The sequence below is a fragment of the Pseudomonas sp. GW823-FHT02C05 genome (assembly GCF_058797595.1).
The window spans coordinates 1-49371 of record NZ_JBXAJU010000001.1; the positions used below are offsets into that span (position 1 = coordinate 1).

Genomic DNA, 49371 nt, shown 5'->3' on the forward strand with positions numbered 1-49371 from the left:
GCGGTAGTTCAGTCGGTTAGAATACCGGCCTGTCACGCCGGGGGTCGCGGGTTCGAGTCCCGTCCGCTGCGCCATATCAGCCTCAAGGAACACTGAACGCCTTGGAGCAACGAAACAAGCCAACAGCTTGCTTCGCATCGATAGCAAAGACCCTGGTCGCAAGACCGGGGTTTTTTGTTTTCGGGATTCGTTCTTTGGCAGCGTCTTTTACTTGCTGCTGAGCGAACACAAAAAAACCGCCTTCTCGGCGGTTTTTTTGTGCTTGTAAGGAGGTCCGGCTTTCAGAAACCGAGCTTGTCCCGAAGGCTGTAGTACCAAGCGCCCAGGGCGGTGAATGGCGTGCGCAGCAACTGGCCGCCGGGGAAGGGGTAGTGAGGCAGGTCGGCAAAGGCGTCAAAGCGCTCAGCCTGGCCGCGCAGGGCCTCCGCCAGGACTTTCCCGGCCAGGTGGGTGTAGGTCACGCCGTGGCCGCTGCAGCCCTGGGAGTAGTAGATATTGTCCCCCAGGCGCCCAACCTGGGGCAGACGCGACAGCGTCAGCAGGAAGTTGCCGGTCCAGGCGTAATCGATCTTCACGTTCTGCAGTTGCGGGAAGGCCTTGAGCATTTTCGGTCGGATGATGGCCTCGATGTTCGCCGGGTCGCGGGCGCCATACACCACGCCGCCACCGAAAATCAGGCGCTTGTCGCCGGAGAGGCGGTAGTAGTCCAGCAGGTAGTTGCAGTCTTCGACGCAGTAATCCTGGGGCAACAGTCTGGCTGCCAGCTCATCGCTCAGGGGCTCGGTGGTGATGACCTGGGTTCCGCAAGGCATGGACTTGGCTGCCAGCTCCGGAACCAGATTGCCCAGGTAGGCATTGCCGGCAACGATGATGAATTTGGCGCGGACCTTTCCTTGGGGCGTGTGGACCACCGGATTGGCGCCGCGCTCGATGCGGATTGCCGGGGACTGCTCATAGAGGGTGCCGCCCAGCGACTCCACGGCAGCCGCTTCACCCAGTGCCAGGTTCAGTGGATGGATGTGGCCGCCGCTCATGTCGAGCATGCCGCCCTTGTATTGATCGCAGGCCACGATTTCGCGGATACGCCGCTCATCCAGCAATTCCAGCTGGGTGTGGCCGTAGCGCTCCCACAGGCGCTTCTGCGACTCCAGATGACCCATCTGCTTGCTGGTCAGCGCTGCGAATACACCGCCGTCCTTCAGATCGCACTGGATCTGGTATTTGGCCACCCGTTCACGAATGATCCGGCCGCCCTCAAAGGCCATCTGCCCCAGCAGTTGTGCCTGCTTGGGGCCGACGCTGCGTTCGATCACGTCGATATCGCGGCTGTAGCTGTTGACGATCTGCCCGCCATTGCGCCCTGAAGCGCCAAAGCCGACCTTGGCGGCCTCCAGTACGGTCACACGAAAGCCGTTTTCCAGGAGGAACAGGGCGCTGGACAGGCCGGTATAACCCGCACCGATCACGCAGACATCGGTTTCAATCTCGCCTTGGAGCATCGGACGTTCCGGAGCCGCATTGGCCGATGCCGCGTAATAGGACTGTGGGTAGGGAATGTTCGCCATCCTGCGACCTCATGTGTTTAATATATTTTACGAGTGCGCCGATGCTACCTGAGTTGCAAATGAGCTGCCAGACAGAAGAAAAAACTTCTTCATCCCGCGAAAATTAAAAAATTCGCATATTCATAGGCTTAGCTGCAAAAAAGGTGTTGACACCCCTTTGGAATTCCGTAGAATGCCGCCTCACAGCAGGCACGTAGCTCAGTTGGTTAGAGCACCACCTTGACATGGTGGGGGTCGTTGGTTCGAGTCCAATCGCGCCTACCAAACAAAATCCGCTCTGCTGGGCGGTCTAGAAGGGGTTCACCGAAAGGTGAGTCCCTTTTTTGTTTCTGGCCATTTTGATGGCTTTGCACGATCCGCCAAGAAGCCCACTGGCATTGCAGCGCTCGCTGCGATCTTGGCCAGTGATCAGTCGGGGCGGATGTGCTCCTGCCAATGTTCAAACAGCGCCTCGACATTGGCACTGGTCATCAGTGGCATCACTGCTTTCAACTGCTCGCTGCTCCAGTTCCACCACTGCATTTCCACAAGCATCTCGATACGCCGATCATCGAAGCGCTTGCGAATCGTCTTGGCGGGGTTACCGCCGATGATTGCGTAGGGTTCCACGTCCCGTGTCACCAGGGCTCGAGTGCCTATCACGGCGCCATCGCCGATCCTGATGCCCGGCATGACAATGGCTTCGGAACCGATCCAGACGTCATTGCCTATCACCGTGTCGCCTGCGGCTTGATATCCATTCTGCGCGCCCGCGAAGGCCGGTTCCTCGGGCATCCAGTAGAGCGGAAAGGTGCTGATCCACTCGCTTCTATGCCCCTGGTTGCCGGCCATGATGAATGCGGCTCCCGAGCCGATTGAGCAGAAAGAGCCGATTATCAGCTTGTCCGCACCTTCCTCGTGGGGCAGGTAGCGCGCGCACTCATCGAAACTATGGCCGTGGTAGTAGCCTGAGTAGTAGCTGAAACGACCTACTCGAATATTCGGGTGGGTGACTTGCCGATCAAGCGTGATGCCCTTGAAGGGGCTATCGAAGTAGTTGTTCATCGGGACTCTGCTCCATGTCTTCAGCGTCCTCTGCATTTGCCGCATCGGTCACCGGTTCAAGATCTTTTACGTATTGCCCTCTGTAGCCACCAACCTGGTTCGGGGAGCCGTCGTGACGATCGGCTTCCCGAACCAGGGCGGGTCAGTCCAGAGGGGTGAAGGCGCTACCACTGAAGGTACGCACGGCATTGCCCCGTTCAACCCGGTGATGGGCGTCACGACGCTGCAAGCGCAGTTCCTGTACGGATTGCTCTTGCCGATCGGCAAGCCGTTGCTGGATCAGTAGACGAGCCAGGCGCTTGTTATCGTGCTGGCTGCGTTCGGACTGCACCTTGACGCTGATGCCGGTCGCTACATGGGTGGCGCGTACCGCGGAGTCGGTCTTGTTCACGTGCTGCCCGCCGGGGCCGGAAGCGCGCATGGCCTCGAAGCGGATCTCGCCGCCCTCGGCTTCTTCCAGGGCGCAGAATGGCTGGCCGGCGAAATACCAGTTCTTGCGTCGATGTGCGGGCCGCAGAGGGCTTTTGCAGATCCACAGCAGGGTGCCTGTCCAGCGTCGAGCCAGGTTTGCGGCGTGCTCGCCATCCAGGCTGACCAGCACCGAGCGATGGGCGTCGCGAGCCTGGCTGGCAACCTGCTCGATGATGCCGAGGCGCACGTTCTGCGCTTCGGCTTCGTGATGCAGGCGGCGTAATGCGTGGGTTACTGCCAATTCGCATTCGGCAGGCCCTTGGGCGGAGGACAGCTGTAGCAACATCATCATCAGCAGCACCCCCGGCGTTTGTAGGTCAGTACCGGTTTGAGTCGGGCGATGATCTTCACCAGGCCGGCGTCGCGCAGGCTGCCCACCACGCTGTCGATGCTCTTGTAGGCTTCGGGAGCCTCTTCGTACATCAGGCCGCGGTCCTCGCAGATCACTCGGCTGCCCAGCTGGGTGCGCTTGAGTTGATCGAAGCTGAAGCGCGTTGCCAGCCGGCCCTTGCAGTCGCTGCGCAGCCACTTGCGCCCGGCGCCGTGCGCCAGGGAGTAGAGGCTGAACGATTGGGGGAGCGGTTGCACCAGGTAGCTGTAGTCGCCACGAGAGCCGGGAATCACCACCGGACCCTGGTCCGATGGCGTGGCGCCCTTGCGATGCAGCCAGCCCGATACGCCGTCGACCTGCGCCGCAGACACCAGGTTGTGATTGATATCCAGCAGCGGCTGGCCCTTGGCCCGCAGATTGTGCAGCAGGCGCTCGGCGATCAGCCGTCGATTGGCCTCGGCAAAGCGCAAGGCCTGGTCGTGCTGCTCCAGGTACTGGGCGCCGGCGGTGCTGGTCATCAACAGGCCGTTGTGGCCGTGTTGGTCGACGTGGCTGCGCAAAATGGCCTCTCCCAGCCCTCGGGAGCCGCTGTGCACCAGCAGCAGCAAGGCTTTCGGGTCCAGTGCCAGTGCTTGCAGGGTGTCGGCGTCATGGACCTGATCGAGTTGTTGCAGTTCGGCGAAGTGGTTGCCGCCGCCGATGGTACCCAGGGAGTGCTCATGACCGCTGACGGGCAATGCCAGTTGCGCGCGTTGTTCATCCCACTGCTCATCCAGGGGCAGGTCGATATTGCCGATTTTCTTTTCCAGCTTGTCGAGGTTGAGGCGAGTGCTGGAGAGGTCGGTTTGCCACAGCGCCATGCCGCAGCCGATGTCGTTGCCCACCAGCGCCGGGTAGGCCACTTCGGTGGAAAAAAATGCCGCGCCCACCGGATAGCCCCGGCCTGGATGCAGGTCGGGCATGCCGACGACCTGGCGCATGCCGGGCAGTTGTGCGGTGGTGTGCAGTTGCTGGAGCGCTTTGTCTTCGATCCAGGTGGTGTCGGAGGCGATCAGAGAGACGCCGTTCGACAAATGACGGATGCAAGTGTCCATGTCCAATTCCTGATTGGAAAAAAATATTCAGGTAGTGGCAGGACGAAGCGGGGGTTAAGCGAAGGCGCTAGCGGGTAGCGGTTGCAGCGTTTAAACCAGGCACGTCCTGCAAGGGGTGATCAGCTGTTGCATGGTGGATCTCCTTGGCAAAAGTGTGGAAAGGGCGCGCAGGTTAATCTTTTGCCCGGGGGCTGGCAATGGTGTGGGCAAACAAAGTGCACCTTCTGCGGCCGCTACGGTCGTAAAACCATCACCTTGTTGAATGAGGATGGTTATGCAGACCTTTGGTGAGCGCTTGAAAGAACAGCGCAAGGCGTTGGGGCTCTCCCAGCAGGAATTCGGTGCCATTGGCGGTGTTGAAGCCAACGCCCAGGGCCGTTACGAGAGCGGTGAGCGGGTGCCCAAATCGGATTACCTGATGGCCATCGGGCGCCACGGCGTTGACCTGCTTTATGTGTTGACCGGCGAGCGCTCGCGCTTGTCCGAGGGCAGCCTGAGCCTGGATGAAAGCACCATTATTCAGAACTACCGCCACCTCGGAGATGAGGATCAGGAGGCGATCGCCCAGCTGGCGTCCTCCCTGGCGGAGTGCTGAGTGGGCGCGGGGGAGTTTTTCTGCTGTTCGCGCGCCTTTTTAACGCGGCCTGAGCGATACTCTCGCGTTTTCAGGACGAGGAGGCAGCATGCGGGTTTTGATGGCGGTAATGGTGGCGGCGCTATTGGCTGGCTGTGCGAGCTCTACCATGGATGAGGCTCGGGCCCGAACGCCCAACAAAACCCTGGCCTCGGCCAAGGCTGATCAACTGGTAGCGCAATGTGTGCAGTTCGCCTGGCAGGACGAGTCGGTCTTTGGTGTCGATGCCGCTGCCTATCTGCAACCGGGCAAGGCTGGGGGGTACACCGTGTATACCCGTTCCGCCGAGACTTTTGTCGATATCAAGGCCGAGGCAGCGACGACCACCGTCCACTTTTATGCGGTTGCAGACAGCTATGTCTCGAAGCGTCGCCTGGCGGCGCTAGCGACCTGTCTGTAACGCAGAGGATAGTCACTGGCGTTGGTATTTGACGCTATCAGGTACAAACCCGGCATCGGCCGGGTTTTGTCATTTCTGGGGAAGGGTTTCCAGCTGGTCAGGCCAGCTGTTATTGGCGATCTGTGGAAACACCCAATAAGCCTGTAGCAAAGCGTGTAATACATTGCCTCTTCAAACTGTCAGTTGAAATAAGGAAGTCCAGGGATTAAGGGGGCTGGGGCGGACTTTTGTAAATTGTCCTGAATGGTTAGTTTTTGTGGTGATGAAAAAAGCAGGGAAAAGTGCGCTAAGTTGAGGGTGCTCAATAAGGAGCAGTAGTTAATTAATCAATGGAGTGAAAGATATGAATAAGCCACAGGCTCAACTAAAACATGGTCGCGTTGTTTCTCCGTCCAGCCGCGGTGCGGTAGCGGTAGAACTGGGGCTGCTGGGAACCTGGCAGGTCAACGAGATGGAAGGCGGGAAAAACTTTCCGGCCCTCGCCGCCGGTCCTTTCCCAAAGCCTTACGACAGCGATGTGGCCAGTGTCGCGCCACCCGCCGACGGTCATATTCTCAGTGGCGGCAAGGTTGATGATCGCGATTGCATCAACTTCACCAACGAGGAAATGTCGAAAAAGATCAACCGGCCCTTCACTTGGCCGCTGGTGAACGTGAACCCGGGCCAGGTGTTCCAGGTGCAGTGGGAATACACCGCACCTCACGTTACCCGGGGCTATAACTGGTTCATCACCAAGGACGGCTGGGACCCGAAACAGCGCATCAGTCGCGCCCAGCTGGAACCCCAGGCTTTTTATCAGGACTTCTACACCGAAGTGCCATTCGACAAGTTCGGTTCGGTATTGAAAGCCAAGACTCATCATGAAGTTGTGCTGCCCAAAAATAAAAAGGGCCACCATGTTGTAGTACTGGTGTGGATTGTTGCCAATACCGGCAATGGCTTTTATCAGGCTTTCGATCTGGACTTTAAATAAGTTTCAGGTAGTTAACATTTTCTGACAGTTCTGAAGGATTAGAACGTGGATAAGATCGATTTTGCATTAATCAAGAGTCAGGCCGCAGATGCTGCTTCCCTGATGCCGAGCATTGCCGGCAAGAAGGTGCTCATGGGCTTCTGGCACAACTGGGCCGCCGGTCACAGCGACGGCTACCAGCAGGGGCAATTCGCCAACCTGGATCTGGTGGACGTGCCCAAGGAATACAACGTGGTTGCAGTGGCCTTCATGAAGGGCAACGGTATTCCCACCTTCAAGCCCTACAACCTTTCGGACGCCGAGTTCCGGCGCCAGGTGGGCGTGCTCAACAGCCAGGGCCGGGCGGTATTGATCTCCCTGGGCGGCGCCGATGCCCATATCGAATTGCACAAGGGCAACGAACAGCCCCTGGCCAACGAAATCATCCGTCTGGTGGAAACCTACGGCTTCGATGGCCTGGATATCGACCTGGAGCAGAGCGCCATCGACTTTGCCGACAACAAGAGTGTGCTGCCAGCCGCCTTGAAGCTGGTGAAGGATCATTACGCCGGCCAGGGCAAGCACTTCATCATCAGCATGGCGCCTGAGTTTCCATACCTGACCAGCAATGGCAAGTACGTGGCCTACCTGCAGGCCCTGGAAGGCTATTACGACTTTGTCGCGCCGCAGTTCTATAACCAGGGAGGCGACGGGCTCTGGGTGCAGGAGGCCAATGGCGGGCAGGGCGCCTGGATCGCCCAGAACAATGACGCGATGAAAGAGGATTTCCTCTACTACCTGAGCGAAAGCCTGGCCTCCGGTACCCGTGGTTTCACTCGCATTGCCGCGGACAAGCTGGTGATAGGCCTGCCAAGCAACGTCGATGCCGCGGCCACTGGCTATGTGATCGACCCGTCGGCGGTGAGCAATGCGTTCAAGCGCTTGCAGGGCGCCGGTCACGCCATCAAGGGGTTGATGACCTGGTCGGTGAACTGGGATGCCGGCGTCAGTCGGCAGGGCGTGCCCTACAACTGGGAGTTTCGTCATCGCTATGCGCCGCTGATCCATGGCGATGGCGGTGAGCCGGAGCGCCCAGGTGCTCCTGGAAACCTGATGGTACTGGGCACCAGTCGCAGCAGCGTCAACCTGAGCTGGGGCGTTTCCGGTAGTGTGCGGCCGGTGGAGTTCTACACCTTGTACCGCGACGGCAATGCGGTCGCTCGCACCCCCTCTCCGGGCTTCGAGGATCAGGGGCTGAGTGCGGACACCCAATACAGCTATTTTGTGACCGCTACCGACACTCAGGGCCAGGAGTCGCTCCCCAGCCGCAGTGTGAGTGCCAGGACCGCAGGCGGTGCGGTCGATCCGAGCTTTCCCGAGTGGCGCACCAGCCAGCACTACCTCAGGGAGGATGGAGTGACTTACGAAGGCAATCGTTACCTGTGCCTTCAGGAGCACACCTCCAACCCGGGCTGGACGCCATCCGTAGCGTTCACCCTGTGGAGCAAGGTGCTGCAGGAGCGTCATGGCTGAGTTGTGACGGCCATTGATGAAGTTGAGTGGCCAGGCGGTTCTTGCGGAAGTTGTCGATCCGTGCGAGCCGCTTTTTTCGTTTCCGCTGGCCGGCAACAGCCCGGGTTATGAGCTATTACTGAGCTGCCCGGATGTGTCGATCAATCAAGCGGAGATGAGCTCGATGTTGCAGCAATGGTTGCTGGCGGCTGTGCATTTGCTGGCGTTTGCCAGTGCCTTTGCCGGGGTACTGGCGCGTGCTTCGGCATTGCGTCGCCTGGGCGGCGGCGCTGCGGCGCCCGGGCAGGTGTTGCGGGCCGACAATGTCTGGGGGCTGATGGCCGCGGTGTTGTTGATCACCGGGTTGTTGCGGGCTTTTGGCGGTTATGGCAAGGGTACGGAGTATTACCTGCACCAGCCGCTGTTCCATCTGAAGATGACGCTGTTCGTGATCATCCTGTTGCTGGAGGTCCTGCCGATGCTGACCTTGATCCGCTGGCGCATGGCCCTGGGGCGAGGGGTGGCGCCACAGATCGGGCGGGCGCTGCTGTTCGCCCGTATCAGCGATGTGCAGGCCCTGCTCATGGTGTTGATGGTCATCGCCGCCAGCGGCATGGCGCGTGGGGTGACCTGGGCTCAGTTGTAATCATTGGTAAGCGGGGCTGCACTGCGTGGCTGCTTGAGAGTAGGCTCGCGGCTCTATCAATGAGCAATGGAAGCCTTCGATGTTTCAAATGAATGACCTGGTGCCGGAGATGCTGGTCACCGACCTGCAGCGCAGTCTGGCCTTCTACTGCGATCTTCTGGGCTTCAAGGTGGAGTATCAGCGGCCGGAACACTTCTTTGCCTTCCTCTCCCTCAATGGTGCCCAACTGATGCTGGAGCAGGATGACCAGCAGGAATCGGAGTGGCGCGTGGGGCCCTTGCAGGCTCCATTTGGCCGCGGCATGAACCTGTCCATCGAGTGCCCGGATATTCGCCAGTTGGCAGCCGCCCTGGCTCGGGCGGGCATTGCCTTGCGTCGAGAGATTCAGGAGTGCTGGTACCGTCACGACGAATTGCTGCACGGCGAGTTGAACCTGCTGGTACTCGACCCGGATGGTTACCTGCTGCGCTTTACCCAGGACCTGGGCTTCAAGCCTGTGGAGCCTGCAGCGGACGCCTGACCGCCGCACCGGTGCGCCGCCTGCAATGCAGCGGCGGCGTGTGTCGGGAATCAACGGTCGGGCTCGCTATCGCGAAAGGGCGATAATCAGTGGTTGACGACAGTCTGATGGGCGGGAATCTGCTGTGGCTGCAACCGGGCGAGGGTGTGCGGGCCGTCTGCGGGGAAAAGCTCAAGGCAAACAAGACAGGCGCTGCGCCAGCCGTTGTGCGCGGGCAAAAGGCTGGTGCTCATGCTGTTCAGGGGGTTTCGCGTTTGTCCGGAGCGGTCAGGCCTGCCTGAATGCGTTGATAGATTTCTTCACGGTGTACCGCGACGTCTTTTGGCGCGTTGATACCAATGCGCACTTGCTGGCCGCTGACGCCGAGAATGGTGATCGTAATGTCGTCACCGATGTTTATGCTTTCACCGACTTTGCGGGTGAGTATCAGCATGATCTTCTCCTTGATAGCTTTGTAGGGCACCAGATTCAAACAGTGCAGAGGTCGGTCTTAGGTATAGATTAGTGCGAAGTTCCACTGAGTGGGTGCCTCTTTCTGACGCGCAGAAGATCTATTAATTCCCAAGGCGCAACTATACATAGGCAATAAATATCATTCTTCCTGTTTCGGTCCGATTTTGTGACGAGGTCTCTCGGGTCATGAGTGCTAAAATCGCCACCTCAGACTTTCTAGGGGTTAGGTTGTGCGCACAGTAGCGATGATGATGGCGGTATTGGCGTTGGCCGGTTGTGGGGAAGGCAAGCGGGTCGAAGCGAACAAGAGCACGGCGGTGGCAGTACAGACCCAGCCGGCCTCGACCGAGCCGCAATGGGATGTGCTGGTGGGCAGCCCGCTCCCCCTGGCGGTGAGTGACCTGACCGGCTGGCTGATCGAGCACGGGGTAATTTCCAATGTGGTGACCGTGGACGGCAAGCGTCTGGTCGTGGTCGGTCCGTTTGCTTCCCAGGCCGAGGCCGAGGCGAAGAAGAATGAAGTGACCGAAAAGCTGGTCAAGGCCAAGAAGCGTGACATCGAAGTCACGGTCATCGAGCATCAAGCCGCGCAGTAAGCCCGTTTCCATAGGCTCAATGATCGCCCGCCACCCGCGGGCGATCTGCGTTCAGCCACAAGCCTTGAGGTTGACTGCGCCGACGAATTCATTGCCGCGCCCCATCACGCAAGCCACGCTCTGATTGCGCTGGCGCTCCCAGGCCTGTACTGGATAGGTCTTGTTCCAGGCTTCGAAGAGCTGCCGATCCTGTTTGGAAAGGCGCAGGCCGTACTGCTTGCTCATGTAGAAGTAGGTGCGGGCAATCATCCCGCGAATCGAAGGGCGAGGCATGACCTTCTTGGCCTTGAAGTCGACCTGGGTCAGGCACGAACCGTACTGGCCCGATTGTTCCGGCAGCCAGCCGAAGCTGAAATTGCTGCGATCACCATTCACTTCGCCAATGCTCGGTACCAGATTGTGCAGGTCGGCCTCGGCGCGCTGATAGACCGAATCGGTGCGTGTGCAGTTCTTGCGACCGCCTTGTTGCCAGCACTGGCGCTGATGGCCGATCTGCCAGGCCGGCACTATATGCTCCCATTCAATGCGTTCGGCGCGTTTGGCGTTCTTGCGCGGAACATAGCCGCAGGCCGCCAGGTTCACCCGGTTGCCGTTGTATTTGCAGCCGCAATAGAACTCGGTGGATTGGGGGGCGTAGAGCTTCCAGGCGACTTTCTTGGCTTCGCTGAAGGTGCGGGGTGCATCGGCTTGGGCGGAACAGGCGAGAAACAGCAACAGCAGGGCAAAACAACGGACACTCATCGACTCAATCTTCCTTCGGCACGACCCAGAAAATCTGCACACCGCCATCGTCGCGGTAGGCGAGGGTGACGTTGTCGTTTTCGGCGATCTCCTCCAGCAGGCGTTCCCACTCATCCTGTGGCTCATCGGCGAGGCGGAAGATCAGCGCTGCCTTGGCCTTTTGTGCGGTGGGAGAGTTGATGATTTTCTGGATGCGCACACCCAGGCGTTCGTAGGAGCTGAGGGGCGTTTGGGTCGTGGCCACGGAACATTCCTTATTAAGCTGTACGTGCATACAGTATTTAACTGTAGGGCATTTCGCAACTGCTTAAAATTCAAGAAGTTCCTCTGACAACGCTTTATGCATTTGTCTCACGAGGAGAGCAGATTTTTTTGCATGGGGGAAAGAGGGGGGAACCACCCGCCCGGGCGGGCGAGTGGTTGCAAGCATGCTCGACCGGGGCCGGTCGAGCAGAGGGGCTGTCAGTATTCCCAGAACATGCGTTGCAGTTCCTTGCTGTCCTGGGTCTTGGTCAGGGCGACCATGGCCAGGATGCGGGCTTTCTGCGGGTTCAGGTCATGAGCCACGACCCAGTCGTACTTGTCGTCAGGCTGTTCGGCGTTGCGCAGTACGAAACCGCCGGCATTGACGTGGGAAGAACGAATGATCTGTACGCCATTCTTGCGCAGTTCCTGCAGGGCTGGGACCACACGGGAAGACACCGAGCCATTGCCGGTACCGGCGTGGATGATGGCTTTGGCGCCACCTTGGGCCAGGGCCTTGTAGGCGGTGTCGCTGACGTTGCCGTAGCCGTAGGCGATTTCTACGTCAGGCAGGCTCTTGATGTTCTTGATGTCGAATTCCGAATCCATGGTGTGGCGCTTGGCTGGCAGGCGGAACCAGTAGGATTTGCCTTCCACCACCATGCCCAGCGGGCCCCATGGGCTCTTGAAGGCTTCGGTCTTGATGTTGATCATCTTGCTGACATCGCGGCCGGACTGGATTTCATCGTTCATGGTCACCAGTACGCCTTTGCCGCGGGCGTTCTTGCTGCCGGCCACAGCCACAGCGTTGTACAGGTTGAGCATGCCGTCAGCCGACATTGCGGTACCCGGGCGCATGGAGCCGACTACAACGATTGGCTTGTCGGTCTTTTCCACCAGGTTGAGGAAGTAGGCGGTTTCTTCCAGGGTATCGGTACCGTGGGTGATGACGATGCCATCGACGTCCTTGCTGTCGGCCAGTTCGGCAACGCGGCGGCCCAGTTGCAGCAGGTTTTCGTTGGTGATGCTTTCCGAGGCGATTTGCATGACTTGCTCGCCACGCACGTTGGCCAGTTGGCTCAACTCGGGAATGCCGGCGATCAGTTGTTCGATGCCGACCTTGGCCGCCTGGTAGGTGGCGCTGTTGGCCGCGCTGGCGCCGGCGCCGGCGATGGTGCCGCCGGTGGCGAGAACCACGACGTTGGACAGTTTCTGTTGGGTTTCAGCTTCTTTGGCTTGCAGGGCTGCAGGTAGAAGCAGGAGGAGGGCCAAAGCGCCCGGGGCGAAGGATTTGAAGGCAGATTTCATTATTTTCTCTCTAGTAGTGAGACGGTGCTGATGCAGGTTCATCTAGAAACACCCCGGCGGCAGATCTGTATGCGCCGGGGCAGCGAGGGTGGAGCAGGATCTGTACCAGCGCTACCTTGGCTGGATGACTATTTTAAGTTACTGATTTATATCAATTTTATTTCTGTTTTTATGCGTAAGAAGTCATGTGGCGTCCGGGTTTCCGAACGTTTTCAAGGTGGCGCGTTCGGCAATCCGAAAATGCTCGTCACAAGTCCCGGGATGACTTCTCGCTCATCCATTAAAGATTGTTCTGCAGCGGTCGATGATCCTTCTAGGATTTTTCACCAGGAGTTCCCATGTCACTGTCAGTAGGATTTCCAGGGGCAGGAGCCATTCTGATCAATGGCAAGTCGCCCGCGACCATCGATGCGTTGAGTAATGCCGCCGCCGAACAGGCGTCTACGGCGTTGGGTACCGACGAGTCGGGCACTTTGCGGGTCGGCTCCAGCAAGCAGGCCGAACAGTCTGAAAGCGAAAGCCCAAGCGAAGACAAGCACGGCATCGTGGTAAAGATGCTGCTCAAGCGCATGCAGGAGCTGCAGCAGCAACTTCGCGAGCTGCAACAGCAACTGGCTGCCGCCCAGGCCGCCAACTACCCAACCCCTGAGGCCAAGCAGACGGCAGTGATGGCCATTCAAGGGCAAGTCGCCGATACCAACGGCGCGCTGGCGGAAGTCTCTGGCAACCTGGTCCGGGAGTTGGCCAAGGAGTCGTCTTCCGGTGGCCTGGTGAACACCACTGCCTGAATCATCAGCCTGTCCGGGAGCATTTTTCGGGCAGGTTTTTCTCCTCGTGGCCGGCTGCGGATGGCTACCCACTCTCTCTGATCGCACTTTGAACAGCGTTGACAAACGCTGGCGAGGTTCGCATAGTTCGTTTTACGCAAACGTTTGCGCGGCCTTCGGACAAGGATAATCGTCTATCTTTGCAAGGTTCGCCGTCGGCCAGTGGGGCTGCCTACCTGGCGGTTCCGTTTGACGAACGTTGCTCACAATAATCATAAGATCGGAGTGAACCCATGAAGCTGCCCTTTGCTGGACGTCTCCTCGCTGTCGCCGTTCTCGCCGCTGCATCCGCGGCCCTTCCTTTCTCCTCGGCTCAAGCCGATACCCCGCAGAAACCCAAGGTCGCCCTGGTCATGAAATCCTTGGCCAACGAGTTCTTCCTGACGATGGAAGATGGTGCCAAGGCCTATCAGAAAGAGCATTCCGCCGATTTCGACCTGGTGTCCAACGGCATCAAGGATGAAACCGATACCGCCAACCAGATCCGCATCGTCGAGCAGATGATCGTCTCCAAGGTCAACGCCCTGGTGATTGCCCCGGCTGACTCCAAGGCCATGGTTCCGGTGATCAAGAAGGCCGTGGACGCCGGGATCACGGTGATCAACATCGACAACCAGCTCGACCCCGGCGTGCTGAAGAGCAAGAACATCAGCGTGCCTTTCGTTGGCCCGGACAACCGCAAGGGCGCGCGTCTGGTGGGTGAGTACCTGGCCAAGCAACTCAAGGCCGGTGACGAAGTGGGAATCATCGAAGGGGTTTCCACCACCACCAACGCACAGCAGCGCACCGCCGGCTTCAAGGATGCAATGGAAGCCGCGCAGATCAAGGTGGTGTCGCTGCAGTCGGGCGACTGGGAAATCGACGCCGGCAATCGTGTGGCCTCGGCCATGCTCAGCGAATACCCGAACCTCAAGGCATTGCTGGCCGGTAACGACAGCATGGCGGTAGGCGCGGTTTCGGCAGTCCGGGCTGCCGGCAAGGCAGGCAAGGTGCAGGTCGTGGGCTACGACAACATCAACGCCATCAAGCCGATGCTCAAGGATGGCCGGGTCCTGGCCACTGCCGATCAGTTCGCTGCCAAGCAGGCGGTGTTCGGTATCGAGACCGCGCTGAAGATCCTCAAGGGCGAGAAAGTCGACAGCGGCACCAATGGCGTGATCGAAACTCCGGTTGAACTGGTCACTCAGTAGTCATTGCGGCGGTACAACGGCGCTCGCCCGGTTGGGCGGGCGCATGGAGAGTTTCCTATGTCAGTTTCTGCTGCCAACGCTGTCCTATCGGTCAGCGGTATCGGCAAGACTTATGCGCAACCGGTGTTGACCGGCATCGACCTGACGCTGTTGCGCGGTGAAGTGCTGGCGCTCACCGGCGAGAACGGTGCCGGCAAGAGCACCCTGTCGAAGATCATCGGTGGCCTGGTCAGCCCCACCACAGGGCACATGCAGTTCAATGGCCAGGATTATCGTCCGGGCAGTCGCGCCCAGGCCGAGGATCTGGGCATTCGCATGGTGATGCAGGAGCTCAACCTGCTGCCGACCCTGTCGGTGGCCGAGAACCTGTTCCTCGACAACCTGCCCAGCAGTGGTGGCTGGATCAGCCGCCGGCAATTGCGCAAGGCGGCGATCGAGGCCATGGCCCAGGTCGGTCTGGATGCCATCGACCCCGACACCCTGGTGGGCGAGCTGGGCATCGGCCACCAGCAGATGGTGGAGATCGCCCGTAACCTGATCGGCGACTGCCATGTGCTGATTCTCGATGAGCCCACCGCCATGCTCACGTCCCGCGAGGTAGAAATGCTCTTCGAGCAGATCACCCGCCTGCAGGCCCGCGGCGTGTCGATCATCTATATCTCCCATCGCCTGGAAGAGCTGGCCCGGGTTGCCCAGCGCATCGCGGTATTGCGTGACGGCTGCCTGGTCTGTGTCGAGCCGATGGCCAACTACAACAGCGAGCAACTGGTGAACCTGATGGTGGGCCGCGAGCTGGGCGAGCACATCGACCTGGGCGAGCGCCGGATCGGCGCGCCGGCCTTGACGGTGAGCAACCTCAGCCGCTCGGACAAAGTCCGCGATGTGTCCTTCGAGGTCCGCAGTGGCGAGATCTTCGGAATTTCCGGGTTGATCGGGGCAGGGCGCACCGAGCTGCTGCGCCTGATCTTCGGTGCCGATGTCGCCGACAGCGGCACCATCGCCCTGGGCACCCCGGCGCGCCCGGTGAGCATCCGCTCGCCAGTGGATGCGGTGGCCAACGGCATCGCCCTGATTACCGAGGACCGCAAGGGTGAGGGGCTGCTGTTGACCCAGTCCATCAGCGCCAATATCGCCCTGGGCAACATGCCGGCGATTTCCAGCAGCGGCCTGGTCAATGGCCAGGACGAGGAGCATCTGGCGCAGCGCCAGATCGACGCCATGCGTATCCGCAGCTCCAGCCCGGCGCAACTGGTCAGCGAGCTGTCCGGTGGCAACCAGCAGAAGGTGGTGATCGGCCGCTGGCTGGAGCGCGACTGTTCGGTGCTGCTGTTCGATGAGCCGACCCGTGGCATCGATGTCGGTGCCAAGTTCGATATCTACGGCCTGTTGGGGGAGTTGACCCGGCAGGGCAAGGCCCTTGTGGTGGTGTCCAGCGACCTGCGCGAGCTGATGCTGATCTGCGATCGCATCGGCGTGCTCTCGGCCGGGCGGCTGATCGATACCTTCGAGCGCGACAGCTGGACCCAGGACGAACTGCTTGCCGCGGCATTTGCCGGCTATCAAAAACGAGATGCGCTGATCGATGAAGCGGCGCCTAGGAATGCATCATGAAAACTGCAGCAAGCGGCAAGCGAGGCGGCCACTACTACGGCCTCGGCACTTACCTGGGGTTGGCGGGGGCGCTGCTGGGGATGATCGTGCTGTTCTCCCTACTCAGCAGTCATTTTCTGTCCTATGACACCTTCAGTACCCTGGCCAACCAGATTCCCGACCTGATGGTGCTGGCGGTGGGCATGACCTTCGTCCTGATCATCGGTGGCATCGACCTGTCCGTGGGCTCGGTGCTGGCCCTGGCGGCGTCGACCGTCAGCGTGGCGATTCTCGGCTGGGGCTGGAGCGTGGTGCCCGCGGCGTTGCTGGGCATGGCTTGCGCGGCGCTGGCGGGAACGGTGACCGGTTCGATCACCGTGGCCTGGCGCATTCCTTCGTTCATCGTGTCTCTGGGTGTACTGGAAATGGCCCGCGGCGTGGCCTACCAGATGACGGGCTCACGCACCGCCTACATCGGTGACGCCTTCGCCTGGTTGTCGAATCCGATTGCCTTCGGCATTTCGCCGTCGTTTATCATTGCCCTGCTGATTATTTTCCTGGCCCAGGCGGTGCTGACTCGCACCGTGTTCGGTCGCTACCTGATCGGCATCGGTACCAACGAAGAGGCAGTGCGTCTGGCGGGGATCAACCCCAAACCCTACAAGATCCTGGTCTTCAGCCTGATGGGGTTGCTGGCAGGTATCGCTGCACTGTTTCAGATTTCTCGCCTGGAAGCGGCAGACCCGAACGCGGGCTCCGGTCTGGAGTTGCAAGTCATCGCTGCGGTGGTGATCGGCGGCACCAGCCTGATGGGCGGGCGCGGTTCGGTGATCAGTACCTTCTTTGGCGTCTTGATTATTTCCGTGCTGGCTGCGGGCCTGGCGCAAATCGGCGCATCCGAACCGACCAAGCGCATCATCACTGGTGCGGTCATCGTGATTGCCGTGGTGCTGGACACTTATCGCAGCCAGCGCGCCAATCGGCGGGTTTGATTCATGGCAACAATCAAGGATGTGGCGGCGCTGGCGGGGATTTCCTACACCACGGTGTCCCATGTGCTGAACAAGACGCGGCCAGTCAGTGAGGAAGTTCGGGTCAAGGTCGAGGCCGCTATCGCGCGCCTGGACTATGTGCCCAGCGCGGTGGCGCGTTCGCTGAAGGCCAAGACCACGGCGACCATCGGCTTGCTGGTACCCAACAGCCTCAACCCGTACTTCGCCGAGTTGGCTCGGGGGATCGAGGATTATTGCGAACGCAACGGCTACTGCGTGATCCTCTGCAACTCCGACGACAACCCGCAGAAGCAGCGCAACTACCTGCGGGTATTACTGGAAAAACGTATCGACGGGTTGATTGTCACCTCGGCCGGTGGCGACAGCGGCCTGGCCCAGGGGCTGGCCGGCGTGCGCACGCCGATGGTGATTGTCGACCGTGGGCTGGAAGGGGTGAACGCCGACCTGGTGCGTATCGACCACCAGCACGGTGCCTACCTGGCCACCCGACACCTGCTGGAGCTGGGGCATCGGGACATTGCCTGCATCGGCGGCCCGGGCAATACCAGTGTGGCGCAGATGCGCCTGGCGGGATTCCAGCAGGCGCTGCGTGAGGCCGGTGTCGAGGCGCCTGCCGAGCGCATCCTGGAAAGTGATTTCAGTAGCACTGGTGGTTATCGCGCAGCCGCGCAGTTGCTCGATGGCGGACAGCCGCCGAGCGCGATTTTCGCTGGCAACGACATGATGGGCATCGGGGTGCTGCGCGCGGCAGCGGAGCGCAATATCCGCGTGCCCAGCGAGCTTTCGGTGATCGGCTTCGACGACATCCTCATGAGCCGCTACGTCTACCCGGCGCTGACCACGGTCGGCCAGTCGATCCTGCAACTGGGGGAAACCGCGGCAGAGTTGCTGCTGCGGCGGATCGCCTGCCGGGAGCTGCCGGTCGACCAGCGCATCGTTACGCCGAATATCGTCTTGCGGGAGTCGACGGCGCCGCTCGGTGGCGCTTTCGCCGAATACCGCTGAACCCAACTGATTGAGTACCGATGTATGTCAGCAAAAGTAGTGGTAGTGGGTAGCCTCAACATGGACCTGGTGACTCGGGCCGAGCGCCTGCCCCGAGGGGGCGAGACGCTGATTGGCAAATCCTTCGCCACGGTATCCGGTGGCAAGGGCGCCAATCAGGCGGTGGCTGCGGCCAGGCTGGGAGCGCAGGTGTCGATGGTCGGCTGTGTCGGCGACGATGCCTATGGCGAGCAACTGCGAGGTGCCTTGCTGGCCGAGCAGATCGATTGCCAGGCGGTGAGTGTGGTCGAAGGCTCCAGTGGGGTGGCGCTGATCGTGGTGGATGACAGTAGCCAGAATGCGATTGTCATAGTCGCCGGCGGCAATGGCCAGCTCACTCCCGAGAAGGTCGCCGGGTTCGATGGGGTGCTGCAGGATGGGCAAGTCATCATCTGCCAGCTTGAAGTGCCGCTGGCGACTGTGGGCTACACCCTCAAGCGCGGGCGCGAACTGGGCAAGACGGTGATCCTCAATCCGGCGCCGGCCAGTGGCCCGCTGCCGGCGCAGTGGTATGGCGCGATCGACTACCTGATTCCCAACGAGAGCGAGGCTTCGGCCTTGAGCGGGGTAGCGGTGGACTCCCTGGAGAGCGCTGAAGTGGCTGCCGGTCGCTTGATCGCTGCGGGTGCTGGCAAGGTGATCATCACCCTCGGTGCACAAGGCTCGCTGTTTGCCGATGGCCAGCGTTTCGAGCACTTCCCGGCGCCCAGGGTCAAGGCAATCGATACCACGGCGGCCGGGGACACCTTTGTCGGCGGATTTGCCGCGGCCCTGGCTGCCGGCAAGAGCGAAGCCGAGGCCATCCGCTTTGGCCAGGTGGCTGCGGCGCTGTCGGTGACGCGCGCCGGTGCGCAACCTTCCATTCCCACGCTGTCCGACGTTCAGGCGTTTATCCCTTCATGAAAAAGACCCCTTTGCTCAACATTGCCCTGTCACGCTTGATCGCGTCCCTGGGCCACGGCGATATCGTGGTGATCGGCGATGCCGGCCTGCCGGTGCCCCCGGGCGTGGAGTTGATCGACCTGGCGCTGACCCACGGCGTTCCCGACTTTCTCACTACCTTGAAGGTGTTGCTCAGCGAGATGCAGGTGGAGCGTCATGTGCTGGCCGAAGAAATTCTGCTCAAGCAGCCCCCGCCGCTGGCGGCGCTTGAAGGCATGACCGCCGGTGGTGAGCTGGGGCAGCGGCAGCTCATGAACCACGAGGATTTCAAGGTGCTCAGCCGCCAGGCCCGTGCGGTGATCCGCACCGGGGAGTGCCAGCCGTATTGCAATATCGCCCTGATTGCCGGGGTGACCTTCTAGGCCGCTGTCGGGCCTTTTCCATCTTGCACAAGGAGTGCGCCATGCGCCGCTATGCTCAGTTGTTTCACCACTGGTTCCGGAGTCTGCTGCTTTTGTCTCTGCTCACTGCTACCGGCGCTCAGGCGGCGGAAAAAATCGATCTGATCATCGACACCGATCCGGGGGCCGACGATGTGGTAGCCCTGCTGTTCGCCCTGGCTTCCCCCGAGGAGCTGCAGATCCGCGCCCTGACCACGGTGGCGGGCAACGTGCGGTTGGACAAGACCTCGCGCAATGCGCGTCTGGCCCGTGAGTGGGCGGGGCGCGAGGAGGTGCCGGTATACGCCGGAGCGCCCAAGCCGCTGCTGCGTACCCCCATCTATGCCGAGAATATCCATGGCAAGGAAGGCATTTCCGGGGTGACGGTGCACGAGCCCAAGGCGCCTCTGGCCAAGGGCAATGCGATCAACTACCTGATCGATACGCTGCGGGCGGCCAAGCCCCACAGCATCACCATCGCCATGCTCGGCCCGCAGACCAACCTGGCGCTGGCGCTGATCCAGGCACCGGACATCACCCAGGGCATCAAGGAAGTGGTGGTCATGGGCGGTGCGCACTTCAACGGTGGCAACATCACGCCGGTGGCCGAGTTCAACCTGTTCGCCGACCCCCAGGCGGCCGAAGTGGTGCTCAAGAGCGGCGTCAAACTGACCTATCTGCCGCTGGACGTGACCCACAAGGTGCTGACCAGCGATGCGCGGCTGCAGAAGATCGCGGCGTTGAACAACAACGCCAGCAAGGTGGTGGGGGACATCCTCAACGAGTACGTCAAGGGTGACATGGAGCACTACGGTATTCCCGGCGGCCCGGTGCATGACGCTACAGTGATTGCCTACCTGCTCAAGCCCGAGCTGTTCACCGGTCGTCAAGCCAATATGGTCATCGACAGCCGCGAGGGGCCGACCTTCGGTCAGACCATCGTCGATTGGTACGACGGCCTGAAGCAGGAAAAGAACGTGTTCTGGGTTGAGAACGGCGATGCCCAGGGCTTCTTCGACTTGCTCACCGAGCGCCTGGCGCGTCTCAAGTAAACCTTGCCCCCGCAGGTACCTGCCTGCGGGGTTCTATTCCCGTTCCGGGTCCTGTACGCCCAGGTGGTCGGCCGGGTATTTCTCGAAGACTTGTTCAATGAAGGCTCGGGCGGACTGGGTGCCCAGTTCCTTGACCAGCAGGTCTATGCCAATGATCGCCAGCTCCTCCGGGCTCCCCGGGCTGTAGGAGCATTGGCCCTGGGGCCATTTGGCTTTGATGTCGGCGTCGATACTCACGGTGGCCATGAAAGTCTCACGAATTCGGATAAGGCGGGTGCCAGGGCAGGGCTCTGGGCGGGTATTTGCTGCGTTGCAGAGTTAACCATGTTGCCGGGCGTTTGGCACTCCGACTTAGGCATCAGGCGAGTGCTGTGCGACACTGCGGCTTTTCCTGTGCTCAAGGAAGCCTCCGTGCAAATCGATTTGAACCAGCCTGATGCCCTGACCCTGGAGGCGGTGCGTCAGCTGCTGGCGTCTGCCAGCGACAACGTGCATACCCAGTTGCGCGTGAGCAAAACCGGAATTGCCTATATCTCTTCGGGGGTGGTGGGCGGTGCCGAGATAGAAGGTTTGCTGTTTCGCCTGGAAACCTGGGCGGCCGGCTCCGGGTATGTCGGCAAGGTGGCTGCCGCCGACGAGGTCTGGGTGATGCAGATCTTCAATGCGCTCAAACAGAACTGGCCCAAGCCGGCGTTCGACTACATCGACATCTATTGAGCGTCGTTCATATCCGGTGACGATTGTCCCGTGAAAGAGTGGCACCGGCTGAGGCAGACTTGCCCGCTGTTCGCCTGATACGGCAAATGGCCATTTTTTTTGAAACCAAAAGCCAATTCGGCTGTCGCACGATCTCTGCTTAATTTTGAAAAGGAGGCTTCATGCCTTGGAAGCTCGCTTCATTCGGAACCTTGTTGGCCGCTGTCGTCCTTGGTGGGTGCAGCACTGGCGGGGCGACAAAGGAGCCTGTGGCCGCTGAGTCCGGGCACACTCGTTGTGAAGCATCGGCCGCCGAATTCGCTGTCGGCAAGAAGGCTTCTCCCGAGTTGCTCGAGCAGGCCCGTACACGCGCAGGAGCGCAGTACGCACGGTTCCTCAAGCCCAACGACATGATCACCCTGGAGTACCGCTCGGATCGCCTGAACCTGAACACTGATGCCGGCCTGGTGGTGACCCGGGTCAACTGTGGTTGAGGGCTGAGGCCTTTGGATCACGCATAAAAAACCCCGTCACATGGACGGGGTTTTTTTAGCTCGCTGAGAAATTACTCAGGGCGAACTTGTGCAGCTTGCATACCCTTTTGGCCTTTCTCAGCCACGAAGGAAACGGTCTGGCCTTCTTTCAGGCTTTTGAAACCGTCGCTTTCAATAGCTTTGAAGTGTACGAACAGGTCGTCACCGCCACCTTGAGGAGTGATGAAGCCGAAGCCTTTTTCATCGTTGAACCATTTTACGGTGCCGGTTTGGCGATTAGACATGGTGTATCTCCAAGAAACATATATTTTCAGTAGTGCTGTGCTGCTCAGGCCAACTGGGCACACCGAGCTATCATAGTCGAAATGTTCGGCTTGGGAGCCCCCCAGAGGCGCTCTTTGCCCGATGTACCTGTGTATTTTGCCATCTGAGTTGGCTGCAGGCCCCGGTTTAAGGGGCTTTGGCGTAAAACAGAGGGTAATAAAAAAACCCGTAAAAGCTGCGTAAATTGTGAAAAAGACCGCGTTTCAGGCTCTGTGGCGAGCACTGGCGCAGCCTGTTCCGGGCATCAGCAGCTTATTTGACCACCCGGCAAGCAGCGATGGCGTCCAGTGCTCGGGTTCGCAGATCTGCGCTGGGTTGCTTGGTTTTGCTCATCAGCTCCTTGATCTCCTCGGTGGTGAATTTTTCATTTAGCTTGTCGGCGCCGCAGGCACAGTGCTTTTCGGCGCTCTTGGCGTCGATGTTCTGGCTGGCCGCCGCGGTGCAGTCCTTCATGTAGTCGGCGCGTGCTCCGGCAGGCCATGCCGCCTGTGCACTCAAAGGCTGTAGCAGGGTGAGCGGTGCGGCAAGGGCGAGTAGTTTGATAAGGCGCATGAGTCGGGTTCTCCTGAAGTCGGTAGCAAGGACGACGATTCTCCGGTTATTTGAGGCTCGACGTACATCTCAAGTTCACTTTCAACAATAAAAGACTGTAAACCAGGCTCGCGATAATTTGCTGCACGGCGATTGCGATGTATCTGTGCTAGCATGCCCGGCTTCGGTGTTTTCAAGCTTTGGGCCTTTTCTAGCCCTTGCCGTCTATGCCTCATTAATCTTGATGTGAACCCCAGTCACTCTGGTTCGGTTTTTCGGTTGGCCGCAAGGCTCTTGCCACTGTGAGGCAGGCGTTCGTAGCAGAACGGCCGGACTGAATCGCGTACTGGCTCATCCCAACCCACGTGACCTTTGGTAGGGGTCACCACTAGGAGAGGAGGCGCCATGCCCACTATTACTCTTCCCGACGGCAGTCAACGTTCATTCGATCACGCAGTATCCGTAGCCGAGGTCGCCGCTTCCATTGGCGCGGGCCTGGCCAAGGCCACATTGGCTGGCAAGGTCAACGGCAAGCTGGTCGACGCCTGCGACGTGATCGACGGCGATGCAACCCTGCAAATCATCACGCCAAAGGACGAAGAGGGGCTGGAGATCATTCGCCACTCTTGCGCTCACTTGGTGGGGCATGCGGTCAAGCAGTTGTATCCGACCGCGAAAATGGTCATCGGTCCGGTCATCGATGAAGGCTTCTATTACGACATCGCCTATGAGCGTCCTTTCACGCCTGAGGATATGGCCGCCATCGAGCAGCGCATGCAGCAGCTGATCGAGAAGGACTACGACGTGATCAAGAAGGTCACGCCGCGCGCCGAAGTGATCGAGGTGTTCAAGGCCCGTGGCGAGGACTACAAGCTGCGTTTGGTCGAAGACATGCCGAACGAGCAAGCGATGGGCCTGTACTACCACGAAGAATATGTCGACATGTGCCGCGGTCCGCACGTGCCGAACACGCGTTTCCTGAAGTCCTTCAAGCTGACCAAGTTGTCCGGTGCCTACTGGCGCGGTGATGCCAAGAACGAGCAGTTGCAGCGGATCTACGGTACTGCCTGGGCGGACAAGAAGCAGCTCGCTGCCTACATCCAGCGTATCGAAGAGGCCGAGAAGCGCGATCATCGCAAGATCGGCAAGCGCCTGGGCCTGTTCCATACCCAGGAAGAAGCGCCGGGCATGGTGTTCTGGCACCCTAATGGCTGGACCCTGTACCAGGTGCTCGAGCAGTACATGCGCAAGGTGCAGCGTGACAACGGTTACCTGGAGATCAAGACTCCGCAGGTGGTTGACCGCAGTCTCTGGGAAAAATCCGGGCACTGGGCCAACTACGCCGAGAATATGTTCACCACCGAGTCGGAAAGCCGCGACTACGCAATCAAGCCGATGAACTGCCCTTGCCACGTGCAGGTGTTCAATCAGGGCCTGAAGAGCTACCGCGAGCTGCCGATGCGCCTGGCCGAGTTCGGTGCCTGCCACCGTAATGAACCCTCGGGCGCTCTGCACGGCATCATGCGTGTGCGTGGCTTCACTCAGGATGATGCTCACATCTTCTGTACTGAAGACCAGATGCAGGCCGAGTCTGCGGCGTTCATCAAGCTGACCATGGATGTCTATGCCGACTTCGGTTTCAAGGACATTGAGATGAAGCTGTCCACTCGCCCTGAAAAGCGCGTGGGCTCCGATGATCTGTGGGATCGTGCGGAAAGCGCACTGGCAGCGGCTCTGGATAGCGCCGGCCTGCCATACGACCTGCAGCCGGGCGAGGGCGCATTCTACGGTCCGAAGATCGAGTTCTCGCTGAAGGACTGCCTGGGTCGTGTCTGGCAGTGCGGTACCTTGCAGTTGGACTTCAACCTGCCGATCCGTCTGGGTGCCGAGTACGTTTCCGAAGATAACAGCCGTAAGCATCCGGTGATGTTGCACCGGGCGATCCTCGGTTCCTTCGAGCGTTTTGTCGGGATTCTGATCGAGCATTACGAGGGCGCATTCCCTGCGTGGCTGGCTCCGACTCAGGCCGTGGTGATGAATATCACTGATAAACAGGCAGATTTTGCCCTCGAAGTGGAAAAAACACTCAATCAAAGCGGATTTCGTGCCAAGTCCGACTTGAGAAATGAAAAGATCGGCTTTAAAATCCGCGAGCATACTTTGCTCAAGGTTCCCTATCTCTTGGTTATTGGAGATCGGGAGGTCGAGATGCAGACTGTCGCTGTGCGTACCCGTGAAGGTGAAGACCTGGGCTCGATGCCTGTCGCCCAATTCTCGGCGTTCCTCGCACAAGCGGTTTCCCGGCGTGGTCGCCAAGATTCGGAGTAATTATTATTAAGCGTGATATGAGACAAGATAAACGAGCTGCACCGAAAGCCCCGATCAACGAGAATATCTCGGCACGCGAGGTTCGGTTAATTGGCGCTGACGGCGAGCAGATTGGCATCGTCTCGATTGATGAAGCGCTTCGTATAGCTGAAGAAGCCAAGCTGGATCTGGTGGAAATTTCCGCCGACGCAGTCCCACCTGTTTGCCGGGTGATGGATTACGGCAAGTCGATCTTCGAAAAGAAGAAGCAGATTGCTGCTGCGAAGAAGAACCAGAAGCAGATTCAGGTTAAAGAAATCAAGTTTCGTCCAGGGACGGAGGAAGGGGATTACCAGGTAAAACTGCGCAACCTGGTACGTTTCCTGAGTGACGGGGACAGGGCCAAGGTTTCCTTGCGATTCCGCGGCCGTGAGATGGCCCACCAGGAGCTGGGGATGGAACTCCTCAAGCGGGTTGAAGCTGACCTGCAAGAGTACGGTTCGGTCGAACAGCATCCTAAGATGGAAGGACGCCAGCTGATCATGGTCATCGCCCCGAAAAAGAAGAAGTAATCAACAGGGCACGGCAGGCCTTCTGATTATGTTTATCAACTGAATGCGGAGTATCCGAACATGCCAAAGATGAAAACCAAAAGTGGTGCTGCTAAGCGGTTTCTGAAAACTGCTAACGGTATCAAGCACAAGCACGCTTTCAAGAGCCACATCCTGACCAAAATGTCGACCAAGCGTAAGCGTCAACTGCGCGGTAGCAGCTTGCTGCATCCGTCTGACGTGGCAAAAGTCGAGCGCATGCTGCGCCTTCGTTAATTTTTGGATCAAGAATAGAGGAAGTAACTCATGGCTCGTGTAAAGCGTGGCGTCATTGCCCGTAAACGTCACAAAAAAATTCTGAAACTTGCTAAAGGCTACTACGGCGCTCGCTCGCGCGTATTCCGTGTTGCCAAGCAAGCGGTAATCAAGGCAGGCCAATACGCCTACCGTGACCGTCGTCAGAAAAAACGTCAGTTCCGCGCTCTGTGGATTGCTCGTATCAACGCTGGTGCTCGTAATAACGGCCTGTCGTACAGCCGTCTGATCGCTGGCCTGAAAAAGGCGTCCATCGAGATCGACCGTAAGGTTCTGGCTGATCTGGCAGTGAACGAAAAAGCGGCGTTTGCTGCGATTGTCGAGAAAGCTAAAGCCACCTTGGCTTAAGTACCCCCGACAGTCATCCGGGCTCACCTTTCGTGAGCCTAGATGTTAAACGTCATAAATAGGGGAAGAGCCTTCAAGCTCTTCCCCTATTTTGTATCTGGAGTCTGTACATGGAAAACCTGGATGCGCTGGTTTCTCAAGCACTTGAGGCCGTGCAACACGCTGAAGACATCAATGCCCTGGAACAGATCCGGGTTCACTTCCTTGGCAAGAAGGGCGAGCTGACTCAGGTGATGAAGACCCTGGGCAACCTGCCTGCCGAAGAGCGTCCGCAAGTCGGTGCGCTGATCAACGTTGCCAAGGAGCGTGTAACAGAGGTTCTCAATGCTCGCAAAGCGGCTTTCGAGGAGGCGGAACTCAGCGCCAAGCTCGCCGCCGAGTGCATTGACGTCACTCTGCCGGGCCGTGGCCAGACCTCGGGCGGTCTGCACCCGATTACGCGGACCCTGGAGCGTATCGAACAGTTCTTCACTCATATTGGCTACGGCATCGCCGAAGGCCCTGAGGTTGAAGACGACTATCACAACTTTGAAGCGCTCAACATCCCAGGCCACCACCCGGCCCGGTCGATGCACGACACCTTCTATTTCAACGCGAACATGTTGTTGCGCACCCATACCTCACCGGTACAGGTCCGCACCATGGAGTCGCAGCAGCCGCCGATTCGCATTGTCTGCCCAGGCCGTGTGTACCGTAGCGACTCCGATATCACTCACTCGCCGATGTTTCACCAGGTCGAAGGCCTGCTGGTCGATCGTGACATCAATTTCGCCGACCTGAAGGGCACGATCGAAGAGTTCCTGCGGGTGTTCTTCGAGAAGGAACTGGCGGTGCGTTTCCGTCCTTCGTACTTCCCGTTCACCGAGCCTTCCGCCGAAGTCGATATGGAATGCGTGATGTGCAGCGGTAAAGGCTGCCGGGTCTGCAAGCAGACTGGCTGGCTGGAAGTCATGGGATGCGGCATGGTTCATCCGAACGTGCTGCGTATGTCCGGGATCGATCCGGAAGAGTTCCAGGGCTTTGCTTTCGGCATGGGCGCCGAGCGTCTGGCCATGCTGCGTTACGGTGTCAATGACTTGCGCCTGTTCTTCGACAACGACTTGCGGTTCCTTGCGCAATTTCGCTAGTCGCGCGTCCGTAACGAATCTATTAGGAGAGCAGGATGAAATTCAGTGAACAATGGCTGCGCGGCTGGGTTAGCCCGCAGGTAAGTCGTGACGAGCTGGTAGCCCGTCTATCGATGGCCGGTCTTGAGGTCGACAGCGTAACGCCGGCCGCCGGTGATTTCAGTGGCGTGGTAGTGGGCGAGGTGTTGAGCACCGAGCAGCACCCGGATGCCGACAAGCTGCGCGTTTGCCAGGTCAGCAATGGCTCGGAGACCTTCCAGGTTGTATGCGGCGCGCCGAACGTGCGCCCGGGCCTGAAGGTCCCGTTCGCCATGATCGGTGCCCAGTTGCCGGGAGACTTCAAGATCAAGAAGGCCAAGCTGCGTGGTGTGGAATCCAATGGCATGCTGTGCTCCCAGGCTGAGTTGCAAATCGGTGAGGGCAATGACGGCCTCATGGAGTTGCCGGTCGATGCGCCGGTGGGTGAGGACGTTCGCACCTACCTGAGCCTGGACGATGCCAGCATCGAGGTCGACCTGACCCCTAACCGCGGCGACTGCCTGTCCCTGGCCGGCATGGCCCGTGAAGTGGGTGCCTTGTACGCGGCCAAGGTGCAGCGTCCGGAAGTGCCGGCGATTCCTGCGGCGCATGACGAAGTGCGTCCAGTGGAAGTGCTGGCTCCGGCTGCCTGCCCACGTTACTTGGGGCGTGTCGTCCGCAATGTCGACCTGTCCAAGCCTACTCCGCTGTGGATGGTCGAGCGCCTGCGTCGCGCCGATGTGCGCAGTATCGATGCTGCAGTGGACATCACCAACTACGTGATGCTCGAACTGGGCCAGCCGCTGCATGCCTTCGATCTCGCCGAGATCAATGGCGGCATCCGTGTACGAATGGCTGAAGAGGGCGAGAAGCTGGTATTGCTCGACGGTCAGGAAGTGACCCTGCGCAGCGATACCCTGGTGATTGCCGACCATACCCGAGCCCTGGCGATTGCCGGCGTGATGGGGGGGGAGCACAGTGGTGTCACCGCCAATACCCGTGACGTATTTCTGGAAAGTGCCTTCTTTGACCAGATCGCGGTTGCTGGCAAGGCACGCTCCTATGGCCTGCATACCGATGCTTCCCATCGCTATGAGCGTGGTGTGGACTGGCAGCTTGCTCGCGAAGCCATGGAGCGGGCTACTGGCTTGCTGCTGGAAATCACGGGTGGAGACGCGGGGCCGATCATTGAAACGCTCAGCGAGCAGCATCTGCCATCCGTTGCGCCTGTCACCTTGCGCGCTGAACGCATCACTCAGATGCTGGGCATGGAAATCGACGGCCTCGAGGTAGAGCGTTTGCTCACCGCCCTGGGCCTGACTGTAACTGCCGATGGGGCAGGGCAGTGGCGTATTGAGGTGCCGAGCCATCGCTTCGATATCAGTCTTGAGGTTGACCTGATCGAAGAGCTGGCACGTCTTTATGGTTACAACCGTCTTCCGGTTCGCTATCCGCAGGCTCGTCTGGCGCCTCAGGCCAAGGCCGAGGCCGAGGGTGACCTGCCTGCTCTGCGTCGTTTGCTGGTTGCTCGTGGCTATCAGGAAGCGATCACCTACAGCTTCATCGATCCGAAGCTGTTTGAACTGTTCAACCCAGGCGTCGAACCGCTGTTGCTGGCCAATCCGATTTCGGCCGACATGGCAGCCATGCGTTCCTCTCTGTGGCCGGGCCTGGTCAAGGCGCTTCAGCACAACCTGAACCGTCAGCAGGATCGTGTCCGCATGTTTGAAAGCGGCCTGCGTTTTGTTGGTCAGCTGGAAGGTTTGAAGCAGCAGCCGATGCTGGCAGGTGTTGTATGTGGCAGCCGCCTGCCTGAAGGCTGGGCGCAAGGTCGCGATGGCGTGGACTTCTTCGACGTCAAGGCGGATGTCGAAGCGGTACTGGGTTTTGCCGGTGCTCTTGATGCATTCACCTTTGTGCCGGGCAAGCATCCAGCGCTTCATCCTGGTCAGACGGCTCGCATCGAGCGTGATGGTCGTGAAGTCGGTTTCCTGGGGGCCATTCACCCAGAGCTGGCGAAGAATCTCGGCCTGGACCGCCCTGTCTATGTGTTTGAACTGGTCCTGAGTGAAGTGGCTCAAGGGCGTTTGCCGAAGTTCCATGAGCTGTCGCGCTTCCCGGAAGTACGTCGCGACCTGGCATTGCTGGCGGATCGTGACGTGGCGGCCAGCGCCGTTCTGGACGTAATCCGTGAAAATGCAGGTGAGTGGCTGACAGACCTCAGGCTGTTTGACGTCTATCAGGGTAAAGGTATTGATCCGCATAGAAAAAGCCTTGCCGTCGGCTTGACCTGGCAGCATCCATCGCGCACTCTTAACGACGATGAGGTGAACTCTACGACGCAAAATATCCTCACCTCGCTCGAACAAAGGTTGAACGCCACGTTAAGGAAGTGACGTATGGGGGCTCTGACGAAAGCTGAAATGGCCGAACGTCTCTACGAAGAGCTAGGCCTGAATAAACGCGAGGCCAAGGAATTGGTCGAGCTATTCTTTGAAGAAATCAGGCACGCTCTCGAAGACAACGAACAGGTCAAATTGTCCGGTTTCGGTAACTTCGACCTTCGGGATAAACGCCAGCGTCCTGGCCGCAACCCGAAAACGGGTGAAGAAATCCCGATCACGGCGCGCCGTGTGGTCACCTTTCGTCCAGGGCAGAAGTTGAAGGCCCGAGTTGAGGCTTATGCTGGAACCAAGTCATAACGACGAGCTCCCGGTCATTCCGGGCAAGCGCTACTTCACCATTGGTGAGGTCAGTGAGCTCTGTGCGGTCAAGCCGCATGTGCTGCGTTATTGGGAGCAGGAGTTTCCTCAACTCAACCCCGTCAAGCGCCGCGGAAATCGCCGGTATTATCAGCGCCAGGATGTGCTGATGATCCGGCAGATCCGCGCGTTGCTTTATGACCAGGGGTTCACCATCGGCGGGGCGCGTCTGCGTCTATCCGGTGATGAGGCCAAAGACGATACGACCCAGTACAAGCAACTGATCCGTCAGATGATCTCTGAGCTGGAAGATGTGCTTGTGGTGCTAAAAAAGTAATTCTCTGTTTTAAATACTTCCACTTTTCAAAAGCTTGCGGTATATTCCTCAACGTTTCCTGAGAAGTGAAACAGGTTTCACGCCTAGTCGGGGCGTAGCGCAGTCCGGTAGCGCACTAGCATGGGGTGCTAGGGGTCGAGTGTTCGAATCACTCCGTCCCGACCATATTCCTGAGTAAAATCAGACACTTAAGCCGATCTTCTGATCGGCTTTTTTGTGTCTGCGCAAAACCCGCGCAAAACTGGCGCAAAACTACCCCGTGATTTCGCTGATATTCAGGTCGGGAGTTGCCTCTGACCAGACGATTTCAGCATGATCCTTCTGGTAGTTTTTGGTCATGGTTTCGCTGGCGTGGCCGGCGATCTTTTGACCATCTTTACCGGCTTTCTGATACAGGTGGAGCGATAGCGCTCGCACTTCGTGGAAGCCTGGCATTTCCTCCTCCCTCCATCCTTTGTAACAACCCGCCGTTTCCCGCGCCTCTTTGAAGGCCCGCGTCAAATATCGTTCTTCGACCTGCGTCCAGTGGTCCTTCGTCTGCGCCTGCTTCTGCTTTTTGCGGTCAGGCCGGCGATGGATCAGGTAAGGCGAGACGATGTCATCCCGGCACCGACTGATCACTGTCTGTAGTTCTTCGGTCACCTTGAACCGGATCCATGCCGCATCACTGGCCTTGGCCGTCTTCTGCTGCACCACATACAGAAAACCTTCCCGAACCCCATCGAATCGCATGTTGAGGATGTCTGTGCGGCGCTGCGCCGTGATCAAGGCTAGGTCGATTGCGTTCTGCAGCCAGGCGGGCGACTTCTCCCGGATGGCTTTTAGGCCCTCGACGGTGTGTCGCTTGCGTTGCTTTTTCTCGATTCGGTTGATGGTGCTGGCTGCTGGGTTGTCCGGACACAGTCCCTTGGCAGCTGCGTGATTGAAGACGTCGATCAGCAGTGCGCGGCACTGGTTTGCAGTCCGAGGCGTGAGTGCGTCTAACATCTCCGCGATCATACGGATGGTGATCTGGTCGAGGGCCTGGCCTTCGAAGTGCTTTCGAAAGCGGCGAAAGTGGACGGCGTAAAGGCCCAAGGTGCCCTTGGCTAGCTCGCGCGGCGGCAGGACATCGCGCTCATAGATATCGAGGAAGTCGGCGAAAGATTCGGAGGCGTTGCCCATTACCGCCCCCACCAGATCGGCGCCGCGCAAGAACTCCAGGTTCAACTGCTTCGCGGCATCGATCGCCTTGATTCGGTCGGTGCCGAATTGAAACCACTTACCGTCGGTGGGCCGCCGGTAGCGATAGCTTGAACGCCGGGAATCGAAGTACAGGTTCTGCGGCAGGTTCTTGTTCGCTTTGTTGCGCGGCCTTGGGACCATCATGCTGCTCCTTTCAGAACCATTGCGACAAGGTCGTTTCCTGCCGACTTGCTGAACGCTGTCCAATCAACGTACCAGAGTTTCCCGATCTGCTCGCCTGGCACTTTTCCGTTACGGATGTAGTTGCGGATTGCCTGAGGGCACGGTGGCGTGCCGTTTTCGCCCCAACGTCGCCGCTGGAACTCACTGATCTTGATCAGCTCTTTTTTCATGGGGTTCTCCACGCCGCGCGTGGCGGCAGAGGGTGGTTAAGGCTTGGCGGGAAACCATTCAGTGTCGTATTCGAATTGGCTTACCAGTTCGACCGATAGGTGCGGTATCTCTCGCTCGAATCGCAGCGTGCCGTAGTGGTGATCGATAAAATCCTTCGCCTCTTCGATGAAGCGCTTCTTGAAGATGCGCATCAGGTGATCGGCTGCCTTCTCGAAGTCTTCCTCGCGGTAGTTCCCCTCCGCGAGGTCGCCTCGACAGACACGCCAAACGCAGCGCTTCGGCTGGGTTTCGGCCGCCTTGATCTTCTCGGCCATCTGGTCGCGGGCGTAGCGCATTTGGTCCAGCGTGAGGGTGGCGACCCAGGCATCGGTTCCGACGCTCTGCGTGTGGCCGTATTCGCATTTGATTTCGGGCATAGGGCTTCCTCGCCCGCCATCTCCGGCAGGCTCCGATTGTTGAGTGGGGTGTTTCAGATGGTGCTGATTGGCCTTGGCGTTGCGCCGTGGCACTGTCTCTGGGTTCGCCCGGTCTATGTCCTTGCCTTCATGGAAGAAAGCGGCTGATCCCGGGCCGGGCGGACTCTTCAGTTCTTGTAGCCACTGCTGATGCGGTCGGCGATCCCTTCCAGGCTCTCAGCCATTCCCCACATGTCGTTGTTGTCGCGGCGGGATACGACCTTGCAGCGGGCAACGTTGCGACCGATCAAGATCCATGCAGCCAGCCTGATCAACCAGGCCTCGGCCTTTCTGCGAAAGAACCTATTCATGGTCTTGGCCCCGTGTAGATGTTCCATGCGAGGTAGAGCAGGGCGGGGAGGATCATGGCATCACCTCCCGGTGCGCCCACTGCACATGGGGACCATCCTCAGTATCGAAGATACCCATGAGGAACCACTCCGGCCCTGGCGACTGGGGATTCCATCCATTGCAGTGGGCGGCGCCGTCGTAGTAGGGATGCTCAGCCAGGTCCGAATCCATGTCCCAGGTCTTCAGTTCCAGCCCCTGTTCAGCTGCCCATGCCTTGTATTGGGCGGGGTCTTCAGTTCCGCCAAAGCTCGGAATATTTGGGTGATACCACCAGCCATCCTTGTCGCGCTGGACCTCCACGGGGCCGAAGCGATTGGGGCTGTGCGTCGCGCAGGGCATCACGTAAAGCACGTCGGAATATTCGCCACCGCCGGAGCTGAAATTCATTTTGCAGCCGCACTTCGCTGGCGCGCCGTTGATGAACACAATTTTTTCTTCAGGCATGACTTCGTCCTTGTCCGCTATAGCGGCTGATTTGAAGGGGGAGGGGGCACTGGCTTAGTTTCCACGGTACGACATACACTGTGACTATATGTCTGCCATGAGAGAGGGAATGTATGAGTCCGAAATCGAACGCGCTTTTCCACTTTACAAAAAGCGTCGAAACGCTAAAGCACATTTTGAGGGGCGGCTTTTGGCCGCGTTACTGCCTAGAGGATGTTGCTTGGTTGGGATATGAGAAATTCACTTACGTTGCTTATCCTATGGTTTGTTTTTGTGATATCCCGCTTTCCCGAATATCAGATCACGTAAATTTTTATGGGGATTTCGGTATAGGTTTGACCCGTCAATGGGCAGAGAGGAATGGTCTCAATCCTGTATTTTACGTGTCCGGTGGTAACAGCATCACGAGTGCATTCAGGTCGTTTAACGAGCTAGCATCAATCAAAGATAATGCTGAGCTCTCAGACAAGTTAAAAGATGTAATGCGAGAGTTCTTGGCTTTTACTAAACCTACAACAGGGAAAATGATTGTAGAGGATGCACCTGTTGAAAAGCTTTTTTATCAAGAATCGGAATGGAGGTTTGTAGCAAAGGGGCCGCAGATCCGCTCGCATACCTTGCGTGAGACTTTTGACAAACTAGAAAAAAGAGATGAGCTGAATAACGTTACGCGTGAGCATTGCATGATCAGGGTAGCACCCGCAGACATACGCTACATATTTGTGCGGCAGGATGCTGATATTCCAGATGTCATTAACTTCATTCAAACCGATCTGGATCATTACCCAAGTGCTGACCTGAAGTTGCTAATGAGTCGGGTAGTGTCGCTTGAAAGTATTAAGCTTGATATGTGATTTAGTATCTTCCTTGATTATCAGACCATGGGTATTTACAACCGTCATGCCGAGGCGAACGGCGATCAGGAGTTCTAGGCGGGCACCTTTTGAATGCTCCCAGCCGGGCAGGGTGCCCACGGTGTCGCAGTTCATCAGGGCGGCAATGTCGCGGCGCATGCAGTCGTTCCAGGTGCCGCGTCAGGATTGATCTCGGCAGGGTTGGTGACGGTGTGGCCGCCGGTCCGCAGGTTGGTGGTCATGGAGTGGAAGGCGGCGAAGTTGAGGCCGGGCAGGCCGGCCATGGGGCCGCTCAGATAGATTCGTTGTTTCATCCCACTACCTTTTGTTAGGGAAATGTATAAAATTCAAGTCTTCTTGAATTTGGAGGACGTATGAAAGATAAGGATTTAGCCAGAACTTACATTAGTAACTTCAGGAGGCACTTTTCACATTACCTATTACCCGGGATTTCACTGAGGTCCACTGTTGTGTTGGTGAAAGAGGGCGGCGGGATCGTTAAGCTAGCCTTCACAAATAAGGGCAGTGAGGATGAAATACTTCCGACAGTGGCGAAAATGTCTGAAGCTCTTCGCGTTTTTGGTATTAAGCAGTTCGGGGATGCGCAAGGTGTAGTTTTCTCCGGGACTAATATGGTTCTCGATGGAAACTCCATGTTTTTTATCAAGGGTGAGGAAAAATCGGTTTGGTCTGATAGCGGTGCAAAGGAAGATGTTAAAAGAATTCTTGAAACGGCAAGGAAGCATCAGTCATGAAGGTTCGGGGCTTAGAAGGGTCTCCGCAAGAAATTCATGATCTCATTACCAACAATGGAATGAACCTTTCGGACTTCATTTCCGCACCTATGAAGATAAGGTGGTTGGTCTTTCCAATAGTGGCTTCAGTTTTGGTTTTGATTGTTATAGTCATCGGGCAGGTTACATATCCAGCTTTTAGTGCGAAATGTTTGTCGGTGTCTTTGGTTTTGCAGTTGGTTTGCGTCGTTTGGTTGGTGGCTACCGTTCAATTGAAGTTTGAGAGTGTTACAACGACAGTAGTTCTTTCGATTAGTTGTCTGTTGCTGCTGGCTATTGTTGCGGGGCTTATGTCGATTCCAGACGCCTTAAAGTACATGCAAACTCTAAAGGGGTCTTAATAATCTCTTTGTTTTTTGGGTAGTTTACTTTGTCTTTGAGTAGGTTTGATTGTAATTAGGCCGCGGCCATCAGCGCCTCGATGATTCGTTGCCCAGCCAGCGGTGGTACCGCGTTGCCTGCCATGTGCATGGTTAGCCGGTGTTTGTCTGGGCGCAGGGTGTCAGCCGGAAACGACATTGCAGCCAGCGCCTCGTCGGCGCTGAGCATCCGCATGCGATCACCGTCGACTAAGGCCCATCGATCTAACGTCGTGATTGTGCCAATCGGCCGGTTGATGTCGCGGCCGGTGGTACCAGATCCCTTTCCATAGTAGGGCATGATAAAGCGATCGCCGAAGCGCTGGCGGCCATTGCGAACCCGGTCGAGAGTGGCCTGGGCCCGGCCTGGTTTCTCGATCTGCGACCAGCGTCCTGCGTCGAAGTCGAGGAAGGTGCTGGCTGGAACATGCTCGTATTGCTGAAGCTGCAGCTGGATCGGCGCTTTGCTCTTGGTACAGATCAGGAACAGCCGGACACGGTGCTGCGGTACACCAAGGTCGGCGCAGTCAACGATGTGGGGCGCAACTTGGTAGCCAAGTCGCTGCATGGCATCGACCCAGCTCGGATACAGCAGCCAGTTCACGAACTCCGGTACGTTCTCGACTACCCAGGCATCCTGCTGCAGAACCTCTGCGGCAGATGGCACAGCCCATGCTGTCGATCTGGACGCATCATGCTCAGGGTTGCCGTTTTTCTTGCCGCGGGCTTTCGCGTGGCCTTGGCAGCATGGTGAGGCTATGCCGATGTCAGTTCGTGGCACTGCCGCCCAATTGGCCTGATGCAGATCCTGGCAGACGTGCTCAGTGTCAGCGTGGTTTGCTGCGTGCCACTTCACCGCTTCGGGCCAGTGGTTTGCTGCCCAGAGGACCTGGACGCCTGCGGCGCGCGCGCCAGTGCTCCATCCGCCCATACCGGCAAACAGGTCGATTGCTGTTGTCATGGTGATTTCCGAATTATGCGACTTTCGCGGTAGATGGATGCCAGCCGACCATAGGGGCCTTGGTCTTGGGGTTGATCACGGGCTTCCCCTCGGCATCTGTAAGCGCGGCCTTTGCCCTGATCCGCAAATCTCGGCAGGGGCCGGCTTTCCTTGCCAGCTCTATGAACTGCTGCGCGTACTGAGGCGCATCGAACAGCTGGCTCAGCTGTTTTACCTTCTCGCCGTCGAAGATTGCCGTGGCCTGCTTTTCCACGGCCTCATTCCATTCTGCAAGCGTCAGCCCCAGGGGGGGGCGCCAGCCTTTCCGCTTGCTCTGGTGGTCTTGGTGATCTTCCTGGCCTCGGCCAGCGCTACGTCGGCTGTCATCCCGAAGACTGCGAAAGTGCTCATGGTGATCTCCGGGCATGCGCCGCCCTCGTCGGGGTGGCGTGATTCATTGGATGCAGGTAGGGTCGCCCATCGCGCGTGGATTGGTTTCTTTGAGGTCGAGATGAACAAACAGCTGGGTCTTGCAAAGCGGTGCGGTTTTGCACTTTTGGCGGTAACCGTGGCTGGGCTGCCTATTGGGTTATTCGCTGGTGGGATAGGCGTCGATACTTATATAGCTGTGACGACTGTGTGGCTGCTTGTGGCTGCGATGTTGGTCTTGGGGGAAAGCGTCACGGAGGTCACAGTGTGGAAAGCAACCATAAAGCGAGATGTTCAGGCCGCCAAAGATGCTCGCGACGAGATTGAGGCTGTCCGCGATGAGTTGAGATTAGCCATGAAGCCTCTGATAGAAAGTTCTGAAATTGCCTTCAGCGTTACTCGACTTACTGAATGTTCCGATGAATTACTTGATCGGCGTCAAGCTGCGGTCGAACGCTTGCAGGAGTTTGCTGAGCCAAACCCTGCCAAATTACTGGCCTGGAGAAACGACTTGCAAAGGATTCTTAATCGCTAGCTGGAAAGTAGCGCCGGAGGGTTAGGCGGCTTTCGTTTCAGACTGCTGGGCAATTATCGCCTTGGCGGCGTGGTTGATCAGATACAGTTGGTTGATCAGGCTGTCGCGCGGTTTGTCGATGCTGATTTCCCAGTAGTCGCAGCCCAGGCCAAGCTCTTCGTGGTGCTCGCTCATGAGCAGGCTGGCCTGTTCGATGTATTCGACGTGTTCGGCCTCGTAAAGACGATCATTTAGCTCATCCCAGAAGTCATACCCATCCTCACCAAACTCAAGCGATTTCAGCTTCGCTTTGACCAGCTCCCGTAGCTCGCTCCAGTGGCCGGCTTCGTGACGGCCGCCATCGTTGCATACCCACTCGGGCAGCTCGCCACGCTCATCCTCGTCGACGTGTTCACATATCCTGTTGCACGCGCCAGTCATCAGGGCGGAGCGGAAGGCGTGCTCGTCGAATTCGCGCTCCTGGCAGTTCCGCTCCAGCTTCGAGTGGATGTAATAGCCGATGTCGTTACCAGCTAGGAACTCGATGCCGTAGGACAGGCCAACGCTGAAGGTCAGGCCGTCGATATCGCCGACAGTGGCGATACCGAAGCGCGTCATGAGGATGTCGAAGGCGTAGCAGTTGGTTCCAGGGGCTTTGCAGCGCCAGGCCTTCAACTGGTCGGTATCGGTCAGGACTGTGTACTGGTGATCCTTCAGGCACTCCGCGGCACGCTCACGGCGCTTGGCTTCTTCAGCTTTGCGCCTGGCGATCCATTCCTGATGGCGTTGTTCGTCGTTCATGGCTTTCTCCATGCATGCGCCGCCCTCCGTGGCCGGGCGGCATGGTGGCAATTTGGTTTTAGATGGGCTATTAGAAGTTACCGGCATGGGGCCGGATCAGGGAGGGTAAAAATGTCAGCTACAACAGAAATCAAGGTGCGGTGCGAGCACTGTAGAAACTGGTTTGATTCGGCTATTTGGATCGGTGACCGAGCAGGCTTTGAAAGCGCGATGCTCTTCGGAAATCTGCAGCAGTGCAGACACTGCGGGAAGATGACCGGATGCAACAAGGAGAACTTCAAAGCTCGCTTTGAAGATGGTGGATTCCTCGGTGATCACACCGCCTGATCCGGGAAAACCTGCTCATCGCCGGGCTCGCGCTTAAGTTCGGCCATAATGGATTCATTGAACTGTCGCGCTAGTTTCGGGGAGATGTAAAAAGCTGGCGCGGCAGGTCGTTCAAGCCGCCGCGCCCGCTCCTCTGTATCCTGGGCGATCCAAGACAGAGCCATGTCCTGCCACAGTTCCTGAACCTGCTTGTAGCCGTGGCGCTTGAGCTCAGCTGTGAGTGCTTTCCTGATGCCCGCCGGCATCGTAATGGTGACGTCCTCGATCCCCAATTTCTCGGCCTTCGCCTTCTCGCGGGCTCGGTAGTCCGCTGAGTGTTTCGCGGCTCCAGTCTTCTCCGCCTTCACGGCCTTCCCCTGATAACGATGTTGTTCTCTGTAGCGATCATCAAGACGCGCTGCACGCGCATGGACATTGCCGCGCCTATCTGGGCTGGATCAAGCCCATTCTCAGCGTGCTTGCGCACCTCGGGAGCCAGCCGTGCACGCTCGGCCTTCAGGCGCTCATGATGGGCTGTTGCGCCGAACCCGACCTTTTCCCCGCTGACGCCCTGGGCGACCTGTTGCGCGCTGCCGCCGCGGCTGAAGAACTGGTCGAGGTGGCGATTCAACTCGTTGACGATCGCGTCTCGCGGATTTGGTTGTGGTTGGCCGATCATTTGCCCCAGCCCTCAATGTTGACCTTTGCGCCGTCGGCGCGTGCTTCCAGCACCTGGGCCAGATTGATTGCTGCCCTCCAGCTGAAACGGAAACCCTTTACGCGACCGGTCTCGATCTCGATTACGTGATAGGCATCAACGCCCTTGTTCACGACCTGGTAACGCACTGCCCGTTCTGGGGCCGGCTTATTGATCATCCCGTAAAAAGTGGCGGTGGCTACGCTTGCGCGGATGCGCAGGGCGTTCATGCCGTCGATACGAGCTTGCATGGCTGGGTGCATTGTCAGTTCCTCTGTTGGGAATCAGATAGGTGTCAGGCGTGGTACTCGATGGATTCAGCTTTGCGCACGATGCGAACGGATGCGGTTCGACGCTCCGGGGCTCGGCGGTCACGGCGCATTGGGTCGTCGTCGCCAATGATTGCGTGCATGGCGATCAGGCCGGCAAGGGCGATGCACAGCGGACTGATGATCTGGCGGCGCATTGCCTCGGCGACAAGGGCCGCCCTGCTCGGTACGTCGAGCTTGAACATGGCGGCAGCAATGCGCTTCTCAACGCCGCCTTCGCTGATGCCGAAGCGGCGAGCGATCTGTTTCGAAGTCATGCCCTGCGCGACGTCAAGAACGCATTCCAGCTCACGGGGAGCCAGGCCCCGGCCAAGATGTCCTTTCCATGTGCCTATGGTGATCGTGTCCATGATCTATCTCAGTTGAGCGCCTTCCATGGCCTTGCGCAGCTCAAGGACAAGCGCGGTTGGAATAGTGAGCGAGAGGCTGTCTTCGTCGATGGCATCAAGCGATGCAATCAACTTGCGTGAGGCTTCATGCACAGCCTCAAGGCGAGGTTTCGGGATTGAAGGGCCTTTCATGGTCCCGGCGGTGACACGCTTCTTGCCGCTGGCCTTCGCTTTCTCAAGCTCAGCGCCCAACACCTGACCGGCACTGTCGCCGTGATCTCGAACGATCTGGGCCGCTGTTGTTGCTGATACATGGCCTGCTGCAACCAGGTTCTGTACATCAGTGTTCGCATTGCCCACCGTGAGAACCTGCTCGACGTGCTGCCGAGTCTTGCCGACCTTCTTTGCGATCTGCTCGACTGGCCAGCCGAACGCCCGAAGGCGCTTGTAGCCCTCAGCCAGTTCGAGAGGGGAGAGCTTTTCGTTTTCTTGGCTTGAGATGATCCGGGCGACACGATCAGCATCGCTACCCTCGAACATCCGGACATCGACCCAATACTCAAGAGCCTTCGGATCGTCCTTGCTGGGCAGTCGAGGAAGGCGACCGCCCTGGTCAAGCTTGAGCAGGGCCCGGCGCCGGCGATGTCCATCAACAACCCACACACCACCATCAGCGCGGGGCCTGATCTCAAGCGGCGGGATGACACCACCATCGGCGATGAACTCAGCCAGGGCTGAAATGCTGGCCTCCAGCACATCACCTTCGGTGCGAAGGTTGAACCCGGGCTCTTCGTGAATATCTTCAAGCCGAACCTTGATTGCATCGGCCCTGCGAACCTCGCCAGCCGTGATCATCTGCCTGATTGATTTAGTCATGTAATTCATATCCGTGCGGTTGCACAGGTAAGGCTGCTGCCTGCGACCTGCCCAAGCCAATTATCGGTAGAAGGGATCTCAGATATCGTGGCCAGCGGCCATCTCACCACTACGCAGGTGACGCGTTTCCCGGATATGCTCAAAGCTCCACCAATCAGCAAGGGAAAACATATGCGGATTTCAGCAGTTTGCTCGGCTTGCGGGTGCAAGACTCTCGTAATCCCGGATGATGACGAGGCTGACCAGATGGTCAGATGCAGTGAGTGCAATGCGGACGTTGGCGATAAAGCAGCGGTTAAGGCAAAGCTGCATGAAGCCGCGAAAAAGGAGGCGGATAAGATTTTTCAGGACATGAAAAAGCGACTAGATAAGGCCTTCAAACGTCGTTGATATCAGCTTTGGCGTCTTTGGCATTCTGTTCGAGGCGCCTTTTAACTCGCTGGTAGACCTCTTCAGCGAGTACTTCTATCCACCTCTCATAATTCTCATCTCCAGCCTTGGGAAGTTGAACCTCGATACTCAGGGTTGGCTCAGGCATGTGCATTCTCCTTGTTGAATTTCCCGTCTGGCCCTGTTCCCAAGGCCAATCGGTGAAATCTCCCCGGGCTCGCTGCTGGCGACCGCCCGGGGTTTCGATCTCGTTGTTCCTCCGACCACGACCCCTGTCCGCCGGATAACTGCTTGTGGTGCTTTACGCTGCACACCCGGGTCAGTTGCCAACCCTCTGAACCGTTGAGGCCGGTTCATCGCTGCCTTGTTGGGCTCAGTAAACGTCATGTTTATAAACACGTCAATCATATTTGTTTATTTTTGTTTATTTCGTGGTGAGCCTGTCGAATCGCGGGCACAAAAAAGCCCGCACTTGGCGGGCTCATGGGCGACTGGCAGGCTTTACCAGAGGACAGATGACCAGAAGACCTTCCCTTTGATATGAATGTTCTGCTCAGCCATATCTTGGGCGGTGTACTCCTCATCCGGATGCTCATCACGGTTAAAGCTGCGCATGCGAATTCCGCCACCCGGCAGGCGATAGAGGGTCTTAACTCGCAGCTGTCCATCGTGATCAATGGCGTACATCTTGCCGTCCGTGATCGTGGTGCATCCCTGATCTACGCCAACAGTGCTTTTGTCTGGAAGAACTGGCTCCATGCTATTGCCGCTAACAGTCACGCAGACTGCATCCTCAGGCTGCACTCCTTGGCGTCGAAGGGTGAGTCTGCCGAAGCGCAGCTTCTGCTTGTGAGACTGCTCGACGACGGTTCGACCGCTTCCTGCAGACAGCTCTACTTCCTTGAGGAATGGCACGTACACCTCGTCTTCATCCAGCGGCGTGTCGTCATCCCAAGCATCAATAGGCCCGATCAGGGCTGCGTTCTCCTGAATGCCGAGGATGTTTTGGTCTCTTCTTATTGCGCTGAATAGCTGCGGACTTGTGTAAAGCAGATCCATCTCTCCCTGCCCATCCATTAGCCACTCAGGTCTAACCGAGAGGGTAACGCAGACCTGGTGCACGTTTTTCCCTGGCACGCCTCTGGAAAGCCAGTTGTTCAGGGCCTGCGGGGAAATGGCGAGGGCATCAGCCATCACTTTCGGAGTGATGCCTCGTTTTGTCATGAGCAGGCGAAGCCTGTCACCTGAATTCTCTGTAGTCATAAACATGAAGTTTACGCAGGTTGCCTTGTTTATTAAATAAACGTATTGTTGAGTTGTGTTTATTCGCCTAGGGCGGAATGTTTATGAAAGTCACTCCTCTCGAACGAGCCATCCGAGCGGCCGGAACAGGCAGAGCCCTGGCAAATCTGCTGGGTGTTACGCCTATGGCTGTTTCCTATTGGAAGTCGAGAGGGGTGCCAGCGCACCAGGCCATTCCAATAGAAAAAGCAACTGGCGTTTCGCGTTGCGACCTTAGGCCAGACCTTTACCCAGCAGAGGTTTAGCTCGGCTAGTGGAGGGAATTATGCGCTGCCCGACACCAAGCTGGCAGTGAGTTCGCCCAGCTGTTCAAGCATCCAGTGCCGAATAGCAGGCATAAAAAAACCGCCTGGCAGGGCGGTCTTCTGAAACATCAAACGAGGTCGATTATGCATTGCTCAATCGATGCACGCAACACCCAGCCAATTCCGTCAGATCTCAGTAAAAGCCAAAAACTGGCGCGTCAGTCCTATTGCAGAGGAGGGCACGCGTAATGGCCCGTATCCGCACCATCAAGCCTGAATTCTGGACCAGCGAGCAGGTCATGGAGTGCTCGACGATGGCTCGACTCCTATTCATCGGCCTCTGGAACTTCTGCGACGACGCAGGCAACCACCCAATGTCACCAAAGACCATCAAGGCTCTTGTTTTTCCGGGTGACGATATCACTGCCCTTGCTGTTGAGGCGCTGATCAATGAGCTGGTGTCGAATCAACTGGTATCCCTCTACGAGGCCTCGTCGAAACAGTACCTGCACATCAATGGATGGCATCACCAGAAGATCGACCGCCCAACGGTAAAGCATCCTGAATTCGTCGAACCCTCGACGAGCCCTCGTCGAGAGTGCGCCGAGGGCTCGTCTAACGATGGCCGAGCCCTCACCCCCGGAAGGGAAGGGAAGGGAAGTAATACACACTCACCGCGCGAGCCGTTCGCGATGTTTCTCGAGTGGGCTCCTGATCCGGCGCAGCTCGAGGCTTACGCCAAGCGATCGGGAGTTCCCATCGCAGAGTTTTCTATCGAAGCCATCGCCGGGTTCGTCGTCCATCACGACGCCAAGGGGTTGGCCAAGACTGAGCTTCAGTGGATTGCTGACCTGGTTGGCTGGGTCAAGCGTGACCTTGCCAGGGCAGCCAAGGTTGTTCCGCTGCGCGGCGGCTCCAGCGGCTCAGCATTCGACGACGACGACACCTCCTGGGCGTCTCAGGAGGTCGGGCCATGAACCAAGTCTCGACGATCCTTCCAGGCCTATGGGGCAAGGTCCAGTCAGGTCAGAAAGTCACATCAACCACGCAGTTGCCACCAGAAGTCAGAGCGGAACTGGATCGGCAGACCGCGGCAGTGATCAATGGCTTGTTTCGTGATCTGCGTGCGATCTGCGGCGCCTGGAAGCAAGCCTGGCCAGATATGCCGGCGTACAAGGCCGCAAAGCAGCAGTGGCTGGCCGCGTTTATGGATGCGGGGATCTGCTCCGTAGAGCAATTGCAGTTCGGCCTCATGCGGTGCCGGCAGTCAGGCCGCGAGTTCATCCCGGCCCCGGGCAAGTTCATCGAGTGGTGCCAACCCTCTCCGGAGATGCTCGGCCTGCCCGCTCTGGCCGCCGCATTTCGCGAGGCTACCCGCAACGCTCATCCAGCCATTGCTGGCCGCGGCAAGTGGAGCCATGACGCGGTATGGCATGCAGCGAAGGAGTGCGGGCTCGAGAACCTCAACAAGCTTCCAGCGGATGCAAGCTCGAAACTGTTCGAGCGCAATTACACCATTGCCGTTCGCCGCCTAATGGCAGGCGAGCCGCTGCAGAAGATGCCTTTGGCGCTTCCAGAAAAGGCTGAAGCCCGCCGGACCCCTCAAGTCGGCAACGAAGCACTGGCGGCCATTCGTGCCGCAAGGAGAAGCGCATGACAGACCCAATGCACCTGCAGCCACGGCTGCCCGAATATCGCTACGCGCTCTACTGCAGGTCCGACCTGTTCGGGCTCTGCGAAACCCCACAACCACCGATAGCGCTCTACCGCGAGAAGGAGCTTGCAGTTGCCCACGGCAGCCGCATGTGGCCGAGCGCGTATCGCGTCATCGACCTTCATGGAGAAGACAGCCCATGCGGCAATCGAAATTGACCAGGGCCGCACGCGGACGGGAATGCCAGGTGCGCATTCCAGATGTCTGCAATGGCGACCCCGAAACCACCGTGCTTGCCCATTACCGCCTGGCTGGAACCTGTGGCGTCGGTAAGAAGCCGCACGACATGCAGGGCGCCTGGTGCTGCAGCGCCTGCCATGACGCATGCGACGGTCGTAGTCGCGCCATCGACCGTGCCACAGCTCGCCAGTATCACGCCGAGGGCGTTATGCGCACCCAGGCCGTGCTGCTCAATGAAGGAGTCCTGATCGCATGACAAACACCGCCGCTGTAAAGATCAGCGATGCCGAGATCCGCCGCCAGGCCGAAGGGCGGGCCCGTGACTTGCGCGCCCTGGGCAATCAGGGCCTGTACTTCAGATTTCACAAGTCCCGCGCGCGCGGTTCCTGGTATCTGGTCATCAAGGGCAAGTGGAATCTCATTGGCAGCTATCCAGAGCTGAGCGCTGCCAAGGTGGCGGCTGCGCTACCAGATATCCGCCTGCGCCTGGAGGCGGGTGAGAGCTCCAGTCTGTCGAGCTGGGTGCTGACCGGTGAGCTGCTGGCCTGGTTCGCTGAGCGCATGGCTCGTGACCGAAATCTGTCGACAAAGCGCAAGAGCACGGCGGTGTCGGCGATCAAGCAGCACCTGGTCCCGCGCCTCGGCCAGATCCCACTGGCTCAGATCGATAAGGCGCTGCTCGATCGCGAGCTGATGTGGCCGCTGCAAGAGTCGCTGTCGATCGACTATGTGCGCCTTGTGTTCCAGCTGCTGGCCCTGGCCTTCCGTCGCGCCTCCAAGCTTGGACTGATCAGTTCCAACCCCATGGCCAGCATTCGCTTCGGTGATTTCTCCAAGGCCAAGGTCACGGTCAAGCCTTCGCGTCTGCGTGGCGTACACCTGGAAGAGCTTCTGGGGCGCCTGCTGAGCACGCTCGCCCATAACCCGCAGCGTGGCGTGCTGTTCCTGATGATGCTGTGCCACGGCACCCGCCTGGGTGAAACCCGTCAGGCCCGTTGGAGTCATGTCAGCCTGGCTGAGCGCGAGTGGTTCATTCCTGCCGAGCACACGAAGACTGGCGTCGAGCACCGTCTGCCGCTGACCGACCAGGTGCGCTTCCTGCTGATGGCTTACCGCGAGATCCAGCGTAACCAGGGCTACGAAGGACAGTTCCTGTTCCCGGGTAGGCAAGGCAAGCCCATGAGTGAGGTGAAGGCGTGGGAGGTGTTTGCTGCCATCAGCCAGGGCGAGTGGACCAGTCACGACCTGCGCAAGTTGGCCCGCACCGGTTGGGCTGATCTGGGCGTCGATCACCTGGTGGGCGAGCTGCTAATCAACCATGCCATGGGCCACAACGTGAAGGTGTACATCCAGTCCGACATCATGGCCCGCAAGCGCGAGGCCCTGGAGAAGTGGCATGCACACCTTGATCAGAAGGGTTTGGTAGCGATTCACGGATTGACCGGTGATAGATCCGTTGATTCAGGGATTCTGCTGAGAGCCGCAGAGCGTGCGGGCTACAGCGATATTTCGGAATCAACCATAAGCGAGGATTCGAAATGACCAGCGAAATCATTTTCGAGCCACGGATCAGCGTCTGGGGTTGCATAGCGATCCTGGTTGCTACCGCCCTCTGTAGAAGCTACGGCTGGGGTTTCCTGGGCCTGACAGCGGCGGCAGGGCTGCTCATCACTGCTGCTGCCATTGAGGGGGCGGCTATAGCTTTCATGAAGATCCGGAGGGGTGAATGAGGAAGGCCTACGGTCCATCTTTCAAGGTCGAACAGCTCGACCTGGCGCAGTGCTCTGCATGCCGCGGCAAGGCGTTCGTGAGCGGCGTGTTTCACCAGCTGCCATGCCTTCAATGCAACGCCTCGGGCTGGATCACTGCTGATACCGGCGATGCTCTACCGCTGGAGGTTCTGGTCAGCCAGCTAAGCCTGCGCCTGCAAATCGCAGAGACCCGGCTCAGCCAGCGCGAACAACAAGAACAAGTATCGGGCCCAGGGGCTGCGTATGCGGGCAACAACCGCCGCGGCGCCGGCGCGACCAACTACACAGGGGATTGATCATGGTTTACAGCAGCGTTTCTGGAGCAGTTGTTGCTGCAATGGCCGCCGGGGAGAAGGGGGCCGCAAAGGCCCAGGCTTGGCAAAAGTTGTATCGATCGGCAGAAGAGGAGGGCGGATGCCTGGCTTCTCTCGGAGGAGCATCGGGCGGTGGTGATCGAGCTCAAGTGGATTACTGGCTGTCGGCTCGCCTGCACCACATGCTCAAGGGGAAGCATTGGGATGTGCTGGTCGCCAAGTACAGCACCAATAAGGCAAAGAAAGTCCAGGCGATCACTTCGGTGAGGCCGCTCATCGCGAGTCCGGCACCGATGCTGTTCATCTACAAGGCGGTTACCGCCTGGGCCATCCCAAAACTTAAGGGCGCGCGCCGCAAAGCCCCAAAGTCCGTTTCGGTAGATATCCCGCTTGATGCCTCGGACTGGCGCCGGGAAGCCGTGGTGAGTGCCGCGATAGCTGCTGGCAAGGCGGCGAAGAGGCGGATCGAGGCGCTCGAGGAGGATGTAATCATCCTGCCTGACAGCTTCTACGACATGAACACCTGGGACCTGGATGCCACTCCGGAATCCACTCGGCGTCGCTGGAGGCAAGATATCAACGAGAAGCTGGATGATATGGTGGCTGACGGCTTGATCGCTGTAGAAGAGCTGTTGCGCCACGAAGGGTTGCTTGCAGAAAATGTCGCATGAGCTTCAAGTTTAGGGGCAGTTATGAAAAATGTAGCGGCAAATGTCAGAACCTTTGCGCCAGAGAGCTGGAGTGAAGCTGATTTTTTCAAGAAGTTTTACGAGGGAACTCATCAGCTGAAGCCAGATGCGAGGAAGGCTCTAAGTGGGGTCTCCAATCACTTTCACAAGGCTTCAATTCTATATGGGCTAGCCACAAAACTGCTGCCAAATATACAGATTGATGAGCAAGAGTTAATAAACAAAGGGCATACTTCGGCTATCAATGGGGCGGAGATATCAGCGGTTTTGGAGGAGGTGTTTACCGAGTTGTATGCTTCGGTAGAGTGTTTGAGGAAAGTAATTACAGGTATTTATGCTGGAACGCCGAGACTTCCCACTGATTCAACTCGTAGATTTTTCGATAGGGTAAGAAAAGAAGAGGTCGGGCCGCCTTTTCCTGCAGAACTAGTTAGCGCCGTTAAAGCTTGCCATTGGTACGATCGGCTCAGGGAAATGCGTGATGAGCTTACACATGCCGATATAGGGCGTGTCTCCCTTGATAGGGAGAGCAATAAAATTACTTATCAGCATCATGGCATCAGAGGTGACGGCCCTGTTCTTATTCTGAAAGATGTCATGAGCCATATTGATATATTGGCGACAGACATCAATAACTTTACGAGTGTGGTATTCCGCTATCTTAATACCCGCTTGGGTTTCATTATCGTAGACCAGGTGTGTGGTTTCTTTGGGGGGAGGGTGTACATGCGAAAGCTACCACTCGATCACTCATTGAATTTCCATACAGGCGAATGTGTTTCGTTAACGTGGTTCGATAGCACTGATAATTTTCGATGCCCTTTCGCAGATGACTGTGGGGCCTATTACGCTGCTCGCAAAAAAATGTGTTGACAGCTTATGAGCTAATGAGCGAAATTTATCTCATCCTGTCATTCCTGCGCATGTTGAGGAGTGATTTCCAAAAGCCCGACCACTGTGTCGGGCTTTTTCGTTCATGCAGATGACGGGTCCAGGCAGCTGGGCTAAGTCGGTAGTGGCGTGGATCAACGCCGTGCGCTCCCTGATCGACTACGCGATGAGAGTCTGGGGTACGCGACCCAGCGAGCCAGACCACCAAGCCGGACATGCACCGGCCCTCTGCACCCATTTGAGCCTCGGCAACTGCCGGGGCTTTTTCATTTGCGCTCCCCGAAAGGGAGGAACCGAGATGCCAAACATGCCCGAGAAGGATCCTGGCCTGTGGGCCGCTGTGCTCGCCTGGGTGCTGGCTCACCAGCCTCAGTTGTATGCCGCTGGCCTGTCGGTCGCGATTGCTGCTCTTCGGGTGGTGTATGGCGGCGGAACCAGGCGGCAGATGATGCTGGAAGGCGCGCTCTGCGGCCTCATTACCCTGGCCTTGGTGCCGCTGCTTGAATGGATGGGCTTGCCTCAAGGCATGGCCACCTTCGCTGGCGGTGCTGTCGGCTTCATGGGTGTGGAGAAGCTTCGCGGCTACTCCGATCTGTTCCTGTCTCGTAAGGCTCAGGGCTGATGGCCAGACTGAAGACGCTCGGCTCTCGCATTAAGGAGAGCTCAGGCCCGCGCGTGAAGGTTGTCATGCCCGGCAGTTGGCGTAGCGGCATGACCAGTTCCCAGCGTGGTTACGATTACCGATGGCAGAAGGCTCGCGAGCATTACCTGCGCGACAACCCGCTGTGTGTCTACTGCTCTAAGATCGGCAGGACCACAGCTGCAAGCGTGGTTGACCACAAGATCCCGCACCGCGGTGACATGACGCTGTTCTGGGATCAGGAGAACTGGCAGTCGCTATGCAAGCCCTGCCATGACTCGGTCAAGCAGGCCGAGGAAGCAAGAGGTTCCGCATAAGCACGTCAATGGCGTGCCACAAGGCCAGGGGGGGTAAAATATAGCGATTCTCACCTAGCTAGACCGCCTCCGATCCCACGCACAGATTTTTTCCCCCCACAGGATTTTTGTTAAATGGCTTTAACATCCCGCAAGCGCGCATTCATCGCAGCGCTGAGGGAAGGTGCGTCCAATCGAGCCGCAGCTGTGGCGGCTGGATATTCCGAGAAGACGGCGTCTGCGGCGGGCTCTCGGCTGGTAAAGGATAAGGACGTGGCGGCCGAATTGCTGAAGCTCCGCGCCCTGGGCCTGATGCCTCCAAATGTTAAAGGCGATGTTAAAGCAGATGTTAAAGCTGCACCTGCTTCGAAGGCCGCCAAAGAGATCACCCAAGCTCCAGAATCTTCGCCGGAAACTGAAGATCAAGCCGACCTAGAACCTGCTTGCTTCGACCTCATGCAGGCACTGCTTCACCGCGACCCGAAGGACTTCCTGTTGTCTGTAATGAACGACCTGGAGTCTGAGCCGAAGCTGCGCGTCGATGCAGCCAAGGCCCTAATGCCCTTCGTGCACCCTCGCAAAGGGGAGAGTGGCAAGAAGGATCA

General features: G+C 58.2%; 71 protein-coding genes and 2 tRNA genes (1 of these 73 only partly in view). 44 read left to right on the plus strand and 29 right to left on the minus strand.

Annotated features, from left to right (window positions below; all coding sequences use genetic code 11):
• Positions 1 to 281: 281 nt before the first annotated feature.
• A complete protein-coding gene (locus tag AC1RGE_RS00005; RefSeq protein WP_072444832.1) occupies positions 282 to 1565 on the minus strand; it encodes an NAD(P)/FAD-dependent oxidoreductase in 1284 nt (427 codons plus the stop codon).
• Between the two features lie 187 nt (positions 1566 to 1752).
• Between AC1RGE_RS00005 and AC1RGE_RS00010 the strand changes: the two genes are divergently transcribed.
• A tRNA-Val gene (locus AC1RGE_RS00010) sits at positions 1753 to 1829 on the plus strand.
• Positions 1830 to 1973: 144 nt separating this feature from the next.
• Here the strand turns inward: AC1RGE_RS00010 and catB are convergent.
• The 3 genes from catB to AC1RGE_RS00025 all read right to left on the minus strand — a co-directional run bounded on the left by catB (position 1974) and on the right by AC1RGE_RS00025 (position 4505).
• Positions 1974 to 2609: a type B chloramphenicol O-acetyltransferase gene (gene catB, locus AC1RGE_RS00015; RefSeq protein WP_011060392.1), complete on the minus strand. Its 636-nt coding sequence runs from the start codon at positions 2607 to 2609 to the stop codon at positions 1974 to 1976.
• A gap of 142 nt (positions 2610 to 2751) precedes the next feature.
• Positions 2752 to 3372, minus strand: a complete 621-nt coding sequence (prfH, locus tag AC1RGE_RS00020; RefSeq protein ID WP_105625689.1) for a peptide chain release factor H — start codon at positions 3370 to 3372, stop codon at positions 2752 to 2754.
• On the minus strand, positions 3372 to 4505 hold the full coding sequence (locus tag AC1RGE_RS00025; RefSeq protein ID WP_072444830.1) for an RNA ligase RtcB family protein: 1134 nt from the start codon (positions 4503 to 4505) through the stop codon (positions 3372 to 3374). The genes prfH and AC1RGE_RS00025 overlap by 1 nt, the downstream gene beginning before the upstream one ends.
• A gap of 274 nt (positions 4506 to 4779) precedes the next feature.
• Between AC1RGE_RS00025 and AC1RGE_RS00030 the strand changes: the two genes are divergently transcribed.
• The 6 genes from AC1RGE_RS00030 (at position 4780) to AC1RGE_RS00055 (ending at position 9169) form a co-directional block, all read left to right on the plus strand.
• On the plus strand, positions 4780 to 5100 hold the full coding sequence (locus AC1RGE_RS00030; RefSeq protein WP_011060395.1) for a helix-turn-helix domain-containing protein: 321 nt from the start codon (positions 4780 to 4782) through the stop codon (positions 5098 to 5100).
• 88 nt (positions 5101 to 5188) lie between these two features.
• Positions 5189 to 5539 (plus strand): hypothetical protein, encoded by a 351-nt coding sequence (locus tag AC1RGE_RS00035; protein ID WP_041117035.1) that lies wholly within the window; start codon positions 5189 to 5191, stop codon positions 5537 to 5539.
• A gap of 343 nt (positions 5540 to 5882) precedes the next feature.
• Entirely contained in the window at positions 5883 to 6512 is a 630-nt protein-coding gene (locus tag AC1RGE_RS00040) for a lytic polysaccharide monooxygenase auxiliary activity family 9 protein (protein WP_011060397.1), read from the plus strand.
• A 45-nt stretch (positions 6513 to 6557) separates the two neighbouring features.
• Entirely contained in the window at positions 6558 to 8024 is a 1467-nt protein-coding gene (locus tag AC1RGE_RS00045; protein WP_053150255.1) for a glycosyl hydrolase family 18 protein, read from the plus strand.
• A 163-nt stretch (positions 8025 to 8187) separates the two neighbouring features.
• Positions 8188 to 8649: a DUF2214 family protein gene (locus AC1RGE_RS00050; RefSeq protein ID WP_041774567.1), complete on the plus strand. Its 462-nt coding sequence runs from the start codon at positions 8188 to 8190 to the stop codon at positions 8647 to 8649.
• 79 nt (positions 8650 to 8728) lie between these two features.
• Positions 8729 to 9169, plus strand: a complete 441-nt coding sequence (locus AC1RGE_RS00055) for a VOC family protein (protein WP_011060400.1) — start codon at positions 8729 to 8731, stop codon at positions 9167 to 9169.
• A 238-nt stretch (positions 9170 to 9407) separates the two neighbouring features.
• Here AC1RGE_RS00055 and csrA read toward each other — a convergent pair whose 3' ends face one another.
• The gene (gene csrA / locus AC1RGE_RS00060) at positions 9408 to 9602 is read right to left on the minus strand and encodes a carbon storage regulator CsrA (RefSeq protein WP_007920550.1); all 195 of its coding nucleotides are present in this window, start codon (positions 9600 to 9602) and stop codon (positions 9408 to 9410) included.
• Between the two features lie 265 nt (positions 9603 to 9867).
• Here csrA and AC1RGE_RS00065 point away from each other — a divergent pair, with 265 nt between their 5' ends.
• Entirely contained in the window at positions 9868 to 10218 is a 351-nt protein-coding gene (locus tag AC1RGE_RS00065) for a hypothetical protein (RefSeq protein ID WP_011060401.1), read from the plus strand.
• 51 nt (positions 10219 to 10269) lie between these two features.
• Here AC1RGE_RS00065 and AC1RGE_RS00070 read toward each other — a convergent pair whose 3' ends face one another.
• The 3 genes from AC1RGE_RS00070 to AC1RGE_RS00080 all read right to left on the minus strand — a co-directional run bounded on the left by AC1RGE_RS00070 (position 10270) and on the right by AC1RGE_RS00080 (position 12510).
• Positions 10270 to 10959, minus strand: a complete 690-nt coding sequence (locus tag AC1RGE_RS00070) for an endonuclease (RefSeq protein WP_011060402.1) — start codon at positions 10957 to 10959, stop codon at positions 10270 to 10272.
• Positions 10960 to 10963: 4 nt separating this feature from the next.
• A complete protein-coding gene (locus AC1RGE_RS00075; protein WP_015634917.1) occupies positions 10964 to 11233 on the minus strand; it encodes a DUF1654 domain-containing protein in 270 nt (89 codons plus the stop codon).
• Between the two features lie 188 nt (positions 11234 to 11421).
• Positions 11422 to 12510 carry an asparaginase gene (locus AC1RGE_RS00080; RefSeq protein ID WP_011060404.1) on the minus strand — a complete coding sequence of 363 codons (1089 nt, stop codon included), beginning with the start codon at positions 12508 to 12510 and terminating at the stop codon, positions 11422 to 11424.
• Between the two features lie 338 nt (positions 12511 to 12848).
• On the opposite strand from AC1RGE_RS00080, the gene AC1RGE_RS00085 reads away from it, so the two are divergent.
• The 8 genes from AC1RGE_RS00085 (at position 12849) to AC1RGE_RS00120 (ending at position 20548) form a co-directional block, all read left to right on the plus strand.
• Positions 12849 to 13298, plus strand: coding sequence for a hypothetical protein (locus tag AC1RGE_RS00085; protein ID WP_011060405.1), 450 nt, complete (start codon positions 12849 to 12851; stop codon positions 13296 to 13298).
• A gap of 272 nt (positions 13299 to 13570) precedes the next feature.
• Positions 13571 to 14527, plus strand: coding sequence for a sugar ABC transporter substrate-binding protein (locus AC1RGE_RS00090; RefSeq protein ID WP_011060406.1), 957 nt, complete (start codon positions 13571 to 13573; stop codon positions 14525 to 14527).
• A 57-nt stretch (positions 14528 to 14584) separates the two neighbouring features.
• Positions 14585 to 16138, plus strand: coding sequence for a sugar ABC transporter ATP-binding protein (locus tag AC1RGE_RS00095; RefSeq protein ID WP_183000830.1), 1554 nt, complete (start codon positions 14585 to 14587; stop codon positions 16136 to 16138).
• Positions 16135 to 17109, plus strand: coding sequence for an ABC transporter permease (locus tag AC1RGE_RS00100; RefSeq protein ID WP_011060408.1), 975 nt, complete (start codon positions 16135 to 16137; stop codon positions 17107 to 17109). The genes AC1RGE_RS00095 and AC1RGE_RS00100 overlap by 4 nt, the downstream gene beginning before the upstream one ends.
• 3 nt (positions 17110 to 17112) lie before the next feature.
• The gene (locus AC1RGE_RS00105) at positions 17113 to 18135 is read left to right on the plus strand and encodes a LacI family DNA-binding transcriptional regulator (RefSeq protein WP_011060409.1); all 1023 of its coding nucleotides are present in this window, start codon (positions 17113 to 17115) and stop codon (positions 18133 to 18135) included.
• 24 nt (positions 18136 to 18159) lie between these two features.
• A complete protein-coding gene (gene rbsK / locus AC1RGE_RS00110) occupies positions 18160 to 19077 on the plus strand; it encodes a ribokinase (RefSeq protein ID WP_053157380.1) in 918 nt (305 codons plus the stop codon).
• Entirely contained in the window at positions 19074 to 19478 is a 405-nt protein-coding gene (rbsD, locus tag AC1RGE_RS00115; protein WP_103289795.1) for a D-ribose pyranase, read from the plus strand. The genes rbsK and rbsD overlap by 4 nt, the downstream gene beginning before the upstream one ends.
• A 41-nt stretch (positions 19479 to 19519) precedes the next feature.
• Positions 19520 to 20548 (plus strand): nucleoside hydrolase, encoded by a 1029-nt coding sequence (locus AC1RGE_RS00120; RefSeq protein WP_011060412.1) that lies wholly within the window; start codon positions 19520 to 19522, stop codon positions 20546 to 20548.
• A 33-nt stretch (positions 20549 to 20581) separates the two neighbouring features.
• Here the strand turns inward: AC1RGE_RS00120 and AC1RGE_RS00125 are convergent, their stop codons facing one another.
• Positions 20582 to 20794, minus strand: coding sequence for a hypothetical protein (locus AC1RGE_RS00125; protein ID WP_011060413.1), 213 nt, complete (start codon positions 20792 to 20794; stop codon positions 20582 to 20584).
• 165 nt (positions 20795 to 20959) lie between these two features.
• On the opposite strand from AC1RGE_RS00125, the gene AC1RGE_RS00130 reads away from it, so the two are divergent.
• Both AC1RGE_RS00130 and AC1RGE_RS00135 read left to right on the plus strand, forming a co-directional pair.
• Entirely contained in the window at positions 20960 to 21265 is a 306-nt protein-coding gene (locus tag AC1RGE_RS00130) for a hypothetical protein (protein WP_011060414.1), read from the plus strand.
• Between the two features lie 161 nt (positions 21266 to 21426).
• Positions 21427 to 21738, plus strand: a complete 312-nt coding sequence (locus tag AC1RGE_RS00135) for an I78 family peptidase inhibitor (protein ID WP_015634923.1) — start codon at positions 21427 to 21429, stop codon at positions 21736 to 21738.
• 71 nt (positions 21739 to 21809) lie between these two features.
• Here AC1RGE_RS00135 and AC1RGE_RS00140 read toward each other — a convergent pair whose 3' ends face one another.
• Both AC1RGE_RS00140 and AC1RGE_RS00145 read right to left on the minus strand, forming a co-directional pair.
• A complete protein-coding gene (locus AC1RGE_RS00140) occupies positions 21810 to 22022 on the minus strand; it encodes a cold-shock protein (RefSeq protein WP_003179963.1) in 213 nt (70 codons plus the stop codon).
• Positions 22023 to 22314: 292 nt separating this feature from the next.
• Positions 22315 to 22614, minus strand: coding sequence for a hypothetical protein (locus AC1RGE_RS00145; RefSeq protein ID WP_492582908.1), 300 nt, complete (start codon positions 22612 to 22614; stop codon positions 22315 to 22317).
• Positions 22615 to 22998: 384 nt separating this feature from the next.
• Here AC1RGE_RS00145 and thrS point away from each other — a divergent pair, with 384 nt between their 5' ends.
• The 9 genes from thrS (at position 22999) to AC1RGE_RS00190 (ending at position 30463) form a co-directional block, all read left to right on the plus strand.
• Complete coding sequence (gene thrS, locus AC1RGE_RS00150; RefSeq protein WP_011060417.1) at positions 22999 to 24921, plus strand: threonine--tRNA ligase; 1923 nt, start codon at positions 22999 to 23001, stop codon at positions 24919 to 24921.
• Positions 24921 to 25472, plus strand: coding sequence for a translation initiation factor IF-3 (infC, locus tag AC1RGE_RS00155; protein ID WP_169893379.1), 552 nt, complete (start codon positions 24921 to 24923; stop codon positions 25470 to 25472). The genes thrS and infC overlap by 1 nt, the downstream gene beginning before the upstream one ends.
• Positions 25473 to 25532: 60 nt before the next feature.
• Complete coding sequence (rpmI, locus tag AC1RGE_RS00160; protein ID WP_002553160.1) at positions 25533 to 25727, plus strand: 50S ribosomal protein L35; 195 nt, start codon at positions 25533 to 25535, stop codon at positions 25725 to 25727.
• 30 nt (positions 25728 to 25757) lie between these two features.
• Positions 25758 to 26114: a 50S ribosomal protein L20 gene (rplT, locus tag AC1RGE_RS00165; RefSeq protein WP_011060418.1), complete on the plus strand. Its 357-nt coding sequence runs from the start codon at positions 25758 to 25760 to the stop codon at positions 26112 to 26114.
• Positions 26115 to 26224: 110 nt separating this feature from the next.
• Entirely contained in the window at positions 26225 to 27241 is a 1017-nt protein-coding gene (gene pheS, locus AC1RGE_RS00170) for a phenylalanine--tRNA ligase subunit alpha (protein WP_011060419.1), read from the plus strand.
• Between the two features lie 35 nt (positions 27242 to 27276).
• Positions 27277 to 29655 (plus strand): phenylalanine--tRNA ligase subunit beta, encoded by a 2379-nt coding sequence (gene pheT / locus AC1RGE_RS00175; RefSeq protein WP_065363489.1) that lies wholly within the window; start codon positions 27277 to 27279, stop codon positions 29653 to 29655.
• Between the two features lie 3 nt (positions 29656 to 29658).
• Complete coding sequence (ihfA, locus tag AC1RGE_RS00180) at positions 29659 to 29961, plus strand: integration host factor subunit alpha (protein ID WP_002553164.1); 303 nt, start codon at positions 29659 to 29661, stop codon at positions 29959 to 29961.
• Positions 29942 to 30298: a MerR family transcriptional regulator gene (locus tag AC1RGE_RS00185; RefSeq protein WP_007920509.1), complete on the plus strand. Its 357-nt coding sequence runs from the start codon at positions 29942 to 29944 to the stop codon at positions 30296 to 30298. Before ihfA ends, AC1RGE_RS00185 begins: the two co-directional genes overlap by 20 nt.
• An 88-nt stretch (positions 30299 to 30386) precedes the next feature.
• Positions 30387 to 30463, plus strand: a tRNA-Pro gene (locus AC1RGE_RS00190).
• An 87-nt stretch (positions 30464 to 30550) separates the two neighbouring features.
• Here AC1RGE_RS00190 and AC1RGE_RS00195 read toward each other — a convergent pair.
• The 5 genes from AC1RGE_RS00195 to AC1RGE_RS00215 form a co-directional block, all read right to left on the minus strand.
• On the minus strand, positions 30551 to 31663 hold the full coding sequence (locus AC1RGE_RS00195) for a tyrosine-type recombinase/integrase (protein ID WP_492584224.1): 1113 nt from the start codon (positions 31661 to 31663) through the stop codon (positions 30551 to 30553).
• Complete coding sequence (locus tag AC1RGE_RS00200) at positions 31663 to 31875, minus strand: hypothetical protein (protein WP_086793184.1); 213 nt, start codon at positions 31873 to 31875, stop codon at positions 31663 to 31665. Before AC1RGE_RS00200 ends, AC1RGE_RS00195 begins: the two co-directional genes overlap by 1 nt.
• A 36-nt stretch (positions 31876 to 31911) precedes the next feature.
• Positions 31912 to 32292 carry a hypothetical protein gene (locus AC1RGE_RS00205; protein ID WP_492582909.1) on the minus strand — a complete coding sequence of 127 codons (381 nt, stop codon included), beginning with the start codon at positions 32290 to 32292 and terminating at the stop codon, positions 31912 to 31914.
• Positions 32293 to 32459: 167 nt separating this feature from the next.
• Positions 32460 to 32642 (minus strand): hypothetical protein, encoded by a 183-nt coding sequence (locus AC1RGE_RS00210; RefSeq protein ID WP_246881513.1) that lies wholly within the window; start codon positions 32640 to 32642, stop codon positions 32460 to 32462.
• A 52-nt stretch (positions 32643 to 32694) separates the two neighbouring features.
• A complete protein-coding gene (locus AC1RGE_RS00215; RefSeq protein ID WP_492582910.1) occupies positions 32695 to 33126 on the minus strand; it encodes a hypothetical protein in 432 nt (143 codons plus the stop codon).
• 113 nt (positions 33127 to 33239) lie between these two features.
• Between AC1RGE_RS00215 and AC1RGE_RS00220 the strand changes: the two genes are divergently transcribed.
• Positions 33240 to 33980: an abortive infection system antitoxin AbiGi family protein gene (locus AC1RGE_RS00220; protein WP_492582911.1), complete on the plus strand. Its 741-nt coding sequence runs from the start codon at positions 33240 to 33242 to the stop codon at positions 33978 to 33980.
• Here AC1RGE_RS00220 and AC1RGE_RS00225 read toward each other — a convergent pair.
• Both AC1RGE_RS00225 and AC1RGE_RS00230 read right to left on the minus strand, forming a co-directional pair.
• Positions 33933 to 34139: a DUF4406 domain-containing protein gene (locus tag AC1RGE_RS00225; RefSeq protein ID WP_492582912.1), complete on the minus strand. Its 207-nt coding sequence runs from the start codon at positions 34137 to 34139 to the stop codon at positions 33933 to 33935. The genes AC1RGE_RS00220 and AC1RGE_RS00225 overlap by 48 nt on opposite strands.
• Entirely contained in the window at positions 34115 to 34294 is a 180-nt protein-coding gene (locus AC1RGE_RS00230; protein WP_492582913.1) for a DUF4406 domain-containing protein, read from the minus strand. Before AC1RGE_RS00230 ends, AC1RGE_RS00225 begins: the two co-directional genes overlap by 25 nt.
• A 60-nt stretch (positions 34295 to 34354) precedes the next feature.
• Between AC1RGE_RS00230 and AC1RGE_RS00235 the strand changes: the two genes are divergently transcribed.
• Complete coding sequence (locus tag AC1RGE_RS00235; RefSeq protein WP_492582914.1) at positions 34355 to 34735, plus strand: hypothetical protein; 381 nt, start codon at positions 34355 to 34357, stop codon at positions 34733 to 34735.
• Between the two features lie 435 nt (positions 34736 to 35170).
• Here the strand turns inward: AC1RGE_RS00235 and AC1RGE_RS00240 are convergent, their stop codons facing one another.
• The gene (locus AC1RGE_RS00240) at positions 35171 to 36094 is read right to left on the minus strand and encodes a DNA cytosine methyltransferase (protein ID WP_492582915.1); all 924 of its coding nucleotides are present in this window, start codon (positions 36092 to 36094) and stop codon (positions 35171 to 35173) included.
• A gap of 13 nt (positions 36095 to 36107) precedes the next feature.
• Entirely contained in the window at positions 36108 to 36347 is a 240-nt protein-coding gene (locus AC1RGE_RS00245; protein ID WP_492582916.1) for a hypothetical protein, read from the minus strand.
• Positions 36348 to 36419: 72 nt separating this feature from the next.
• Between AC1RGE_RS00245 and AC1RGE_RS00250 the strand changes: the two genes are divergently transcribed.
• The gene (locus AC1RGE_RS00250; RefSeq protein WP_492582917.1) at positions 36420 to 37037 is read left to right on the plus strand and encodes a hypothetical protein; all 618 of its coding nucleotides are present in this window, start codon (positions 36420 to 36422) and stop codon (positions 37035 to 37037) included.
• A gap of 21 nt (positions 37038 to 37058) precedes the next feature.
• On the opposite strand, the gene AC1RGE_RS00255 is transcribed toward AC1RGE_RS00250, so the two are convergent.
• From AC1RGE_RS00255 to AC1RGE_RS00285, 7 genes are all read right to left on the minus strand, one after another.
• Positions 37059 to 37817, minus strand: coding sequence for a hypothetical protein (locus AC1RGE_RS00255; protein ID WP_492582918.1), 759 nt, complete (start codon positions 37815 to 37817; stop codon positions 37059 to 37061).
• Between the two features lie 114 nt (positions 37818 to 37931).
• Positions 37932 to 38135: a hypothetical protein gene (locus tag AC1RGE_RS00260; RefSeq protein WP_492582919.1), complete on the minus strand. Its 204-nt coding sequence runs from the start codon at positions 38133 to 38135 to the stop codon at positions 37932 to 37934.
• Positions 38132 to 38491 (minus strand): hypothetical protein, encoded by a 360-nt coding sequence (locus AC1RGE_RS00265; protein WP_492582920.1) that lies wholly within the window; start codon positions 38489 to 38491, stop codon positions 38132 to 38134. Before AC1RGE_RS00265 ends, AC1RGE_RS00260 begins: the two co-directional genes overlap by 4 nt.
• Entirely contained in the window at positions 38488 to 38802 is a 315-nt protein-coding gene (locus AC1RGE_RS00270) for a hypothetical protein (RefSeq protein WP_492582921.1), read from the minus strand. Before AC1RGE_RS00270 ends, AC1RGE_RS00265 begins: the two co-directional genes overlap by 4 nt.
• Positions 38799 to 39071: a hypothetical protein gene (locus AC1RGE_RS00275; protein ID WP_492582922.1), complete on the minus strand. Its 273-nt coding sequence runs from the start codon at positions 39069 to 39071 to the stop codon at positions 38799 to 38801. Before AC1RGE_RS00275 ends, AC1RGE_RS00270 begins: the two co-directional genes overlap by 4 nt.
• 44 nt (positions 39072 to 39115) lie before the next feature.
• Positions 39116 to 39499, minus strand: coding sequence for a response regulator transcription factor (locus AC1RGE_RS00280; RefSeq protein WP_492582923.1), 384 nt, complete (start codon positions 39497 to 39499; stop codon positions 39116 to 39118).
• A gap of 3 nt (positions 39500 to 39502) precedes the next feature.
• Complete coding sequence (locus tag AC1RGE_RS00285; RefSeq protein WP_492582924.1) at positions 39503 to 40354, minus strand: ParB/RepB/Spo0J family partition protein; 852 nt, start codon at positions 40352 to 40354, stop codon at positions 39503 to 39505.
• A gap of 87 nt (positions 40355 to 40441) precedes the next feature.
• Here AC1RGE_RS00285 and AC1RGE_RS00290 point away from each other — a divergent pair, with 87 nt between their 5' ends.
• Entirely contained in the window at positions 40442 to 40744 is a 303-nt protein-coding gene (locus tag AC1RGE_RS00290) for a hypothetical protein (protein WP_492582925.1), read from the plus strand.
• On the opposite strand, the gene AC1RGE_RS00295 is transcribed toward AC1RGE_RS00290, so the two are convergent.
• Positions 40731 to 40892, minus strand: a complete 162-nt coding sequence (locus AC1RGE_RS00295) for a hypothetical protein (RefSeq protein WP_401400746.1) — start codon at positions 40890 to 40892, stop codon at positions 40731 to 40733. The two genes, AC1RGE_RS00290 and AC1RGE_RS00295, sit on opposite strands and share 14 nt — an antisense overlap.
• Before the next feature lie 353 nt (positions 40893 to 41245).
• Positions 41246 to 42013, minus strand: a complete 768-nt coding sequence (locus tag AC1RGE_RS00300) for an XRE family transcriptional regulator (RefSeq protein WP_401400743.1) — start codon at positions 42011 to 42013, stop codon at positions 41246 to 41248.
• 77 nt (positions 42014 to 42090) lie between these two features.
• On the opposite strand from AC1RGE_RS00300, the gene AC1RGE_RS00305 reads away from it, so the two are divergent.
• The 13 genes from AC1RGE_RS00305 to AC1RGE_RS00365 all read left to right on the plus strand — a co-directional run.
• Positions 42091 to 42291: a transcriptional regulator gene (locus AC1RGE_RS00305; RefSeq protein WP_492582926.1), complete on the plus strand. Its 201-nt coding sequence runs from the start codon at positions 42091 to 42093 to the stop codon at positions 42289 to 42291.
• Between the two features lie 248 nt (positions 42292 to 42539).
• Positions 42540 to 43268 carry a DnaT-like ssDNA-binding domain-containing protein gene (locus tag AC1RGE_RS00310; protein WP_492582927.1) on the plus strand — a complete coding sequence of 243 codons (729 nt, stop codon included), beginning with the start codon at positions 42540 to 42542 and terminating at the stop codon, positions 43266 to 43268.
• The gene (locus AC1RGE_RS00315; RefSeq protein ID WP_492582928.1) at positions 43265 to 43948 is read left to right on the plus strand and encodes a replication protein P; all 684 of its coding nucleotides are present in this window, start codon (positions 43265 to 43267) and stop codon (positions 43946 to 43948) included. Before AC1RGE_RS00310 ends, AC1RGE_RS00315 begins: the two co-directional genes overlap by 4 nt.
• Positions 43945 to 44163, plus strand: coding sequence for a hypothetical protein (locus tag AC1RGE_RS00320; protein ID WP_401400732.1), 219 nt, complete (start codon positions 43945 to 43947; stop codon positions 44161 to 44163). Before AC1RGE_RS00315 ends, AC1RGE_RS00320 begins: the two co-directional genes overlap by 4 nt.
• On the plus strand, positions 44145 to 44441 hold the full coding sequence (locus AC1RGE_RS00325; RefSeq protein ID WP_492582929.1) for a DUF1364 domain-containing protein: 297 nt from the start codon (positions 44145 to 44147) through the stop codon (positions 44439 to 44441). Before AC1RGE_RS00320 ends, AC1RGE_RS00325 begins: the two co-directional genes overlap by 19 nt.
• On the plus strand, positions 44438 to 45727 hold the full coding sequence (locus tag AC1RGE_RS00330) for a tyrosine-type recombinase/integrase (RefSeq protein WP_492582930.1): 1290 nt from the start codon (positions 44438 to 44440) through the stop codon (positions 45725 to 45727). The genes AC1RGE_RS00325 and AC1RGE_RS00330 overlap by 4 nt, the downstream gene beginning before the upstream one ends.
• On the plus strand, positions 45724 to 45915 hold the full coding sequence (locus AC1RGE_RS00335) for a hypothetical protein (protein ID WP_492582931.1): 192 nt from the start codon (positions 45724 to 45726) through the stop codon (positions 45913 to 45915). The genes AC1RGE_RS00330 and AC1RGE_RS00335 overlap by 4 nt, the downstream gene beginning before the upstream one ends.
• Complete coding sequence (locus AC1RGE_RS00340) at positions 45912 to 46232, plus strand: hypothetical protein (RefSeq protein ID WP_492582932.1); 321 nt, start codon at positions 45912 to 45914, stop codon at positions 46230 to 46232. Before AC1RGE_RS00335 ends, AC1RGE_RS00340 begins: the two co-directional genes overlap by 4 nt.
• A 2-nt stretch (positions 46233 to 46234) precedes the next feature.
• Positions 46235 to 46921: a hypothetical protein gene (locus AC1RGE_RS00345; protein ID WP_492582933.1), complete on the plus strand. Its 687-nt coding sequence runs from the start codon at positions 46235 to 46237 to the stop codon at positions 46919 to 46921.
• A gap of 21 nt (positions 46922 to 46942) precedes the next feature.
• Positions 46943 to 47812: a hypothetical protein gene (locus AC1RGE_RS00350; protein WP_492582934.1), complete on the plus strand. Its 870-nt coding sequence runs from the start codon at positions 46943 to 46945 to the stop codon at positions 47810 to 47812.
• A 316-nt stretch (positions 47813 to 48128) separates the two neighbouring features.
• Complete coding sequence (locus AC1RGE_RS00355; RefSeq protein WP_010954710.1) at positions 48129 to 48452, plus strand: phage holin, lambda family; 324 nt, start codon at positions 48129 to 48131, stop codon at positions 48450 to 48452.
• Complete coding sequence (locus AC1RGE_RS00360) at positions 48452 to 48787, plus strand: HNH endonuclease (RefSeq protein WP_492582935.1); 336 nt, start codon at positions 48452 to 48454, stop codon at positions 48785 to 48787. The genes AC1RGE_RS00355 and AC1RGE_RS00360 overlap by 1 nt, the downstream gene beginning before the upstream one ends.
• 114 nt (positions 48788 to 48901) lie before the next feature.
• Positions 48902 to 49371, plus strand: the 5' portion of a protein-coding gene (locus AC1RGE_RS00365; RefSeq protein ID WP_492582936.1) for a terminase small subunit. 76 nt of this gene lie beyond the right edge of the window; the window shows 470 of its 546 coding nt (coding positions 1-470); it begins with the start codon at positions 48902 to 48904; its stop codon lies off the right edge, out of view.

Bases quoted from the DNA above. Each gene is read 5' to 3' on its own strand.
- AC1RGE_RS00065 (WP_011060401.1), top strand. From the start codon at position 9,868: ATGATGATGGCGGTATTGGCGTTGGCCGGTTGTGGGGAAGGCAAGCGG.
- AC1RGE_RS00050 (WP_041774567.1), top strand. From the start codon at position 8,188: ATGTTGCAGCAATGGTTGCTGGCGGCTGTGCATTTGCTGGCGTTTGCC.
- AC1RGE_RS00330 (WP_492582930.1), top strand. From the start codon at position 44,438: ATGACAAACACCGCCGCTGTAAAGATCAGCGATGCCGAGATCCGCCGC.
- csrA (WP_007920550.1), bottom strand. From the start codon at position 9,602: ATGCTGATACTCACCCGCAAAGTCGGTGAAAGCATAAACATCGGTGAC.
- AC1RGE_RS00095 (WP_183000830.1), top strand. From the start codon at position 14,585: ATGTCAGTTTCTGCTGCCAACGCTGTCCTATCGGTCAGCGGTATCGGC.
- thrS (WP_011060417.1), top strand. From the start codon at position 22,999: ATGCCCACTATTACTCTTCCCGACGGCAGTCAACGTTCATTCGATCAC.
- AC1RGE_RS00340 (WP_492582932.1), top strand. From the start codon at position 45,912: ATGAGGAAGGCCTACGGTCCATCTTTCAAGGTCGAACAGCTCGACCTG.
- AC1RGE_RS00105 (WP_011060409.1), top strand. From the start codon at position 17,113: ATGGCAACAATCAAGGATGTGGCGGCGCTGGCGGGGATTTCCTACACC.
- AC1RGE_RS00135 (WP_015634923.1), top strand. From the start codon at position 21,427: ATGCCTTGGAAGCTCGCTTCATTCGGAACCTTGTTGGCCGCTGTCGTC.
- pheT (WP_065363489.1), top strand. From the start codon at position 27,277: ATGAAATTCAGTGAACAATGGCTGCGCGGCTGGGTTAGCCCGCAGGTA.
- AC1RGE_RS00285 (WP_492582924.1), bottom strand. From the start codon at position 40,354: ATGACTAAATCAATCAGGCAGATGATCACGGCTGGCGAGGTTCGCAGG.
- AC1RGE_RS00140 (WP_003179963.1), bottom strand. From the start codon at position 22,022: ATGTCTAATCGCCAAACCGGCACCGTAAAATGGTTCAACGATGAAAAA.
- AC1RGE_RS00085 (WP_011060405.1), top strand. From the start codon at position 12,849: ATGTCACTGTCAGTAGGATTTCCAGGGGCAGGAGCCATTCTGATCAAT.
- AC1RGE_RS00275 (WP_492582922.1), bottom strand. From the start codon at position 39,071: ATGCAAGCTCGTATCGACGGCATGAACGCCCTGCGCATCCGCGCAAGC.
- AC1RGE_RS00100 (WP_011060408.1), top strand. From the start codon at position 16,135: ATGAAAACTGCAGCAAGCGGCAAGCGAGGCGGCCACTACTACGGCCTC.
- AC1RGE_RS00235 (WP_492582914.1), top strand. From the start codon at position 34,355: ATGAAAGATAAGGATTTAGCCAGAACTTACATTAGTAACTTCAGGAGG.
- AC1RGE_RS00325 (WP_492582929.1), top strand. From the start codon at position 44,145: ATGCGGCAATCGAAATTGACCAGGGCCGCACGCGGACGGGAATGCCAG.
- AC1RGE_RS00270 (WP_492582921.1), bottom strand. From the start codon at position 38,802: ATGATCGGCCAACCACAACCAAATCCGCGAGACGCGATCGTCAACGAG.
- catB (WP_011060392.1), bottom strand. From the start codon at position 2,609: ATGAACAACTACTTCGATAGCCCCTTCAAGGGCATCACGCTTGATCGG.
- rpmI (WP_002553160.1), top strand. From the start codon at position 25,533: ATGCCAAAGATGAAAACCAAAAGTGGTGCTGCTAAGCGGTTTCTGAAA.
- AC1RGE_RS00215 (WP_492582910.1), bottom strand. From the start codon at position 33,126: ATGCCTGAAGAAAAAATTGTGTTCATCAACGGCGCGCCAGCGAAGTGC.
- AC1RGE_RS00075 (WP_015634917.1), bottom strand. From the start codon at position 11,233: ATGCACGTACAGCTTAATAAGGAATGTTCCGTGGCCACGACCCAAACG.
- AC1RGE_RS00220 (WP_492582911.1), top strand. From the start codon at position 33,240: ATGAGTCCGAAATCGAACGCGCTTTTCCACTTTACAAAAAGCGTCGAA.
- AC1RGE_RS00145 (WP_492582908.1), bottom strand. From the start codon at position 22,614: ATGCGCCTTATCAAACTACTCGCCCTTGCCGCACCGCTCACCCTGCTA.
- AC1RGE_RS00240 (WP_492582915.1), bottom strand. From the start codon at position 36,094: ATGACAACAGCAATCGACCTGTTTGCCGGTATGGGCGGATGGAGCACT.
- AC1RGE_RS00230 (WP_492582913.1), bottom strand. From the start codon at position 34,294: ATGAAACAACGAATCTATCTGAGCGGCCCCATGGCCGGCCTGCCCGGC.
- AC1RGE_RS00195 (WP_492584224.1), bottom strand. From the start codon at position 31,663: ATGGTCCCAAGGCCGCGCAACAAAGCGAACAAGAACCTGCCGCAGAAC.
- ihfA (WP_002553164.1), top strand. From the start codon at position 29,659: ATGGGGGCTCTGACGAAAGCTGAAATGGCCGAACGTCTCTACGAAGAG.
- AC1RGE_RS00310 (WP_492582927.1), top strand. From the start codon at position 42,540: ATGGCCCGTATCCGCACCATCAAGCCTGAATTCTGGACCAGCGAGCAG.
- AC1RGE_RS00295 (WP_401400746.1), bottom strand. From the start codon at position 40,892: ATGCCTGAGCCAACCCTGAGTATCGAGGTTCAACTTCCCAAGGCTGGA.
- AC1RGE_RS00185 (WP_007920509.1), top strand. From the start codon at position 29,942: ATGCTGGAACCAAGTCATAACGACGAGCTCCCGGTCATTCCGGGCAAG.
- AC1RGE_RS00305 (WP_492582926.1), top strand. From the start codon at position 42,091: ATGAAAGTCACTCCTCTCGAACGAGCCATCCGAGCGGCCGGAACAGGC.
- AC1RGE_RS00315 (WP_492582928.1), top strand. From the start codon at position 43,265: ATGAACCAAGTCTCGACGATCCTTCCAGGCCTATGGGGCAAGGTCCAG.
- rbsD (WP_103289795.1), top strand. From the start codon at position 19,074: ATGAAAAAGACCCCTTTGCTCAACATTGCCCTGTCACGCTTGATCGCG.
- AC1RGE_RS00210 (WP_246881513.1), bottom strand. From the start codon at position 32,642: ATGAATAGGTTCTTTCGCAGAAAGGCCGAGGCCTGGTTGATCAGGCTG.
- AC1RGE_RS00225 (WP_492582912.1), bottom strand. From the start codon at position 34,139: ATGCGCCGCGACATTGCCGCCCTGATGAACTGCGACACCGTGGGCACC.
- AC1RGE_RS00255 (WP_492582918.1), bottom strand. From the start codon at position 37,817: ATGAACGACGAACAACGCCATCAGGAATGGATCGCCAGGCGCAAAGCT.
- rplT (WP_011060418.1), top strand. From the start codon at position 25,758: ATGGCTCGTGTAAAGCGTGGCGTCATTGCCCGTAAACGTCACAAAAAA.
- AC1RGE_RS00300 (WP_401400743.1), bottom strand. From the start codon at position 42,013: ATGTTTATGACTACAGAGAATTCAGGTGACAGGCTTCGCCTGCTCATG.
- AC1RGE_RS00055 (WP_011060400.1), top strand. From the start codon at position 8,729: ATGTTTCAAATGAATGACCTGGTGCCGGAGATGCTGGTCACCGACCTG.
- AC1RGE_RS00200 (WP_086793184.1), bottom strand. From the start codon at position 31,875: ATGAAAAAAGAGCTGATCAAGATCAGTGAGTTCCAGCGGCGACGTTGG.
- AC1RGE_RS00320 (WP_401400732.1), top strand. From the start codon at position 43,945: ATGACAGACCCAATGCACCTGCAGCCACGGCTGCCCGAATATCGCTAC.
- pheS (WP_011060419.1), top strand. From the start codon at position 26,225: ATGGAAAACCTGGATGCGCTGGTTTCTCAAGCACTTGAGGCCGTGCAA.
- rbsK (WP_053157380.1), top strand. From the start codon at position 18,160: ATGTCAGCAAAAGTAGTGGTAGTGGGTAGCCTCAACATGGACCTGGTG.
- AC1RGE_RS00120 (WP_011060412.1), top strand. From the start codon at position 19,520: ATGCGCCGCTATGCTCAGTTGTTTCACCACTGGTTCCGGAGTCTGCTG.
- AC1RGE_RS00030 (WP_011060395.1), top strand. From the start codon at position 4,780: ATGCAGACCTTTGGTGAGCGCTTGAAAGAACAGCGCAAGGCGTTGGGG.
- AC1RGE_RS00080 (WP_011060404.1), bottom strand. From the start codon at position 12,510: ATGAAATCTGCCTTCAAATCCTTCGCCCCGGGCGCTTTGGCCCTCCTC.
- AC1RGE_RS00350 (WP_492582934.1), top strand. From the start codon at position 46,943: ATGAAAAATGTAGCGGCAAATGTCAGAACCTTTGCGCCAGAGAGCTGG.
- AC1RGE_RS00355 (WP_010954710.1), top strand. From the start codon at position 48,129: ATGCCAAACATGCCCGAGAAGGATCCTGGCCTGTGGGCCGCTGTGCTC.
- prfH (WP_105625689.1), bottom strand. From the start codon at position 3,372: ATGATGATGTTGCTACAGCTGTCCTCCGCCCAAGGGCCTGCCGAATGC.
- AC1RGE_RS00005 (WP_072444832.1), bottom strand. From the start codon at position 1,565: ATGGCGAACATTCCCTACCCACAGTCCTATTACGCGGCATCGGCCAAT.
- AC1RGE_RS00090 (WP_011060406.1), top strand. From the start codon at position 13,571: ATGAAGCTGCCCTTTGCTGGACGTCTCCTCGCTGTCGCCGTTCTCGCC.
- AC1RGE_RS00070 (WP_011060402.1), bottom strand. From the start codon at position 10,959: ATGAGTGTCCGTTGTTTTGCCCTGCTGTTGCTGTTTCTCGCCTGTTCC.
- AC1RGE_RS00205 (WP_492582909.1), bottom strand. From the start codon at position 32,292: ATGCCCGAAATCAAATGCGAATACGGCCACACGCAGAGCGTCGGAACC.
- AC1RGE_RS00125 (WP_011060413.1), bottom strand. From the start codon at position 20,794: ATGGCCACCGTGAGTATCGACGCCGACATCAAAGCCAAATGGCCCCAG.
- AC1RGE_RS00360 (WP_492582935.1), top strand. From the start codon at position 48,452: ATGGCCAGACTGAAGACGCTCGGCTCTCGCATTAAGGAGAGCTCAGGC.
- AC1RGE_RS00335 (WP_492582931.1), top strand. From the start codon at position 45,724: ATGACCAGCGAAATCATTTTCGAGCCACGGATCAGCGTCTGGGGTTGC.
- AC1RGE_RS00035 (WP_041117035.1), top strand. From the start codon at position 5,189: ATGCGGGTTTTGATGGCGGTAATGGTGGCGGCGCTATTGGCTGGCTGT.
- AC1RGE_RS00040 (WP_011060397.1), top strand. From the start codon at position 5,883: ATGAATAAGCCACAGGCTCAACTAAAACATGGTCGCGTTGTTTCTCCG.
- AC1RGE_RS00345 (WP_492582933.1), top strand. From the start codon at position 46,235: ATGGTTTACAGCAGCGTTTCTGGAGCAGTTGTTGCTGCAATGGCCGCC.
- AC1RGE_RS00280 (WP_492582923.1), bottom strand. From the start codon at position 39,499: ATGGACACGATCACCATAGGCACATGGAAAGGACATCTTGGCCGGGGC.
- AC1RGE_RS00025 (WP_072444830.1), bottom strand. From the start codon at position 4,505: ATGGACACTTGCATCCGTCATTTGTCGAACGGCGTCTCTCTGATCGCC.